At 60.0% G+C, this 56,595-nt stretch carries 51 protein-coding genes (1 of these 51 cut by a window edge); 28 read left to right on the top strand and 23 right to left on the bottom strand.

Annotated elements, in window-relative coordinates:
• The first annotated feature begins 91 nt into the window (after positions 1-91).
• The 10 genes from I6L37_RS08105 (at position 92) to I6L37_RS08060 (ending at position 10,075) form a co-directional block, all read left to right on the top strand.
• On the top strand, positions 92-952 hold the full coding sequence (locus tag I6L37_RS08105) for a TIGR03899 family protein (protein WP_216993728.1): 861 nt from the start codon (positions 92-94) through the stop codon (positions 950-952).
• Positions 953-1,194: 242 nt separating this feature from the next.
• Positions 1,195-2,832 carry a PAS domain-containing methyl-accepting chemotaxis protein gene (locus I6L37_RS08100; protein ID WP_216993727.1) on the top strand — a complete coding sequence of 546 codons (1,638 nt, stop codon included), beginning with the start codon at positions 1,195-1,197 and terminating at the stop codon, positions 2,830-2,832.
• Positions 2,833-3,973: 1,141 nt separating this feature from the next.
• The gene (locus tag I6L37_RS08095; RefSeq protein ID WP_216993726.1) at positions 3,974-4,369 is read left to right on the top strand and encodes a hypothetical protein; all 396 of its coding nucleotides are present in this window, start codon (positions 3,974-3,976) and stop codon (positions 4,367-4,369) included.
• 127 nt (positions 4,370-4,496) lie between these two features.
• Positions 4,497-5,063: a hypothetical protein gene (locus I6L37_RS08090; RefSeq protein ID WP_216993725.1), complete on the top strand. Its 567-nt coding sequence runs from the start codon at positions 4,497-4,499 to the stop codon at positions 5,061-5,063.
• 145 nt (positions 5,064-5,208) lie between these two features.
• Positions 5,209-5,865 carry an ATP-binding protein gene (locus tag I6L37_RS08085; RefSeq protein ID WP_216993724.1) on the top strand — a complete coding sequence of 219 codons (657 nt, stop codon included), beginning with the start codon at positions 5,209-5,211 and terminating at the stop codon, positions 5,863-5,865.
• An 83-nt stretch (positions 5,866-5,948) separates the two neighbouring features.
• Positions 5,949-6,338: a hypothetical protein gene (locus I6L37_RS08080; RefSeq protein WP_216993723.1), complete on the top strand. Its 390-nt coding sequence runs from the start codon at positions 5,949-5,951 to the stop codon at positions 6,336-6,338.
• Positions 6,339-6,348: 10 nt separating this feature from the next.
• Positions 6,349-6,552, top strand: a complete 204-nt coding sequence (locus I6L37_RS08075; RefSeq protein WP_216993722.1) for a hypothetical protein — start codon at positions 6,349-6,351, stop codon at positions 6,550-6,552.
• A 236-nt stretch (positions 6,553-6,788) separates the two neighbouring features.
• The gene (locus tag I6L37_RS08070; protein ID WP_216993721.1) at positions 6,789-8,147 is read left to right on the top strand and encodes an IS66-like element ISKpn15 family transposase; all 1,359 of its coding nucleotides are present in this window, start codon (positions 6,789-6,791) and stop codon (positions 8,145-8,147) included.
• Positions 8,148-8,247: 100 nt separating this feature from the next.
• Positions 8,248-9,669 carry an IS66-like element ISKpn15 family transposase gene (locus I6L37_RS08065; RefSeq protein ID WP_032495448.1) on the top strand — a complete coding sequence of 474 codons (1,422 nt, stop codon included), beginning with the start codon at positions 8,248-8,250 and terminating at the stop codon, positions 9,667-9,669.
• A 34-nt stretch (positions 9,670-9,703) separates the two neighbouring features.
• Positions 9,704-10,075 (top strand): hypothetical protein, encoded by a 372-nt coding sequence (locus I6L37_RS08060; RefSeq protein ID WP_216993720.1) that lies wholly within the window; start codon positions 9,704-9,706, stop codon positions 10,073-10,075.
• 104 nt (positions 10,076-10,179) lie between these two features.
• On the opposite strand, the gene I6L37_RS08055 is transcribed toward I6L37_RS08060, so the two are convergent.
• From I6L37_RS08055 to cysG, 6 genes are all read right to left on the bottom strand, one after another.
• A complete protein-coding gene (locus tag I6L37_RS08055; protein WP_216993165.1) occupies positions 10,180-11,220 on the bottom strand; it encodes an IS481-like element ISAs19 family transposase in 1,041 nt (346 codons plus the stop codon).
• 297 nt (positions 11,221-11,517) lie between these two features.
• Entirely contained in the window at positions 11,518-12,111 is a 594-nt protein-coding gene (gene cysC, locus I6L37_RS08050; protein WP_216993719.1) for an adenylyl-sulfate kinase, read from the bottom strand.
• Between the two features lie 148 nt (positions 12,112-12,259).
• Positions 12,260-13,984, bottom strand: a complete 1,725-nt coding sequence (locus tag I6L37_RS08045) for an SLC13 family permease (RefSeq protein WP_216993718.1) — start codon at positions 13,982-13,984, stop codon at positions 12,260-12,262.
• 4 nt (positions 13,985-13,988) lie between these two features.
• Positions 13,989-15,416, bottom strand: coding sequence for a sulfate adenylyltransferase subunit CysN (gene cysN, locus I6L37_RS08040; RefSeq protein ID WP_216993717.1), 1,428 nt, complete (start codon positions 15,414-15,416; stop codon positions 13,989-13,991).
• Between the two features lie 24 nt (positions 15,417-15,440).
• Complete coding sequence (cysD, locus tag I6L37_RS08035; protein ID WP_005304721.1) at positions 15,441-16,349, bottom strand: sulfate adenylyltransferase subunit CysD; 909 nt, start codon at positions 16,347-16,349, stop codon at positions 15,441-15,443.
• A gap of 104 nt (positions 16,350-16,453) precedes the next feature.
• On the bottom strand, positions 16,454-17,878 hold the full coding sequence (gene cysG, locus I6L37_RS08030) for a siroheme synthase CysG (RefSeq protein WP_216993716.1): 1,425 nt from the start codon (positions 17,876-17,878) through the stop codon (positions 16,454-16,456).
• A 256-nt stretch (positions 17,879-18,134) separates the two neighbouring features.
• Here cysG and I6L37_RS08025 point away from each other — a divergent pair, with 256 nt between their 5' ends.
• The 3 genes from I6L37_RS08025 (at position 18,135) to nadA (ending at position 20,798) form a co-directional block, all read left to right on the top strand.
• A complete protein-coding gene (locus I6L37_RS08025) occupies positions 18,135-19,058 on the top strand; it encodes an SPFH domain-containing protein (protein ID WP_042071176.1) in 924 nt (307 codons plus the stop codon).
• A complete protein-coding gene (locus I6L37_RS08020) occupies positions 19,055-19,510 on the top strand; it encodes an NfeD family protein (protein WP_216993715.1) in 456 nt (151 codons plus the stop codon). The genes I6L37_RS08025 and I6L37_RS08020 overlap by 4 nt, the downstream gene beginning before the upstream one ends.
• Positions 19,511-19,724: 214 nt before the next feature.
• The gene (gene nadA, locus I6L37_RS08015) at positions 19,725-20,798 is read left to right on the top strand and encodes a quinolinate synthase NadA (RefSeq protein ID WP_216993714.1); all 1,074 of its coding nucleotides are present in this window, start codon (positions 19,725-19,727) and stop codon (positions 20,796-20,798) included.
• Between the two features lie 69 nt (positions 20,799-20,867).
• Here nadA and I6L37_RS08010 read toward each other — a convergent pair whose 3' ends face one another.
• Complete coding sequence (locus tag I6L37_RS08010) at positions 20,868-21,734, bottom strand: D-hexose-6-phosphate mutarotase (RefSeq protein WP_216993713.1); 867 nt, start codon at positions 21,732-21,734, stop codon at positions 20,868-20,870.
• 85 nt (positions 21,735-21,819) lie between these two features.
• Complete coding sequence (gene gap, locus I6L37_RS08005; protein ID WP_026457038.1) at positions 21,820-22,815, bottom strand: type I glyceraldehyde-3-phosphate dehydrogenase; 996 nt, start codon at positions 22,813-22,815, stop codon at positions 21,820-21,822.
• A 345-nt stretch (positions 22,816-23,160) separates the two neighbouring features.
• On the opposite strand from gap, the gene malQ reads away from it, so the two are divergent.
• The 4 genes from malQ to msrB all read left to right on the top strand — a co-directional run bounded on the left by malQ (position 23,161) and on the right by msrB (position 30,221).
• The gene (gene malQ, locus I6L37_RS08000; RefSeq protein ID WP_216993712.1) at positions 23,161-25,350 is read left to right on the top strand and encodes a 4-alpha-glucanotransferase; all 2,190 of its coding nucleotides are present in this window, start codon (positions 23,161-23,163) and stop codon (positions 25,348-25,350) included.
• Positions 25,351-25,432: 82 nt separating this feature from the next.
• Positions 25,433-27,610 carry a 1,4-alpha-glucan branching protein GlgB gene (glgB, locus tag I6L37_RS07995; protein WP_216993711.1) on the top strand — a complete coding sequence of 726 codons (2,178 nt, stop codon included), beginning with the start codon at positions 25,433-25,435 and terminating at the stop codon, positions 27,608-27,610.
• Positions 27,610-29,766, top strand: coding sequence for a glycogen debranching protein GlgX (glgX, locus tag I6L37_RS07990; protein WP_216993710.1), 2,157 nt, complete (start codon positions 27,610-27,612; stop codon positions 29,764-29,766). The genes glgB and glgX overlap by 1 nt, the downstream gene beginning before the upstream one ends.
• Before the next feature lie 68 nt (positions 29,767-29,834).
• Positions 29,835-30,221, top strand: a complete 387-nt coding sequence (gene msrB, locus I6L37_RS07985) for a peptide-methionine (R)-S-oxide reductase MsrB (RefSeq protein ID WP_216993709.1) — start codon at positions 29,835-29,837, stop codon at positions 30,219-30,221.
• 80 nt (positions 30,222-30,301) lie between these two features.
• Here msrB and chrA read toward each other — a convergent pair whose 3' ends face one another.
• Together chrA and I6L37_RS07975 are read right to left on the bottom strand one after the other, a co-directional pair.
• Positions 30,302-31,444 carry a chromate efflux transporter gene (chrA, locus tag I6L37_RS07980; RefSeq protein WP_216993708.1) on the bottom strand — a complete coding sequence of 381 codons (1,143 nt, stop codon included), beginning with the start codon at positions 31,442-31,444 and terminating at the stop codon, positions 30,302-30,304.
• 125 nt (positions 31,445-31,569) lie between these two features.
• Positions 31,570-32,013 carry an NUDIX hydrolase gene (locus I6L37_RS07975; RefSeq protein WP_201979451.1) on the bottom strand — a complete coding sequence of 148 codons (444 nt, stop codon included), beginning with the start codon at positions 32,011-32,013 and terminating at the stop codon, positions 31,570-31,572.
• Between the two features lie 311 nt (positions 32,014-32,324).
• Between I6L37_RS07975 and I6L37_RS07970 the strand changes: the two genes are divergently transcribed.
• Positions 32,325-32,642 (top strand): hypothetical protein, encoded by a 318-nt coding sequence (locus tag I6L37_RS07970; RefSeq protein ID WP_042026978.1) that lies wholly within the window; start codon positions 32,325-32,327, stop codon positions 32,640-32,642.
• 118 nt (positions 32,643-32,760) lie between these two features.
• Here the strand turns inward: I6L37_RS07970 and purD are convergent, their stop codons facing one another.
• Together purD and purH are read right to left on the bottom strand one after the other, a co-directional pair.
• Positions 32,761-34,050 (bottom strand): phosphoribosylamine--glycine ligase, encoded by a 1,290-nt coding sequence (gene purD / locus I6L37_RS07965; protein ID WP_216993707.1) that lies wholly within the window; start codon positions 34,048-34,050, stop codon positions 32,761-32,763.
• A gap of 110 nt (positions 34,051-34,160) precedes the next feature.
• Positions 34,161-35,753: a bifunctional phosphoribosylaminoimidazolecarboxamide formyltransferase/IMP cyclohydrolase gene (gene purH / locus I6L37_RS07960; RefSeq protein ID WP_216993706.1), complete on the bottom strand. Its 1,593-nt coding sequence runs from the start codon at positions 35,751-35,753 to the stop codon at positions 34,161-34,163.
• Positions 35,754-36,174: 421 nt separating this feature from the next.
• Between purH and zntR the strand changes: the two genes are divergently transcribed.
• Both zntR and I6L37_RS07950 read left to right on the top strand, forming a co-directional pair.
• Complete coding sequence (gene zntR, locus I6L37_RS07955) at positions 36,175-36,606, top strand: Zn(2+)-responsive transcriptional regulator (protein ID WP_216993705.1); 432 nt, start codon at positions 36,175-36,177, stop codon at positions 36,604-36,606.
• Between the two features lie 148 nt (positions 36,607-36,754).
• Positions 36,755-37,015 carry an alternative ribosome-rescue factor A gene (locus I6L37_RS07950; RefSeq protein ID WP_216993704.1) on the top strand — a complete coding sequence of 87 codons (261 nt, stop codon included), beginning with the start codon at positions 36,755-36,757 and terminating at the stop codon, positions 37,013-37,015.
• Between the two features lie 114 nt (positions 37,016-37,129).
• Here the strand turns inward: I6L37_RS07950 and hemW are convergent, their stop codons facing one another.
• Positions 37,130-38,275 (bottom strand): radical SAM family heme chaperone HemW, encoded by a 1,146-nt coding sequence (hemW, locus tag I6L37_RS07945; protein ID WP_216993703.1) that lies wholly within the window; start codon positions 38,273-38,275, stop codon positions 37,130-37,132.
• A 92-nt stretch (positions 38,276-38,367) separates the two neighbouring features.
• The gene (rdgB, locus tag I6L37_RS07940; protein ID WP_216993702.1) at positions 38,368-38,964 is read right to left on the bottom strand and encodes an RdgB/HAM1 family non-canonical purine NTP pyrophosphatase; all 597 of its coding nucleotides are present in this window, start codon (positions 38,962-38,964) and stop codon (positions 38,368-38,370) included.
• 236 nt (positions 38,965-39,200) lie between these two features.
• On the opposite strand from rdgB, the gene I6L37_RS07935 reads away from it, so the two are divergent.
• From I6L37_RS07935 to I6L37_RS07925, 3 genes are all read left to right on the top strand, one after another.
• Positions 39,201-40,364, top strand: coding sequence for a multidrug effflux MFS transporter (locus tag I6L37_RS07935; protein WP_201941642.1), 1,164 nt, complete (start codon positions 39,201-39,203; stop codon positions 40,362-40,364).
• Between the two features lie 114 nt (positions 40,365-40,478).
• A complete protein-coding gene (locus I6L37_RS07930; protein WP_216993701.1) occupies positions 40,479-41,528 on the top strand; it encodes an oxidoreductase in 1,050 nt (349 codons plus the stop codon).
• A gap of 309 nt (positions 41,529-41,837) precedes the next feature.
• Entirely contained in the window at positions 41,838-42,086 is a 249-nt protein-coding gene (locus tag I6L37_RS07925; RefSeq protein ID WP_026457957.1) for a hypothetical protein, read from the top strand.
• Positions 42,087-42,148: 62 nt separating this feature from the next.
• On the opposite strand, the gene rimJ is transcribed toward I6L37_RS07925, so the two are convergent.
• The 3 genes from rimJ to I6L37_RS07910 form a co-directional block, all read right to left on the bottom strand.
• The gene (rimJ, locus tag I6L37_RS07920) at positions 42,149-42,700 is read right to left on the bottom strand and encodes a ribosomal protein S5-alanine N-acetyltransferase (protein WP_216993700.1); all 552 of its coding nucleotides are present in this window, start codon (positions 42,698-42,700) and stop codon (positions 42,149-42,151) included.
• A complete protein-coding gene (locus I6L37_RS07915) occupies positions 42,700-43,254 on the bottom strand; it encodes a GNAT family N-acetyltransferase (RefSeq protein WP_042026991.1) in 555 nt (184 codons plus the stop codon). Before I6L37_RS07915 ends, rimJ begins: the two co-directional genes overlap by 1 nt.
• 93 nt (positions 43,255-43,347) lie before the next feature.
• Positions 43,348-44,244 (bottom strand): LysR family transcriptional regulator, encoded by an 897-nt coding sequence (locus I6L37_RS07910; protein ID WP_042026993.1) that lies wholly within the window; start codon positions 44,242-44,244, stop codon positions 43,348-43,350.
• Between the two features lie 93 nt (positions 44,245-44,337).
• Here I6L37_RS07910 and mdtH point away from each other — a divergent pair, with 93 nt between their 5' ends.
• Both mdtH and I6L37_RS07900 read left to right on the top strand, forming a co-directional pair.
• Entirely contained in the window at positions 44,338-45,534 is a 1,197-nt protein-coding gene (mdtH, locus tag I6L37_RS07905) for a multidrug efflux MFS transporter MdtH (RefSeq protein ID WP_042026994.1), read from the top strand.
• A gap of 89 nt (positions 45,535-45,623) precedes the next feature.
• Positions 45,624-46,532, top strand: a complete 909-nt coding sequence (locus I6L37_RS07900; protein WP_216993699.1) for a bifunctional helix-turn-helix transcriptional regulator/GNAT family N-acetyltransferase — start codon at positions 45,624-45,626, stop codon at positions 46,530-46,532.
• Positions 46,533-46,593: 61 nt separating this feature from the next.
• On the opposite strand, the gene I6L37_RS07895 is transcribed toward I6L37_RS07900, so the two are convergent.
• From I6L37_RS07895 to I6L37_RS07880, 4 genes are all read right to left on the bottom strand, one after another.
• Positions 46,594-47,544: a bile acid:sodium symporter family protein gene (locus I6L37_RS07895; RefSeq protein WP_216993698.1), complete on the bottom strand. Its 951-nt coding sequence runs from the start codon at positions 47,542-47,544 to the stop codon at positions 46,594-46,596.
• 97 nt (positions 47,545-47,641) lie between these two features.
• Positions 47,642-47,980, bottom strand: a complete 339-nt coding sequence (locus I6L37_RS07890) for a nuclear transport factor 2 family protein (RefSeq protein WP_216993697.1) — start codon at positions 47,978-47,980, stop codon at positions 47,642-47,644.
• 169 nt (positions 47,981-48,149) lie between these two features.
• A complete protein-coding gene (gene prfC / locus I6L37_RS07885) occupies positions 48,150-49,739 on the bottom strand; it encodes a peptide chain release factor 3 (RefSeq protein WP_124240017.1) in 1,590 nt (529 codons plus the stop codon).
• Between the two features lie 259 nt (positions 49,740-49,998).
• Positions 49,999-51,861: a GGDEF domain-containing protein gene (locus I6L37_RS07880; RefSeq protein ID WP_216993696.1), complete on the bottom strand. Its 1,863-nt coding sequence runs from the start codon at positions 51,859-51,861 to the stop codon at positions 49,999-50,001.
• Positions 51,862-52,060: 199 nt separating this feature from the next.
• On the opposite strand from I6L37_RS07880, the gene I6L37_RS07875 reads away from it, so the two are divergent.
• The gene (locus I6L37_RS07875) at positions 52,061-53,065 is read left to right on the top strand and encodes a sensor domain-containing diguanylate cyclase (protein WP_216993695.1); all 1,005 of its coding nucleotides are present in this window, start codon (positions 52,061-52,063) and stop codon (positions 53,063-53,065) included.
• A 12-nt stretch (positions 53,066-53,077) separates the two neighbouring features.
• On the opposite strand, the gene viaA is transcribed toward I6L37_RS07875, so the two are convergent.
• Together viaA and I6L37_RS07865 are read right to left on the bottom strand one after the other, a co-directional pair.
• Positions 53,078-54,532: an ATPase RavA stimulator ViaA gene (viaA, locus tag I6L37_RS07870; protein ID WP_216993694.1), complete on the bottom strand. Its 1,455-nt coding sequence runs from the start codon at positions 54,530-54,532 to the stop codon at positions 53,078-53,080.
• A 9-nt stretch (positions 54,533-54,541) separates the two neighbouring features.
• The gene (locus tag I6L37_RS07865) at positions 54,542-56,155 is read right to left on the bottom strand and encodes an ATPase RavA domain-containing protein (RefSeq protein WP_216993693.1); all 1,614 of its coding nucleotides are present in this window, start codon (positions 56,153-56,155) and stop codon (positions 54,542-54,544) included.
• A 78-nt stretch (positions 56,156-56,233) separates the two neighbouring features.
• Here I6L37_RS07865 and I6L37_RS07860 point away from each other — a divergent pair, with 78 nt between their 5' ends.
• Positions 56,234-56,386: a hypothetical protein gene (locus I6L37_RS07860; RefSeq protein WP_156130393.1), complete on the top strand. Its 153-nt coding sequence runs from the start codon at positions 56,234-56,236 to the stop codon at positions 56,384-56,386.
• 8 nt (positions 56,387-56,394) lie between these two features.
• Positions 56,395-56,595, top strand: the 5' end (the start) of a protein-coding gene (locus tag I6L37_RS07855) for a DNA polymerase III subunit psi (protein WP_216993692.1). The gene runs 204 nt beyond the window's last position; the window shows 201 of its 405 coding nt (coding positions 1-201); the start codon lies at positions 56,395-56,397; the stop codon falls past the right edge of the window.

Below are 56,595 nucleotides of genomic sequence, written 5' to 3'. Positions count from 1 at the left end.
AAAAAAAGCGGCCTCTGTGGAGGCCGCTTTGTTATCTTGCTCCCCGGCTTGGAGTAACATTCCCCCCTGAACCTGTGCTAATGGAGTCAGCATGGCCGATCTGCCCCCACCCAAGAAAGAGAGTTCCATCCTGAGCAGCCAGGAGCAGACCCTGCGCCTGGCCCGCAGCCGTGGCATCGACGGTATGCTCACCCGCAACACCGACAGCACCTTCGAGCAGCGTGCCACCTTTCGCCAGCTGGCGGATCAGGCCGCCCGCCAGCGTAATCTGGAAGCCATCATGGTGATGGCCTCCCGCCACTGCGCAGAAACCGCCGCCGGCGGCGAGATGGACAGCGACTGGCTGACCCGCTTCCTGCAACTGGCGGAAGACATCAGCATGGTGCCCATGCAGCAGCTGTGGGGACGCATCTTCGCCATCGAGGTCGCCACGCCGGGCCGCTTCTCCATCCGCGCCCTGACCACCCTGAAAGAGATGACCCAGCGCGAGGCTCAGCTGTTCCAGCGACTCTGCTCCCTCTCCTGCCACTATCTGGGCAGCGACGAGCAGCGCCTGCTGCTGGGGCTGCACAAGGGGGGCAGCCTGCTCAGCCGCGCCAAGGTGACCCGCCTCGGCCTTGGCAAATACCGGCTACCCTACAACGCCCTGCTGCAGCTGTTCGAACTCGGCCTGCTGCACCGCGGCGAACTGGAATCCGGCCCCCTACCCGCTGACGGGGTGGAGCTGGAGTTTGGCAACCAGCGCTGGCACCTGCACCACAAACAGGCCAACCTCACCCTGCTCTACTACCGCCTGACTCCGGTAGGCAACGAGCTGGCCCAATTGCTGCAAGAGCCGCCGCTGGAAGAGTATCTGCAGGACCTCAAAACTGTGCTGGCGCAGGGGATGCAGATCGACGTTCAGCCACTCGTCAATGACTCCCCCTCTGCCGAACCCGATCCCCACCCCTGATCCTCTGGCGGGGCGGCAAACGCCCTGCCACTTGCGGCTCCCGACCGGGCCGACATGGCTCGCAAGCGCAATAGACCCCGGGCTACATTTTCCGGCCCCCTTGCGGATGATAAATACGAGAGTCTCGTATGGAATTAGCCCGTTAATAAGATACAAATCAATTGCATTTTTTGGTGGCACCTGCATGGCAATGAGTCTTGATGTAGATCAAAATTCAACCACTACTGCTCGGGAGCCAAGCCATGCGAGTCAATCAACCGATTACCCAACGCGAACGCCTCTACCCAGATCACCAGAACCTCATCTCCACCACGGATCTGGAAAGCCGCATCACCTACGCCAATGAGGAGTTCTGCGATATTGCGGGCTTCACGCCGGACGAGCTGATTGGGCAACATCACAATATGGTTCGCCACCCCGATATGCCCAAACAGGCCTTCGCCGATCTTTGGCGCCACATCAAAGAGGGTAAATGCTGGATGGGACCGGTAAAAAACCGCTGCAAGAATGGCGATCACTACTGGGTCAGCGCCTTCGTCACCCCCATCAAGGATGCCAGTGGCCGGGTGGTCGAATATCAGTCGGTACGCACCGCGCCAAGCGAAGCGCTCAAACAGCGAGCCGAACGTATCTATGCCGATCTGCGCAATGACAAGCTGCCGCTGGCCCTCAAGCTGCCGACCTTCTCCCACACTCTGACCATCAACCTCTGCCTGCTGGTGAGCCTGATTGCCATGCTGAGTCTGGAATACAACCGCGAGATGAGCTGGCATCTGGCACTGGCAGCTCTCCCGCTGGCACTGGCCGCCATCGTTATCAATTGTCTCTCCCGTCGCCTGGGCAAGCTCAACAAGATGGCCCGCAGCCGCTTCGACAATCCTCTGATGCAGCTGCTCTACACCAACAAGGTGGACAACGTCGCCGCCATCGAACTCTCCATGATAATGAATCAGGCCGAGTTCAATGCCGTACTGGCGCGTACCGAACAGACCTGCAGCATCATTCTGCAGGCTGCCGAGGGCGATCTGCGCAACGCCGAGTCCATCACCAACAACCTGCAGCAACAGCAAGGTGAGACCAATCTGGTGGCCACCGCCGTCAACGAGATGTCGGAGTCAATCCGCGAGGTCTCTCACAGCTCCAGCGAATCCTCCAGTCTGCTGGACGAGACTGCCGACCTGTTCAAGGACGGCAATCGCAGCGTGACCGAAACGGTGACTGCCGTGGCCGGCATGAACAGCGAACTGATGACCTCCAAAAGCGTGATCAATGCCTTGGTCGACCACTGCCGGGATATCGACGGCATTCTCGACGTGATCAACAACATCGCCAACCAGACCAACCTGCTGGCTCTCAATGCCGCCATCGAGGCGGCCCGGGCCGGCGAGGCAGGCCGGGGGTTCTCGGTGGTCGCAGACGAGATCCGCGCACTGGCCATCAAGACCCAATCCTCCACCAGTGAAATCCAGAAGATGATCACCGAGCTGCAAACCAGTGCCGCCAATGCCGAGCATGCGATGGAGAAAGGTTGCCAACTGTCGGAGAGCTGTCAGCAGAAAGCCTCGGCCACCGGCACCATACTGCAGCAGATCAACAGCATGCTGCAGCAGGTCTCCTCCGGCAGCGGCCAGATCGCCCAGGCGGTGCAGGAGCAATTTCACGTCACGGAAGAGATCAACCGCAATGTGCTCAGCATCAAGACCCTGGCCGATGACTCCAGCGTCGGCAGCCAGCACGCCGTGCATGGCATTACCCGGCTGGTGAGCCAATTAAACGATCTCGACCGACTGGTACGCCAGTTCCAGAAAGCCCCTCCGGCCACCCAGCGTCGCCACGAAATGCCGCTTGCAGACGCCGTGCCGGTACGCCAAGCCAGATAGCCCCCACCAGCAGGCAATCAGCGCAGAAAAACCATATGGGCCCGCTGGCCCATATAGTTTTTTAATGCCAGCAAGCAATCGGCAAACTGATTGGCGACGATCCCGAGTTCATCTACCGACTTCGCCCCCCCTCTCTGATGCGCGCTCGGTGTTGAAATGCCCCAGCCCCACCCGCTATTGATTAATTTATTGATCTTGCTCAGAAAGCGAGAGTTTCCCGCTTTCCCCCATAGTTCCGTTCGGTAACATAGCCGCCTGGCAACCTCTTGTCGGAGTTAGCCATGAGCCAGGCCAGTGCCAAAACGCAGGTAACAAGTAGCAGACTGGAGGCTGGAATTCAGGGGCGGTAGCGTGGTTTTTGCAGGTGGGCACAGAGCGTAGCCAAGCCCAACAGGTGAGCATGATGACCTCAACCAGAGCGGAATAAACATGTGTTGGGTCGATCGGTTAAAACAAATGTGTAGATACGTTGCACGGTAAACGTTGGGCTTCACTGCGTTCAGCACCAACCTACGATTTTTAGCCCAACATACGAGATACACCTCACTCAACTGCGTGATGGCCCCGCAGTTCATTCCCCCGCCCAAATACGCAGCGAGCGTTGAGAAAACAAGGGCGCTGAGATCCACACATCGCCCGACCACCACCCCATTGCAGCTCAATTTATTGATCTTGCCCGAGAAATCACCCACGCCCCCTTCCCTAAAAGGCTCCGTTCGGTAACATGGTCAGCAGGATCGCCTCTTGTCGAAGTCCGCCATGAATCAGACCAGAGCAACACCGCAGGGAAAGCGCGGCAGACTGGAGGCTGAAATTCAGGGGCGGTAGCCTTGCCGGCGCTTTCCATTACAGGCTCCACGACTACTTTTTATACAGTTGCTATGGTGACGCTATAAAGAGGACGTCAAGCGAACACATTCAACTGCAGAACTTGGCTGGTAACGCATTGATTTAAAATTGTCCTTTTGATGGCGGTTATCAGGTTGGAGTGGAGTTAGATGGAAGGCGGTAATAACGTGTTAGTAGCGCCCTCCATCTAATCATTGTTAGCTTTCAGTCGCTCTCTTGAGTCTCTAAATGGAGACATTTCAATCCAAATGTGATATTTTTCATAAAGTTATTTGAATTTGAGGTTTTCTTTGTGAGTCTCGAAGTTATCTTACTTCCTGCATTGCTAATGCTCATAAGTGTTACGATGAAAGGTTTCATATTCAACGAGCATGGTCCATGGATGGCGCTAGCATGCGTTTTAATTGGCATGCCTGTTGATTTGTCTTTCGTTCTCCTCCCATTAGCTTTTGATAGCTCATACTTTGCAGAAGAGTATGCGAAATATCAGGGAGTAACGATCGCTGGTATTATTTTTATTTCTATCATTCAATTAGGATTGTTCTTCAAGCCTTCTATGAACCATTTTAAAAATGAGGACTACCTAAAGTCTCTCGGCTATGGTGTTCCAAATGCTTTAATCACGTCTGGCTTATACTACTCTCTAATCACTATTGTAATCACTGGGGGGGCAAGCTCTAATGGATAATAATTCGATATATACAGTTTTACTTACGCTGCTTACCTCTGTGTTCTCGTTAGGCGTAGTTTTTTACATCTTCAATAAAAATAGAGAGACTAAATACAATATCGAAAAAAGCCGTGTTGAATTAAGCATGATGCGTAAGAGTTTTGAAAACCAGCTTTATTCAATAAATGAGAGAAATTCATCTACATATGAAAAGTGGAAAGAACTAAACCATCTATACACAGAGGTTGATCTCGATACACCTAAGAGTGGTGCAAAGCTGAATAATTTTTTAAGAGCCTCAGGGATTACACAAAGTGATTTGGTGGAGGGAGATTATGTCTTTGTACTAACACCTTTTCATCCAAAGTATGATGATGTTTATCGTTCCATTAAGAATGTTTGTGACAATATTGGGCTTCGTTGCATCAGAGGTGATGAACAAGAGTTCAAGAGTGACATATTTACGCATGTTATTAAAAATATCGTTGGAGCTAAGCTAGTAGTTGCCAACTTGACTGGTAGAAACCCAAATGTTTTATATGAACTTGGTATATCCCATGCTATAGACAAGAGCACAATACTAGTCTCGAAGATGTTAGAAGATCTTCCTACTGATGTGAAATCTAAAAGAATTATCACTTACAAAAACAATGCTGAACTAGAGAGTAGACTTTTATCGGAAGTAGCTAAAGTTTTAGCACAAAAAAGCTAACAAAGCATTTAAGAGTGATTCCCAACGCTTGGCATTTTTGGTGCCATCGTTGGGTTTTGTGTTTATGGCGCAATGGTTGAGCTCTCGTGGCAGCGTTGCTCACACCTTAATACGGCGTTAGGCCTTATCGGAGGTTATCCAAAAAATGAGTTTTTTGATTAGAGTTGATGAAAGCCTGATAAATAAAAATTCAAACTTAATTGGACACGAGGATATATACAACTCCTGTAAAAGAGTAATGGACATAATTCATGGCCCCGACAATGGTATGGTGGAACTGTGTGATGAACTAGATATTAGAAGTATAAATATATTTCATGGCGAGACTGGTACAGGGAAGACAACGTTGTCATATTCTCTAGCTAAATATGCCTTAGAGAAATTTGAAATTGAAACATATGAGTTAAAATTTCAAGACATTATTACAGCTGAGCTTGGTAAAACACTAGAGAACTTTCATTTGGCATTTGATGAAGTAAACGAACTTTGCAAAAATGGTGAGGGGGTTGTCCTTTTTCTAGATGAATTTGACCGAATATTAGTTGATAGGAAACAGAGTAATGAAGTTTCAGAGATGAAAAGAGCGTTTATATCGTTAATGGACTTTTTTCAATCAATATCACTTGACCGTAAAATAACAATACTTGCCACGACTAATTGTTTTTACTTGATAGACCCCGCACTTAAGCGTAGGTTTTCTTTTCATTATGAAGTTAAGTGCAATGAATTAGCATTAAATGAATGCTGTGCTCGTATATCAAAAAAAAATACCGCGTACATTAGATTACATCATACCAGATGACTATTTGGAAGATTCAAATACAATCTCTGAACTAAAACAAAAGATCAGAAGTGATATAGTGAAGTTTCTTTGAGGAAATAACTATGAGTATGTATATAAGTGTTTCAGGCTTTAATATGAAAGATAAAAAGTTAGATGCAAACTACACCGAACTTTGTCGCGAGATAGTAGTAACAGATTTTTTAAATGACCTGTTGACTGAAAAATACATTTCAATATTTTCTGCTTTTGAAGAGGATGATGTGTTGGAATATAAGGAGGTTTCAAAGGAATGTGTCGCCAGTTTATCCGAAGAAATAGATAAATTGTCAGATGATTTATTTATTAAATTAAATAACACCTCGGGAAAATCAAAGAAAGAAGAAATAGTTTCAAAGTTAAGAGATATCACTCTACTTAATCAGTTAATTAAAGTTTTTCTGTTTAATGGTGGCTTGGCGGCTTCTAGCCATGTCAAAATCATAATCTCGTAGGGGTACTGGCATGGGAATCGGTAGTATATTGGAAGGCCAGTCCCTAGAGATTGGTGGTCTAATGCAACAAGATACAGGTGGCGATATTGAACACTTGCGAAAAAAAACAACTAACCAACAGGATGACGGCATTGATTATGAGCGCATTGTTAAACCAAACCATGATTATTTTAAATACATGCGGGAATTAAAAAAAGGAAAACGAAATGACTAAGAAAGGTGTTGTCTACGGCCAGGATAAAAACTATACAGGTAAGTTGCCAGTATCTATTCACCAGGACGGGGTTGACGGCATCAGTTCTGCCGGGATGGGATAATCTGTCTTCTCGATGCACGCCCTGACCACGTAAGTATTCACCGGAACAGTATTGACACAGGAAAAATGAGACGATCGTCTCTTGATCCCACTTTCCTGCTTGCTTGATCCTGCTCCTTAGATACGCTCCCCCCATGAGCAAAAACACCATGCATTCCGCGGGAATGCCCACCACTCTGGAGCAGGCCAACGAGCTGATTTATAAGCTCCTCGACCGCATCGCCGAGCTGGAGGACCGCCTCAATCAGCACAGCGGCAACTCCTCCAAGCCGCCTTCCAGCGACGGCCCCGGTGCACCGCCGCCGGCCCGCAAGCGTCCGGCGTCCGGCAAGCAACGGGGGGCGCAGCCCGGTCACAAGGGACATCGCCGCGAGCGGCATCCGCTTGATGCCCGCCTGACCCTGGTCCCGCATTACCCTGCCGCCGATTGCGCTTGCTGTGGCGGGGACATGGTGGCCCATGCCAAACCCTATCAGGTTCATCAGGTGTTCGAGCTGCCCGAGGTGAGCTATCTCGTCACCGAACACCAACTGTATCGTGCGACCTGCTCACGGTGTATCGGCACGACCCAGGCCGCACTGCCAGACAACGTCAGCAGCAGCCAGATGGGGGCCAATCTGCTCAGCTACATCGCGCTGCAAAGCGGCCAGTTTCACCAGAGCGTCAGCCAGATACAGCAGCAGCTCAAACAGCATTTCGGCCTGAGTTTTAGCCGGGGCGCCATCAGTGAGGCGCAGGGGCGGGTGAGTGCCATGCTCACCCCGACCTACCAGGCCATCAAGCAGCAGGTGCAGACGGCCACCCACGTTCATGCCGATGAGACCCGGCATCAGCGGGGTGGAGAGCGCCGCTGGATGTGGCTGGCGCTGAGCAAGATAGCCGTCTGCTTCATGACGGCCTATGGCCGTGGTCAGGAGGCGGCCAAGCGGCTGCTGGGCGCCGAGTTTGACGGGGTGCTGGTGACCGACCAGTACGCCGGCTACCGGTTTATCGACGCCGACCAGCGGCAACTGTGCTGGGCCCACGTGGCCCGCAATCTCGTGGCCATCGCCGAGAGTAGCGAGCAGTGCAACCAGCCCATCGGTGCCCGGTTGGTCTTGCTGGCGGATGCGGTGTTTCGTACCCGGCACCGTTGGGAAAGCGGTGCGTTGAGCAAGCAGAAATACCTGCGCAGGCTCGCGCGTTACCGGCAAAGCTGGCGAAGCCAGTTGGAGCGCGGCGCCCTGTTGTGCAGCAAACGCTACCGTGGACGATGCCAGTTGCTGCTGCGGGATGACGAGATGCTGTGGCGGTTTATGACTGACGACGAAATAGCGCTGACCAACAACGAGGCGGAGCGGGCGCTGCGTGGCTATGTGCTCTGGCGCAAGGGTAGCTACGGCGTGTGGTCTCACCGGGGCGAGCTGTTTCGCCAGCGCATCCTGTCGTTGGTGGAGACCGGCAAGCGATTGGGCCGCTGCCCACAGGAGTGGTTGAGGGCCGTGGTCAGGTAAGTATTCACCGGAACAGTATTGACACAGGAAAAATGAGACGATCGTCTCTTGATCCCACTTTCCTGCTTGCTTGATCCTGCTCCTTAGATACGCTCCCCCCATGAGCAAAAACACCATGCATTCCGCGGGAATGCCCACCACTCTGGAGCAGGCCAACGAGCTGATTTATAAGCTCCTCGACCGCATCGCCGAGCTGGAGGACCGCCTCAATCAGCACAGCGGCAACTCCTCCAAGCCGCCTTCCAGCGACGGCCCCGGTGCACCGCCGCCGGCCCGCAAGCGTCCGGCGTCCGGCAAGCAACGGGGGGCGCAGCCCGGTCACAAGGGACATCGCCGCGAGCGGCATCCGCTTGATGCCCGCCTGACCCTGGTCCCGCATTACCCTGCCGCCGATTGCGCTTGCTGTGGCGGGGACATGGTGGCCCATGCCAAACCCTATCAGGTTCATCAGGTGTTCGAGCTGCCCGAGGTGAGCTATCTCGTCACCGAACACCAACTGTATCGTGCGACCTGCTCACGGTGTATCGGCACGACCCAGGCCGCACTGCCAGACAACGTCAGCAGCAGCCAGATGGGGGCCAATCTGCTCAGCTACATCGCGCTGCAAAGCGGCCAGTTTCACCAGAGCGTCAGCCAGATACAGCAGCAGCTCAAACAGCATTTCGGCCTGAGTTTTAGCCGGGGCGCCATCAGTGAGGCGCAGGGGCGGGTGAGTGCCATGCTCACCCCGACCTACCAGGCCATCAAGCAGCAGGTGCAGACGGCCACCCACGTTCATGCCGATGAGACCCGGCATCAGCGGGGTGGAGAGCGCCGCTGGATGTGGCTGGCGCTGAGCAAGATAGCCGTCTGCTTCATGACGGCCTATGGCCGTGGTCAGGAGGCGGCCAAGCGGCTGCTGGGCGCCGAGTTTGACGGGGTGCTGGTGACCGACCAGTACGCCGGCTACCGGTTTATCGACGCCGACCAGCGGCAACTGTGCTGGGCCCACGTGGCCCGCAATCTCGTGGCCATCGCCGAGAGTAGCGAGCAGTGCAACCAGCCCATCGGTGCCCGGTTGGTCTTGCTGGCGGATGCGGTGTTTCGTACCCGGCACCGTTGGGAAAGCGGTGCGTTGAGCAAGCAGAAATACCTGCGCAGGCTCGCGCGTTACCGGCAAAGCTGGCGAAGCCAGTTGGAGCGCGGCGCCCTGTTGTGCAGCAAACGCTACCGTGGACGATGCCAGTTGCTGCTGCGGGATGACGAGATGCTGTGGCGGTTTATGACTGACGACGAAATAGCGCTGACCAACAACGAGGCGGAGCGGGCGCTGCGTGGCTATGTGCTCTGGCGCAAGGGTAGCTACGGCGTGTGGTCTCACCGGGGCGAGCTGTTTCGCCAGCGCATCCTGTCGTTGGTGGAGACCGGCAAGCGATTGGGCCGCTGCCCACAGGAGTGGTTGAGGGCCGTGGTCAGGGCGTGCATCGAGAAGACAGATTATCCCATCCCGGCAGAACTGATGCCGTCAACCCCGTCCTGGTGAATAGATACATGAGTTCTTGGGAGTATTTTTTAACATGGATAATGAGTGCAAACATTGCAAGGGAGCAGGAACTTGCACAAGTGGTGTTGAAAATAACAGTTGTCTTGATTGCTCTAAAAAGAGTTTAAATTTCGCAGTTTTTCGCAAAAAAGAAACCTTAGAATCTAATAAAGGTCTAGTATGTAAACAATGTGAAGGCAGTGGCTTATTTGATCCTAAATCGCGAAGGCTTCATAGCAACGTCAAGCCATTTATAGCTTTATTTGTTGTAATTTATGCCTTGTATATTGTTCTTGATTTAGCGCTAAAAAACAACGGGCATTTCAATGAAGTTTTACCATTTGTTTCAGGTCTTGTGAGTACGATCATTGCTTTTTATTTCACTAAAGGTGATAAGAACTCATAACAAAGCCATCATGAAGGGACGTAAAAATCTTGGCTGCGCTCCTTCGTCGCTAATTTGTACAGATCTAGTTATCACCTGACACCGGCCTCAAACCGGTGTCTTGTTTACGCTACTTTAGTGCGCACTTCCTTCGGTATCAATTTCAGACCCTTCTTGAACATGCTGTAGGGCGTTTGTCCTTCCATCATCCTGCCCTGATGTGGTCGCTGGTTGTTGTAGTGCTCCAGGTAACTGTCCAGGTCTGTCTGCATCTGCTCCACCGACTCATACCAGGTTGTCCTCCCTTTGATACGGAAGTGTTCATCCAACAAGGTTCGATGCAACCGTTCGATAAAGCCGTTGCTCTGTGGCCTGCGTACCTTGGTGGTCCGGTGCTCAATCCCCTCCAGTTGCAGGAACAGCTCGTAGGGATGATGGTCAGGGCGCCCGCAGAACTCGCGCCCATTGTCCGACAAGATGGTATAGACCCGTGCCTCGTGAGCCTCGAAGAACGGCAGCACCGTTTCGTTGAGTACATGGACCGACGTCACCGGCAGCTTGCTGGTGTAGAGCCGTCCCCAGGCGTGGCGGCTGTAGCAATCGAGCACGGTTTGCAGATACACCTTGCCCACCCCCTTGAGTGCACCGACGAAGAAGGTGTCGACTGCCACCAGTTCCCCGGTGTAGTGGACCTCTATCTGGCGTTCGCGGAACTCGGGACTGAAGCGCTCGAGCAGGCGAATTTGCTCGTCATTGAGCTCAATGGCCTGCTCCCTATGGGTTTTCTCGAGGCGCAACAAGCGGTCATGCTTAGAGAGCAAATCGTGACGTTGCCACACGCCACGCACACCGCCCGCACTGACGTTGATGCCTTGCAGAGCCAGTTCTTGCGCGACCCGCAGCGGGCCATGGGTTGGTCTGGTGAGAGAGTAATCGAGGATGGCCTGCTCAATCTCGGGAACGACCCGGTTGGGATGCCCCCCTTTACAGCCGGGGAGTTTGTCGAGCAAGCCCTCGGCGCCATAGGTCTGGTAGTTACGGCGGATCTCGTAGAACTGCTGGCGGCTGTAGCCGATGAGCTTACAGGCTTTGCTGACGTTATTGAGCTCTTTGGCGAGCTCTAGCAGGCTGAGTTTACGACGTGCTACTTTCTCGTTGGTGGTCATACGGTGACTCCGGATAACACGGTAGGGGTACCGTTTTGTTATCCGGTTTGAAGCCGTATGACCACTCCCTTTTGTGGGCAACTGTCAGGTGAATACCATCTCCATACAGCTAATTACAGCCAAGCTTTTTCGCGCCCCATCTGGCTGCGTTAGTTAGAGGAAATTTTACCTTTTGAGCATCATATAACACGCCCCATTAAGCCGTTAGCCACTGCAACAAAGGGAATAGTTGGGAGGAAAATAAACCAGGGGGCATTTGCCCCCTCGAATATCCATGCTCGGTATGGGAAATCGACCTTAGTCGAGCCGCCTCCGCAGCCTTAGAGCAGTAATCAACTCCTCCACCAGCACTTCCACCGCTTTACCGGCATTCAGCAGATGGATTTCCGGCTGTTCGGGGGCCTCGTAGGCGGAGTCGATGCCGGTGAAATTCGTGATCTCCCCCGCTCGCGCCTTTTTATAGAGCCCCTTGGGATCGCGCTCTTCACAGACGGCCAGCGGCGCATCCACAAACACCTCGACAAACTCCCCTTCCCCCACGAGATTGCGCACCAGATCCCGCTCGGCACGAAACGGCGAGATAAAGGCGGTGAGCACGATAAGTCCCGCATCCACCATGAGTTTCGCCACCTCGCCGACCCGGCGGATGTTTTCTTGCCGCGCGGCGTCATCGAAGCCGAGATCGCCACAGAGGCCGTGGCGCACATTGTCCCCATCCAGCAGATAGGTGTGCTTGCCTTGCGCAGCCAGCGCCTGCTCCAAGGCTCCCGCCAGGGTGGACTTGCCCGCCCCGGAGAGCCCGGTGAACCAGATCACCAGCGGCTTCTGTCCCTTCTGCTCGGCCCGGCTCTGTTTGTCGACGGCATGGGCATGCCACACGATATTGCTCATCCAAAACTCCTTGCTTGGCGCTCGCGCCTCAATGCTGAAACGGTCTGGCTCCCTGGAGCTCAGCCTCTGGCCACTCGCCACTGACGGGGGCCATGGTCGTCGTGTATTCCTATTCCCTGCAAGGCACCAGGCCCCCAATTGCGCCGCCTTAAAACGGAAACAGCAGGGGCACCATGACGATCACCCCGAGGCTGTAAGCCAGGGAGACCGGCAGGGCCAGCTTGAGGTAGTCCGGCATCTTGTAGTTGCCCGCCGCATAGACCATCAAGTTGGTCTGGTAGCCGTAGGGCAGGATAAAGCTGGAGCTCGCCCCGAACAGTACCGCCAGAATGAACGGCATGGTGGAGACATCCATGCTGAGCGCCAGCTGGAATCCCATGGGGAAGGCCAGGGCCGCCGCCGCGTTGTTGCTCATCAGCTCCGTCAGCACCAGGGTAAACACATAGATGCCCACGAAGGCGACGAAGGGGCTGGCACCGTTGAACTCCCCCATCAGCCAGTCGGCGATGAGCTTGGCCAGACCGCTCTTTTCCAGCTGATCGGCGATGGCAAGCGCCCCGCCCACCACCAGCCAGATATCCAGCGGAAAGCGGCGGCGGATCTCGTCCAGGGTCAGGATGCGGGAGAAGAGCAGCACCACCAGCATCACCAGCAAGCCCTTGAACAGCGGCACCAGATCGAGCACCGACAGGGTCAGCACCCCGAGGAAGCCCAGCACCACGGCGGCGCTGCGCTTGCCATCGAGCCGGGTGGAGGCCTCCAGCCCGCTCACCACCACGAACTCCCGGGAGAGGGACTTGTTGCCGGCAAACTTGGGGCCGGGGGCCAGCAGCAGGGTATCCCCCGCGTGCAGTTCAATCTGGCCGAGGCCGCCGGTGAGCTGGGTCTCGCCCCGGCGCACCGCCAGCACCACCGCATCGAAGTGGGTGCGAAACTCGGCGTCCTTGATGGTCTGACCCACCAGGCGCGAGCTGTGGCTGACGATCACCTCCACCAGGTGCTGGCCGTTGAGCCGGTGCTGGCCGTAGAGATCCAGCCCCTTGAGCTCCTGCAGCACGCCGACGCTCTCCACGTCACCGCAAAACAGCAGCATGTCCCCCTCGTGCAGCTCGTGTTCCGGCTGCACCGGGCAGATCACCTGATTGCCGCGAATGATCTCGGCAAGATAGAGGCTTTTCAGGCTGCGCAGGCCGTTCTCCTTGACGCTGCGCCCGGCCATGGGCGAGCCGGCCCCCACCTTGGCTTCGAGAAAATAGCCGGATTCCCGGCTCATCTCGGTGTCCTGCTCCGGCAGGTGGCGGGCAAACAGCAGCACGGCGATAAGGCCGGTCAGCAGGGTGCCCGCCCCCACCATGAAGAAGTCGAACATGCCGAGCGGCTTGGCCCCCATCTTGATGAGGAAGCTGTTGACGATGAGGTTGGTGGAGGTGCCGATCAGGGTCAGCACGCCGCCAAAGGTCGCCGCGAAGCACATGGGCAGCAGCAGCCGGGAGGGTGCATGGTTGGGGTTGCGTTTGACCGCCCCCAGCATGGAGGCCACCACGGCGGTGTTGTTGACGAACGCCGACAGGAAGGCGGTGGAGAACCACACCTTCACCAGCACCTTGTTGAAGGAGCCTGTGCCCACCAGGTTGGCGAACCAGCTCATGACCCGGGTCTTCTCCACCGCGAGCGACACCAGCAGCAACAGCACCAGGGTCAGCAGGGCGCTGTTGGTGTAGCCCGCCACCACGGCGTTGATGTCCGCCAGGCCGCTCAGGTAGGTGATGAGCACGGCGGCCGAGAAGAGCAGCGCCGGCCGGAGTTTGCCCTGGATCAGCAGGGCGACGAGGGCAGCCAGCAGACCCAGCACCAGGGATTGTTGCCAGGTCATGGGCTTACTCCTTGCCGGAATCGTTGCTGATGGTCAGCGCCTGCCAGTGGGGGAAGTGCTTGCGCACCAGGGCGTTGAGCTCCACTTCGAACTCGCTGTAGTGCCCTGCCACAACTTTGGCCGCCAGCCCTTCCACTATCATGCCGGCGCCGACGGTGACGTTGGTCAGCCGGTCGATCAGGATAAAGCTGCCGGTATCGCGGATCTCCTGGTACGGGTCGAACGCCACCGGGTCGGTCAGGCTGAATTCGCACAGGCCGATCTCGTTGAGCTTGAGTTCGCTCGCATCCAGCTGGTCCAGCTTGTTGATCTCGATGCGGTGGCGGATGGCCTCCACCTGGCCGCGGCTCTTCTTGGTGGCCAGCTTGACGTCATAGACCCGGCCAGGTTGCAGGGACTCTTCCCCCATCCAGACGATGTGAGCCAGTACGTTCTGGGTCACCTGGGGCTTTTTCGCCGCATCCACCAGCAGGTCGCCCCGGCTGATGTCAATTTCGTCCGCGAAGGTGACCGTGATGGCCTGACCCGGCAGGGCGTACTCCAGATCCCCGTCGAAGGTGACGATGCGGGTCACAGTGCTCTCTTTGCCGGAGGGCAGCACCGCCAGCTTGTCGCCCACCCGCAGGATGCCGGAGGCCAGGGTCCCCGCGAAGCCGCGAAAATCGAGGTTGGGGCGGTTCACGTACTGCACCGGCAGGCGCACCGGGTGACGCTCCAGCTCGCGCTCCACCTCGGCAGACTCCAGCAAGGAGAGCAGGGTCTCGCCCTGATACCAGGCCAGCTTGTCGCTTGGGTTGACCACGTTGTCACCATCCAGCGCCGAGACCGGCACTATGTGGATGGTGTCGACGCTGAGCTTCTTGGCGAACTCGCGGTAATCGGCACTGATGCGCTCGAACACCTCCTGGCTGAACTCCACCAGATCCATCTTGTTCACTGCCACAACGAACTGCTTGATGCCGAGCAGGCTCGCAATAAAGCTGTGGCGACGGGTCTGATCCAGCACCCCCTTGCGGGCGTCGATCAGGATGATGGCCAGATCGCAGGTGGAGGCGCCGGTGGCCATGTTGCGGGTGTACTGCTCGTGGCCCGGAGTGTCCGAGATGATAAATTTGCGTTTCGCCGTCGAAAAGTAGCGGTAGGCTACGTCGATGGTGATGCCCTGCTCGCGCTCCGCCTGCAGGCCGTCGACCAGCAGCGCCAGGTCCAGCTTCTCGCCGGTGGTGCCGCGCTTCTGGCTGTCGGACTCCAGCGCTTTGAGCTGATCTTCATAGATCTGCTGGGAGTCGTGCAGCAGGCGGCCGATGAGGGTGCTCTTGCCGTCGTCCACGCTGCCGCAGGTGAGAAAGCGCAGCAGGCTCTTGTGTTGCTGGGCGTGCAGGTAGGCTTCAATGCCCTGTTCGCTGATGGCGGTCTGAATGTGGTTGTTCATGTTGCGATTCCTTAGAACATTTTTTTAGAAATAGCCCTGACGCTTCTTCTGCTCCATGGAGCCGGCCTGATCGTGGTCGATAAGCCGCCCTTGCCGCTCGCTCGAGGTGGTGATCAACATCTCTTCGATGATCTCCGGCAAGGTGGTGGCATTGGATTCGATGGCCCCGGTCAGCGGGTAGCAGCCGAGGGTACGAAAGCGCACCAGCTCCTGCTTCACTTCATCTTCCGGGCCGATGGGCATGCGCTCGTCATCCACCATGATCTTGATGCCATTGCGCTCCACCACAGGGCGATGAGCGGCGAAGTAGAGCGGGACTATGTCGATGTTCTCGAGGTAGATGTATTGCCAGATATCCAGCTCGGTCCAGTTGGAGAGCGGGAAGACCCGGATGCTCTCACCCTTGTTGACCTGGCTGTTGTAGACGCGCCACAGCTCCGGGCGCTGGTTCTTCGGATCCCAGCGGTGAGACTTGTCGCGGAAGGAGTAGACCCGCTCCTTGGCACGGGATTTCTCCTCGTCGCGGCGGGCACCGCCGAAGGCGGCATCGAAGCCGTATTTGTTGAGCGCCTGCTTGAGCCCCTCGGTCTTCATGATGTCGGTGTGCTTGCCGCTGCCGTGCACGAAGGGGTTGATGCCCATGGCGAGCCCGTCCGGGTTCTTGTGGACGATAAGATCCAGCCCGTACTTTTTGGCGGTCTCGTCGCGGAACTTGATCATCTCCTTGAACTTCCAGTCGGTGTCGACGTGCAGCAGGGGGAAGGGGATCTTGCCCGGATAGAAGGCCTTGCGGGCCAGGTGCAGCATGACGGAGGAGTCCTTGCCGATGGAGTACATCATCACCGGGTTTTCAAATTCGGCAGCCACCTCGCGGATGATGTGGATGCTCTCGGCTTCCAGCTGCTGCAAATGGGTCAATCTTTCACGGTCCATGTCTGGGTCCTCGGTTCATTGCTGACGCGCCTGGTCGGTGCGCGGTCTTGGTTCAGGTCGGTGCCACCATGGCAACACCGTCAAATCGATTCGGTTCTCGTCCTTCAGGCCAGGCTCACCAGCTTGAGCTCGTGGCCGCTGTCGGCCCCCTGCCCCTGCGCCGTCTCGCCAAACCAGGCCAGCTGTTTGCGCAGGGCGACCACCTCGCCGATGACGATAAGGGAGGGGCTCACCGCCTGTTGGGCCAGCTCAGCCAGCTCGTCGAGCGTACCGGTCAGCACCCGCTGACGCGCCGTGGTGCCGCGCTCTATGATGGCGATGGGGGTGGCGGCGCTTCGGCCATGGCTCACCAGCTGCTGCTGGATGTGCTCGGAGCGCATCAGCCCCATGTAGATCACCAGGGTCTGGCTGGTGGCGGCGAGCTGCTGCCAGTCGGGCTCCTTGCCCTCCTTCTGGCAGTGGCCCGTGATGAAAACGGCGCTCTGGGCATGGTCACGGTGGGTGAGCGGAATGCCGGCATAGGCGGTGGCACCGGCGGCGGCCGTGATGCCGGGCACCACGGAGAAGGGGATGCCTTCGTCTGCCAGCACTTCCAGCTCTTCGCCGCCACGGCCGAACATGAAGGGATCCCCCCCCTTGAGCCGCACCACTCGGTTACCCGCCCTGGCGTATTCCACCAGCAGGCGATTGGTCTCCTCCTGCGGCACGCTGTGAGCGCCGGCCTTCTTGCCGACCGATACCAGGGTGGCGTCGCGGCGCACCAGGTCCAGGATCTCGGCGGAAACCAGCTGGTCATAGAGCACCACTTCGGCCTGCTGAATCTGTTGCAGCGCCTTGAGGGTCAGGAGGCCCGGATCGCCGGGGCCCGCCCCCACCAGCACCACCTCGCCCACTTCGCTTTTCGCATGGTCGAGCCCCTGGTTCAGCCACTGCTCGGCCCCTTGCCAATCTTCTTTCTCAATCAGACCGGCCAAGGTGTTGGAGGCAAAGGCGCGCTCCCAGAAGCGGCGACGATCGGAAATCGATGAAAGCACCCGCTTGGCCTTGTCGCGCACCCGGCCTGAGAGCCCGGCCAGACCGCCGAGATGGCGCGGCAGCAGGCTCTCCAGCCGCTCGCGCAGCAGGCGCACCAGCACAGGCGCCTTGCCGCCGCTGGAGACCGCCACCATGATGGGGCTGCGATCGATGATGGAGGGGAAGATAAAGCTGGAGCGCTTGGGATCATCCACCACATTGACGAACAGACCGAGCTGGTTGGCGCTCTGATAGACCAGGGCGTTCACTTCGAGGTCGTCGGTAGCGGCCACGGCCAGCAGTTGGCCGGCCAGGTGGGCCGGGCGGAAACGCTCGGCCAGATGGGTGAAGCGACCGGCAAATTCGTCGAATGCAGGTTCAAGCTTGGGAGAGACCAGGGTCAGCCTGGCACCGGCCGCCAGCAGCAGGCGCGCCTTGCGCAGGGCAACCTCGCCCCCGCCCACCAGCAATACCGGGCGACCGTCCAATTTGGCAAACATCGGCAAATAATCCATTTTGCATCTCTCCATACCTGATGAGCGCACTCTATCGGGATGGCTAAGCGCGATAAAATAATAAAGAACGTTCATTTATATCTTTTGGGAATATGCTTTGCCGCAGAATGGCAAATCAGGGGGAGTGCGATGCCCTTGAATAGAGGGTGCAGAAAAGAAGATTGCGGGTAGCGAAATGCCCGGCATGCAGCGGGTGACTGGTGCTTTCACCGTGCGGGGTATAGTCTATCGAGACACATTGAAACGGAGTCAAATGATGAATGAATCATTGATTGTGCTGGGAATTTTCATATTCCTGGTGATCGCCACCCTGAGCGCCGGGATCAAGATAGTGCCGCAGGGTTACAACTGGACCGTGGAGCGCTTCGGCCGCTATACCCGTACCCTCACCCCCGGTCTCAACCTGCTGATCCCCTACATAGATCGCATCGGCCACAAGATCATCATGATGGAGCAGGTACTGGACATCCCGGCACAGGAGGTGATCTCCCGCGACAACGCCAACGTCACCATAGACGCCATCAGCTTCGTGCAGGTGGTGGATGCCCGCAAGGCAGGCTATGAAGTGAACGATCTGACCAGCGCCATCCGCAACCTCACCATGACCAACATGCGTACCGTGCTGGGCGCCATGGAGCTGGACGAGATGCTCTCCCAGCGCGACACCATCAACGAGAAGTTGCTGCGCACCATGGATGCCGCCACCGCCCCCTGGGGCATCAAGGTGACCCGCATCGAGATCAAGGATGTGCGTCCGCCGCTGGCGCTGGTAGAAGCGATGAACGCCCAGATGAAGGCCGAGCGCCAGAAACGGGCCGAAGTACTGGAAGCCGAAGGGGTTCGTCAGTCCAAAATTCTGAAAGCCGAGGGGGAGAAGCAATCCCAGATCCTCAAAGCCGAGGGTGAGCGTCAGGCCGCCTTCCTCGCCGCCGAGGCGCGGGAACGAGCAGCAGAAGCAGAAGCCAAGGCAACCCATATGGTGTCAAAAGCCATCGCCGAAGGGGATCTGCAGGCCATCAACTACTTCGTGGCCCAGAAGTACACCGAGGCACTGGCCCGCATCGGTGAAGGCCCCAACAGCAAGGTGGTAATGATGCCGCTGGAGGCGGGCAGCCTGATAGGCTCGGTGGCCGGCATGGCAGAGCTGTTCAACAAAGATGGCAAGGGCGGCAAACCATGACAGCCCTGTTCGAGGGACTGACCTACTGGCACTGGCTGGGGCTCGGCTTCGTGCTGCTGGCCATCGAGGTGCTGGGCTCGGTGGGCTTTCTGCTCTGGACCGGCATCGCCGCACTGGAGGTGGGCCTGTTGCTGCTGGTGTGGCCCTTCGGCTGGCAGGCTCAGCTGCTGCTGTTTGCGGTGCAATCCCTGCTCACCACCTGGGCCTGGTGGCGCTGGCAGCACCAGCGGGATCGCTCGGGCCAGGATGCCGCCGCCCCCATCAACGAGCGGATGCAGGGGTATCTAGGGCGCGAGCTGGTGCTGCTGGATGACGTGACTCAGGGGATGAGCCGGGTACACCTGGACGACACCGTCTGGACGGTGCGCTGCAACCAGCCACTCCCGGCGGGCAGCAGGGTTCGAGTGACGGGGTACGACTCCCATATCCTGCTGGTCGAGCCCCTCCCCTGAGGGCTTTCGACGACTGACGCCAAGCCCGCCATCGCGCGGGCTTTTTGTTGGTCAATATCCATGGCGGCCCTTCATCAGTAACGGACGACTCCCCCACCCGATGAAATAACAGAGGGATATGTCGAACGCCGCACAAGGACCGATTTGTTGATGGGTTTGTGCCCAGCTTCTGGTTATAATTTTTGCCTTTCCAAGCGTTGATGGAACAGTCGCAATGAGCAATGCACTGAGCAGTATCCCGCCGGTAGTCGAGATGGACTACCCGTTTCCGGCCAAACCGGTTCCCCTGAGCGCCGAGCAGAAGACGACCCTGATCGCAGACATCAAGGCACTGCTCAATGAGCGTCAGGCCGTGCTGGTCGCCCACTACTACACGGATCCCGAGATTCAGGCGCTGGCCGAAGCCACCGGTGGTTTCGTCGGGGATTCCCTCGAAATGGCCCGTTTTGGCCGGGATCATGCCGCCCAGACCCTGATCGTCGCTGGCGTGCGCTTCATGGGGGAGACCTCCAAGATCCTGAGCCCCCACAAGCGGGTGCTGATGCCGACTCTGGAGGCCGAGTGCTCCCTCGATCTGGGTTGCCCCATCGAGCAATTCTCCGCCTTCTGCGATGCCCATCCCGACCATACCGTGGTGGTCTACGCCAACACCTCGGCGGCGGTCAAGGCGCGGGCTGACTGGGTCGTTACCTCCAGCATAGCGCTGGAGATCGTCGAGCATCTCGACAGCCAGGGCAAGAAGATCATCTGGGGCCCGGATCGCCACCTGGGCGCCTACATCGAGAAGAAGACCGGCGCCGAGATGCTGCGCTGGCAGGGCCACTGCATCGTCCACGACGAGTTCAAGGCCCGCGCCCTGCGCGATCTGAAAGCGCAGAATCCGGATGCCGCCGTGCTGGTGCACCCCGAATCCCCCGCCTCCGTCATCGAACTGGCCGATGCGGTGGGCTCCACCAGCCAGCTGATCAAGGCAGCCAGGGAGCTGCCCCAGCAGAAGCTCATCGTGGCGACCGATCGCGGCATCTTTTACAAGATGCAGCAGGCCTGTCCGGAGAAAGAGATGGTGGAAGCACCGACCGGTGGTGATGGCGCCACCTGCCGCAGCTGTGCTCACTGCCCCTGGATGGCGATGAACGGCCTGGTGGCCATCAAGTCCGCCCTCACCGATGGTGCCGAGCGCCACGAGATCCATGTGGACGAAGCCTTGCGGATCAAGGCCCTGATCCCCCTCGATCGCATGCTGGACTTTGCCGCTGAACTCAAGCTCAAGACCCAGGGCAATGCCTGATTGCTCCTGATGACGAGATACAAAGAGGGCTCCCGCGGAAGCCCTCTTGTTATATGACTTGCCAGGCGATCAGATGATCACGGTGGAGAGGCTGTGCTCCTCGTCGGGGGCGACTGTGACGCCCGCCTCGCCGGCGATGGCCGCTTCGACGCACAGCATGGTGCGATAGCCGTCGTCGCTCATGTCGGCCATGGCGGTGGCCCCTTCCTGCCAGGGAGTCCAGACCACCACGCTGTCATGATTGCCACTCACCACACGGATCTCGCGCTCACCATCCTTGACGCTGACCAGCGCCTCGGGCTGCCAATAGACGCGATCCAGCGGGCCGCTCAGGGTCAAGGCTCCCTGCTGCTTGCCATCCTGACCGGTCAGCTTGTCGGCATAGGGTTCACCCAGCCCGTTGACGCTGACAGCTTCCGGCTGGCTGATCGTCAGATAGGTGTGTAAGGCTCCACTGTAGACGAGAGGCTGGCTGCCAGTGTTGCGGGTGGTCAGCACCAGGGAGAGCTCCTTGCCTACCAGCACGTCCAGCTCCAGCTCGAAGGCGTGATCCCACTGGGTGCGGGTCGCCTTGCTGTCGCGCAGGGAGAGATGCACCAGGGTACCGTCGGCGTGATCGGAGACGCCGTCCAGGGTCCAGAGGCTGGTGCGGGCAAAGCCGTGGGAGGGTTTGCCGCTACCGACGCGAGCCGGCGCTGGGCCGAACCAGGGCCAGCAGAGGGGAATGCCGCCACGGATTGGCTTGCTGCCATCCAGCATGGCCTTGTCACTCAACCAGATGGAGGCGGGTTCGCCATGGCGCTGATAACTCAGCACATGGGCGCCGAACAGGCTGATCTCGGCCCTGGCGCTGTCATTGCTGATGGTGAGAACCGGCAGACCGGCCGCATTGTTGGCGAGCTGGCAATTGGCGGTCAGGGGGCGAATGGATTGCATGTGGACTCCTGTCATCATGGGAACCGAAAAACAAAAAGGCGGCCAGTGGCCGCCTTTTTCAAGCTACGCGATTGCGCATCCCAAATTACTTGGAGATGTGAGCGATCAGGTCCAGAACCTTGCTGGAGTAGCCCATTTCGTTGTCGTACCAGGATACAACTTTAACGAATTTGTCGGTCAGCTGGATACCAGCCTTGGCGTCGAATACGGAGGTCTGACGCTCACCCAGGAAGTCGGTAGAAACCACTTCGTCTTCGGTGTAGCCCAGAACGCCCTTCATCGCGCCTTCGGAAGCAGCTTTCATCGCTTCGCAGATTTCTGCGTAGGTGGCAGCTTTCTTCAGGTTAACGGTCAGGTCAACAACGGATACGTCCGGAGTCGGAACACGGAAAGCCATACCGGTCAGCAGGCCTTTCAGTTCCGGGATAACTACGCCAACAGCCTTGGCAGCACCGGTAGAGGACGGAATGATGTTCTGAGCCGCGCCGCGGCCACCGCGCCAGTCTTTGGCAGACGGGCCATCAACGGTCTTCTGGGTAGCAGTGGTAGCGTGAACAGTGGTCATCAGGCCAGACTCGATACCGAAGGTGTCGTTCAGTACTTTGGCGATCGGAGCCAGGCAGTTGGTGGTGCAGGAAGCGTTGGAAACGATGTCCTGGCCAGCGTAGGTAGCGTGGTTAACGCCCATAACGAACATCGGGGTAGCGTCTTTGGACGGACCAGTCAGAACAACTTTCTTGGCACCGGCAGCGATGTGCTTGCGAGCGGTCTCGTCGGTCAGGAACAGACCGGTAGCTTCGGCAACAACGTCAACACCGATTTCGTTCCAACGCAGGTTGGCCGGGTCACGCTCAGCGGTAACACGTACGGTTTTGCCGTTAACAACCAGGTTGCCGTCTTTAACTTCAACGGTACCGTTGAAACGACCGTGGGTGGAGTCGTACTTCAGCATGTAAGCCATGTAGTCAACGTCGATCAGGTCGTTGATACCAACAACTTCGATGTCGTTGCGCTCGCAAGCCAGACGGAATACGAAACGACCGATACGGCCAAAACCGTTAATACCTACTTTGATAGTCATATTTAGTTACCTAACTGTTCAGTAGTCAAAGAAAATTCCGCTTGTAAATTTACTAGAACTCTACGGTGAGTCAACCAACATTCGGTCCGAAATTGCGCTATATCATGAAAAACTGTGAAATTTATTTTCTGTTTATGTAACTGATTACCGTACTTTGACAAAAAAACATCCTGTTTGCCCCCTTCGCAATTATCAACAATAGTGCCTACTCGGTCACACAACCATAACGACAGATATGTAAAAATGAACGCGGTTTAGCATGGCCAAAGAGCCACTGTTCAAGTACCACCCATAAAAATTAATCAAAATAGTATAGATAGAATCCACAGCGGGAATTCTCAAACTATGACCACCCTGATCGAACAGCTGGCTGCCGCAAAAGGCATCGCCAGCGAGTATGTCGATGCCTGGGGCCAACCGGCCCAGGTGTCTGAAGAGAGCAAGGCCGCCATGCTGGGCGCCATGGGCTATCGCGTCGATGACGAAGCCGCCCTGACCGAGCAGCTGGAGCAGGAGCACCGCCAGCACTGGCTGCGCGCGCTGGATCCCGTGATGGTGGTTCGCACCGGCGAGCCGGTTACCCTCGACGTCCGCCTCCCCATCGAATTCGTCAATGACGCCCTCACCTGGCAGCTCCAACAGGAGCAGGGTGCCGTGCTGTCCGGTCAGTTCACCCCCATCGAGGGCGAGCTGGTCGGCGTCGCTGAATTCAAGGAGATGGAGTGCCAGGCCTATCGCGTCACCCTGGCGATGACCCCGGAGCTGGGTTACCACCAGCTGGTGCTGCTGGAAGAGGGCAATGACGAACCGCTGGCCACCATGCGTCTCATCGTCGCGCCCAAGGCTTGCTACAAGCAGCCCCCCATCGCCAATGGCCGCAAGGTGTGGGGCCCGAGCGTGCAGCTCTACTGCCTGCGCAGCCGCCACAACTGGGGTATCGGCGATTTCAGCGATCTGGGCCAGCTGGTCGAAAAAGCGGCCGCCTGGGGGGCCCACTTCGTCGGCCTCAACCCCATCCATGCCCTCTATCCGGCCAATCCGGAGAGCGCCAGCCCCTATAGCCCTTCATCCCGTCGCTGGCTCAACGTCGCCTATATCGATGTGGAAACCGTCCCCGAATTCCAGGGCAACGAGCGCCTCAAAGCGGAAGTGGCAAGCCCCGCCTTTCAGCAGCGCCTGACCGAGCTGCGCGCCAAAGAGAACGTCGACTACACAGGCGTCATCGAAACCAAGATCGCCATGCTGCGCCAGGTGTTTGACCAGGCCAAGCTCGGCGCCGAACGTCAGGCTGCATTCGACAGCTTTGTCGCCGCCGGTGGCGACAGTCTGCAACAACAGGCCACCTTCGATGCCCTGCAGGCCCACTTCTATGCCAAGGGCGAAAACGCCTGGGGCTGGCCGGTGTGGCCCGAGGCCTTCCGTGACTACCACAACCCGGCGGTCGCCGCCTGGGCCTCGGAACACCAGCAGGATGTGGCCTTCTACCTGTATCTGCAATTCCTCGCCGACGAGCAGCTGGCCCAGGCCGATGCCCGCGCCAAGGCCGCCGGCATGGTGATGGGGATCTACCGGGATCTGGCGGTGGGCGTCTCCGAAGGCTCTACCGAGATCTGGGCCAACCAGGATCTCTACTGCCCGAAAGCTTCGGTCGGTGCGCCGCCCGATATTCTGGGCCCCCTCGGCCAAAACTGGGGCTTACCCCCCATGAACCCAAACCAGCTGTTCGAGGCCGCCTATCAGCCGATGGTGGATCTGTTTCGCGCCAACATGCGCTCCTGCGGCGCCCTGCGCATCGACCATGTGATGGCGCTACTGCGCCTGTGGTGGGTACCGCCCGGAGAGTCCGCCGCCAAGGGCGCCTACATCTACTACCCGGTCAACGACCTGCTCGGCATCCTGGCCCTCGAATCCCACCGCAATCAGTGCCTGCTGATCGGCGAGGATCTCGGCACTGTGCCGGAGGGGATCGACGTGACCCTGAAGGAGAACGGCGTCCACTCCTACAAGGTGTTCTTCTTCGAGCGCTCCAAGGAGGACGGTGGCTTCATCTCCCCGGCCCACTACGCCGAGCAGGCGATGTCGGCCCTGACCACCCATGACATGCCGACCCTCAAGGGCTTCTGGCATTGCGACGATCTGGCGCTGGGACGCGAGCTCGGATTGTATCCGGATGAAGACGTTCTCAAGACCCTGTATGCTGATCGCCACCAGGCCAAACAGCGGATCCTCGACAGCCTGCACGCTCACAAGGTCATCTCTGACAACATCAGCCGTGACGTCAACTGGGTTGGCATGAATACCGAGCTCAACCATGGCCTGCAGATCCACATGTCCCGTGGCAGCTGCGCCCTGTTCAGCACCCAGCTGGAAGACTGGCTGGAGATGGACAAGCCGGTCAACGTGCCGGGCACCAGTTACGAATATCCCAACTGGCGCCGCAAGCTCTCCGCCGACCTGGAGGATATTTTTGCCAATGAGGCGCTCAAGGCGCTGGCCGGCCAGATGAGCCGTGCCCGTGATGAGGCCAGTCGTTGAGCCGCTGTCGCGCACAGCTGACTCACCTCAATCCGCTCCGGCGCTGGCCGGAGCGGATGATCTGTCATGAAAGGAAATCTCGATGCTCGTTGAACGTTTGGTTGCTGCCCGCTGTTCCGATCCCTTCTCTCATTTAGGCCTGCAGGCCAATCCGGATGGGCCCGGCCTCAAACTGACCGCCTGGTTGCCTGATGCCACCGAAGTTCGCGTCAGGGACCTCAAATCGGGCAAAGTTGTTGCCACCCTGGCGTCCTCCGATGACACAGGTCTTTTTGAAACTGTTTTCACCCGCCGCAAGAACCCCTTCCCCTACCAGCTGATCGTCAGCTACCCGAATGCCACCACCGACGTCATAGACCCCTACCAATTACAGGACGCCGCCTGGGAAGGGCTCGCCGAACTGACCTATCAGCCGGAAAACCTCTACCACACTCTGGGCGCCCAGTTGCGCACCGTGGAACATCTCGGCCAGCGGGTGGAAGGGGTACGTTTTGCGGTCTATGCACCGAGCGCCACCTCGGTGAGCCTCATCGGCGACTTCAACTTCTGGGATGGCCGCCGCCATCCGATGCAGCGTAGTCTGTGCGGCCACTGGGTGCTGTTCGTGCCGGGTCTCAAGGCCGGGGAGCGCTACAAGTTCGAACTCAAAGACCCCATGGGCAACCGCTTGCCCCACAAGAGCGATCCGGTAGGCTTCTATTGCGAGCAGTACCCGTCGTTCGCCTCCGTGGTCTATGACCACGATCAGTACCAGTGGCAGGATGCGGACTGGGTGGCGAGCCAGCGCAACGACAAGCGCGAGCAGCCCATCTCCATCTACGAACTGCACATCGGCTCCTGGAAGCGCCACTCCAACGGCGACAGCCTGAGCTGGCGCGAGCTGGCGGTGGAGCTGGTCGACTATGTGCGGGAGATGGAATACACCCACATCGAGCTGCTGCCGGTCTCCGAACACCCGTTCAGTGGCTCCTGGGGCTATCAGCCGGTAGGTATGTTTTCCCCCACCAGCCGTTATGGCAGCGCAGACGACTTCAAGTTCTTCGTCGACAGTTGCCACCAGGCAGGGATCGGCGTCATCCTCGACTGGGTGCCGGCCCACTTCCCCTCCGATGCCCATGGCCTGGCCCGCTTCGACGGCACGCCGCTGTACGAGTACGAGGATCCGCGCCGTGGCTGGCATCCGGACTGGAACTCCTACATCTACGACTTCGGCCGCGATACGGTGCGCCAGTTCCTGGTGGCCAGCGCTCTTTACTGGCTCGACAAGTTCCACGTCGACGGCCTGCGGGTGGACGCGGTCGCCTCCATGCTCTATCTGGACTACTCCCGCAACGCCGGCGAGTGGGTGCCGAACGTCGATGGCGGCAACCACAACTACGAGGCGATCAGCCTCTTGAAGTGGACCAACGAGGAGGTGTACGGCAAGTATCCTCACGCCATGACCATCGCCGAGGAGTCCACCGCCTTTGCCGGGGTTTCGCGCCCCACCTTCCTGGGTGGCCTGGGCTTTGGCTTCAAGTGGAATATGGGCTGGATGCACGACACCCTCACCTACATGCAAAAAGAGCCTATTCACCGCCGTTATCACCACAACGACATGACCTTCTCCATGGTGTACCACTATGACGAGAACTTCATTCTGTCGCTCTCTCACGACGAGGTGGTGCACGGCAAGCACTCATTGCTCTACAAGATGCCGGGGGATGAGTGGCAGCAGGCGGCAAACCTGCGCGCCTACATGGGCTTCATGTATGCCCACCCGGGCAAGAAGCTCAACTTCATGGGCACCGAGATCGCCCAGAGCAACGAGTGGAACCACGATGCCCAGTTGCCCTGGCATCTGCTGCAATACCCCAAGCATGCCGGCCAACAGCGGCTGATCCACGACCTCAACCACCTCTATCGCCACGAACCGGCCCTCTATCAGGCCGATTACGAGCAGACCGGCTTTCGCTGGCTCGATCACAACGATGCCGACAACAGCATCTTTGCCTGGCTGCGGGCGGACAAGGAGGGCGAGCAGGCCATCATGGTCGCGGCCAACTTCACCCCGGTTCCCCGCACCGACTATCGCCTCGGCGTACCGGCGGCGGGCCACTACCGGGTGGTGCTCAACACCGACAGCGAGTATTACTGGGGCAGCAACTATGATGTGGGTCTGGTGTTCGCCGCCGAGCCAACCCCCTGGCAGGGAATGGCGCACAGCATAGTGCTGGATCTGCCGCCTTTGGCGACCTTGTTTATCAAACAGGAGTCCTGATGCTTGTGATGGAAAAAGGGTCGGGCCACCCCCTGGGGGCCCGTCTTGATGAAGCAGGTTGCCACTTCTGCGTCTGGGCCCCCCAGTCGGACAGGGTGGAACTCTGCCTGTTCGACGACAACGAGCAGGAACAGGCACGGCTCGAACTGCCTGGCCGACGCGGCCAGTACCGATTCGGCTATGTGCGCGGCGTAAAAGCCGGCCAGCGTTATGGTTATCGGGTGCATGGCACGCCTCAGGAGGGGATGCTGTTCGATCCGGACAAGCTGCTGATCGACCCCTATGCCCGGGCCCTCAGCCGCCCCCTCTACTGGGATGACGCCCTCTATCAGGGAGACAGTGCGGCCATGATGGCCAAGTCGGTGGTGGTGGATGACGCTTTCGACTGGCAGGGGATCGGCAAGCCTGCCATCGAACCGGCCCGCACCATCCTCTACGAGGCCCACGTCAAGGGCTTTACCCGCCAGCATCCGGGGATCCCCAAAACACTGCAGGGTACCTATCTTGGCATCAGCCACCCGCTGATGATCGAACACATGAAGTCCCTCGGCATCACCTCGGTGCAGCTGATGCCGGTGGCGGCCTTCATGTCCGAACCCAGGCTCGAGCAACTGGGACTCAGCAACTACTGGGGTTACAACCCCGTCGCCTTCTTCGCCCCCGAACCGCGCTACAGCGCGCATACGGGCGAGGCGGTGACCGAGTTCAAGACCATGGTGCGCGAGCTGCACAAGGCCGGGCTCGAGGTGATCCTGGACGTGGTCTACAACCACACCGCCGAATCGGGCTTCGACGGTCCCATGCTGTCGCTCAAGGGATTCGACAATGCGGGCTACTACGCCTTCGAGGCGGGTCCGCACGGCCCTGACTACAGCCGTCACGCCAACGTGACCGGCTGTGGCAACAGCGTCAATCTGGATCATCCCAACACCCTGCGTCTGGTGCTCGACGCCCTGCGCTACTGGGTTACCGAGATGCAGGTAGATGGCTTTCGTTTCGATCTGGCGGTGGCGCTGGCGCGAGAGGCAGGCGAGTTCGATCCCATGGGGGCCTTCTTCAAGGCATTGATGGCAGACCCTGTGCTGTCACAGGTGAAGCTTGTCGCCGAGCCCTGGGACATAGGCCCGTTCGGTTATCGCCTCGGCCAATTCCCGAGCCAGTGGCTGGAGATCAACGATCGCTATCGCGACACGGTGCGCGCCTTCTGGCGCGGCGATGCAGGCAAGATGGGGGACTTTGCCACCCGGCTGGTGGGCTCGCGGGATCTCTTCCCGAAGAACTGGCGCGCCCCCCATTCCAGCGTCAACTACCTCTGCTACCACGACGGCTTCACCCTGGAGGATCTGGTCTCCTACAACCAGCGCCACAACCAGGCCAACGGCGAGGACAACCGGGACGGCCACGGCAACAACCTCTCCAACAACTACGGCGTGGAGGGGCCGACCCTGGATCCGCGGGTCAACAACCTGCGCCAGCAGCAGAAGCGCAACATGATCGCCACCCTGCTGCTCTCCCAGGGCACGCCGCACTTCCTGGCCGGTGACGAGATGGGGCGCAGCCAGCTTGGCAACAACAACGCCTATTGCCAGGACAACCAGATAAGCTGGGTCAACTGGCAGTGGCGACCGGAGGACGAGCGGCTGTTTGCCTTCACCCAGCAGATGATGGCATTGCGGGCAGAGTCCGAGGTCTTCTCCAATTTGCAGCTGAGCGACGACAGCTGGAATGGTGCCCCCGCCAGCTGCCATCAGGTCAACTGGTATCACCCGGATGGTCACCAACTCACCGATCAGGACTGGCACGCCCCCATGGGCCAGGCCTTTGCCATGGATATCGGCATGATCACCTGCCCCGGGGAGCGCTGGTACGTGCTGTTCAACGCCAGCGACTACGATATCCAGTTCCGCCTGCCCCCGCCCGGCGAGGGGATGGAGTGGATCCAGACCATAGACACGGCCACCAACGACGGCCTGCCGTTCCTGCCTGACGACATCAAGCGCCAGGTGGCGGTCAGCCGGGCCCACTCCCTCAAGCTGCTGGAGCGGATCGTGCGGGATGAGCAGGCAGAAGAAGCCTTGCCCCATGAGGAGGCGCATCTTCCCGCCACCGTGGTGGCGCCGCCTGCCAACCCGATCACAGATGCGGGCAAACCATAACAGGCATGCTGGAGTCAGCTTTACGGAGCCGCTATGCTGGGCACCGTTATCAGTGGCGAGGAGTCGGAATGAGCAGTAACAACCCCGAACAGTGGCGCGACAAGCTGAGCGCCGAGCAGTTTCACGTCTGCTGGGAGAAAGGCACTGAGCGCCCCTACAGCGGCGCCCTGCTGCACAACCGCAAGAGTGGTGACTACCTGTGCGTTTGCTGCAAGAGCGTGCTGTTTCACTCGGATGCCAAGTTCGACTCCGGCTGCGGCTGGCCTTCGTTCGACCGGGCCATCGAAGGGACTGTGACCTACACCGAAGACAACAGCCACGGCATGAAGCGGGTGGAGATCACCTGCAGCCAGTGCGGCTCCCATCTGGGCCACGTCTTCCCGGACGGCCCGACCGAGACCGGCCAGCGCTACTGCGTCAACAGCCTGAGTCTGGACTTCGATCCCGAAGGCTGAGCAAGCCATCCCGAGCAATAGAAAACGGCGCCCCTGACATCAGGGGCGCCGTTTTTACAGGGATCCAGTCATGCCTGCCATCAGGCCAGCAGCAGGGCTGTCCCCACCAGCAGACCGGCAATGGCCAGAATGGGCAGCTTCACGACCCTCAACAGATAGAAAGCGATGGCGGTCAGCGCCAGATCCGTTGGTACCAAGACGGCACTCTGCCACACCGGCTGATAGAGGGCGGCCAGCAGCAACCCCACCACGGCGGCATTGATCCCCGTCACCGCCCCCGCCAGCCTGGGGTTGGCCAGCCAGCTCTGCCAGCAGGGCCCCATGGCCCACAGCAGCAGAAATCCCGGCAGGAAGATGGTCAGGGTCGCCAGCAAGGCCCCCGCAAACGGCGCTGCAGGCAACAGCTGGGCACCCAGGTAGGTAGCGAGGGTAAACATGGGGCCCGGCACCAGCTGGGCCAGGCTGTAGCCGGTCAGAAACTGCTGCTGGTTGAGGGTATGCCCCACGCTCTCCTGCAGCAGGGGCAACACCACGTGACCGCCACCAAACACCAGGCTGCCTGCCTGATAGAAATCGGCGGCCAGACGGCTGGCGGGATCCGTTGCCAGCAGTGGCAGACCGAGGAACAGCAGGGCAAACAGCAACAAGGTCGGCCAGTGCGGCTGGCGCCGCTCGCCAGCCTGCGGTGCCGCCGCCATTGCGCCCTCCCCCTGACGTGCGCAGATCAAGGCCGCGCCCGTCAGCATGACCAGCTGGGTCAAGAGGCCGGGTTGCCACCAGAGGGCGGCGGCGGTCACCACCATGATCCCCTGTTGCAGTACCGTCTTGCAGAACTGGCGACTCATGGTGAGCACGGCATCGGCCACCACCACCAACGCCAGCAGCTTGAGTCCGTGCAGGGCGGCCTCCAGCCAGAGGTTGTCAGTGAGCAGGCCCACGCCGATGGCGGCGGCCAGCAGCAACGCAAAGGAGGGGAGCGTAAAGCCGATGAAGGCGGCCAGGGCGCCCGCCAGACCTGCACGGTGGCGACCGATGGCAAAGCCAAGCTGGCTGGAGGCGGGCCCCGGCAGCAGCTGGCACAGGGCCAGTAACTGGGCGAACTCGGCCTGGGTCAGCCAGCGCAGCCGCTCGACGAAGGTGCGCTGAAAATAGCCGATATGGGCGGCCGGCCCACCGAAACTGACGCAACCCAGCCACAGAAACTGAATAAACACCTGCCCCACGCCACCACTCCTGTCTTGTTATAAAAGGCACTGGCGGGATGATATGACAAAGGGATGAATGTTTTATGACTATTCGGGTGATCCCGCTGGCAAATCGCAGTGAACGGTCAGCCGGCAGGCGATGGTTATGATGCCTCCTGGCCTGGCTGTGGCAGATAGCAGCGCCCCGCCAGCCAGCAGGCGATAGATTGGCGACTGGCATCGAAATGGGGCTCGGGCAGCGCGCGGGGATCGCACCAGACCCAACCCTCGCACTTTTCCGGCTCCAGCAGTTGCGGCTCGCCTGCCACCTCGGCCAGCAGAGTGACCGAGATGTAATGCAACCCGCTCTCGCGCCAGGTCTCCAGGTTGTTGGTGACTGCGATGACCCTGGGGTCGCTGATGACAAACCCCGTCTCTTCGGCCACCTCGCGGATGGCCGCCGACTCGAAGCTCTCTCCCAGCTCCAGATGGCCGCCCGCAATGGACCAGTAAGGGGCGTGACTCCCCTTGCGTTTGCCGAGCAGCACCTGGCCCTGGCTGTTGGTCAGGATGACGCCGACACCGACGCGGGGATAGGGAGTGGCCATACGAGAAGCTCCTTGCGATACGACAACTAGAACGGGGGCCCACCTTAGGCCCTATGATACCGGGGTGCAAGTGCCAAGCGACCCTGTCGATACGGCCTGGCGCGCCATTGCCACGGGGTTGAATAACCCGACAATGGTGCGAATGGTAGCGAAAGCCGCCAGCGAGTGTGATCCATTCATCATAAAATGACAAAATCTGCCCACTGAATGGTTTTTTTCGCGATCTCGCCTGCACTTTGCCAACCTGTTCATGGTGCGCTCAGTTTTCTCTTCCCATACTGGCCCTGCAGTTCCAAAAGAGGAGAGACAAGATGCAGTCATCATTGGTCGGACTCTCCATTCTGTGGGGGCTAGCCAGCTTTGGTGTTCAGGGGGATTTCATCGAGAGCCGTGATTCCGTTGCGCCATCCTGGCAAACCGAGTCCAGAGTGGAGATGGAAGGTTATCTGATCGAATCGCTGGGGGATGATCGCTGGCTGTTCGACAACGGCAGCGAGAGCCTGCTGGTCTCCCTGCCCGAGGGGCAGTGGGTGCAAAGTGGTGAGCGGCTGCGCCTGAGTGGCGAACCGCAACAGGAGCCGTCAGGCTGGCTGCTGCAGGTAGAGGACATCAGCCAGGTCAGCGTCTGACCGCCGGCGAGCGCACCACTATTGCTTGCTCGCACTCACCATCACCAGAGTCTCAATAAAATCAAGGCGCCAATGGCGCCTTGATCTCTTTATGCCGTGACTCTGGCCACGAGCGGGATTACTCATCCTGCTCCCGTGCGATGGCACGCCAGCCGATATCCTTGCGGTAGAAAACCCCATCCCACTTGATGCGGGCCGCCAGCTGGTAGGCACGTTTCTGCGCCTCGGCGACCGTGTGACCGAGGGCGGTTGCACACAGCACGCGGCCACCCTGGGTCAGGCTGGTATCCCCTTCCAGCCGGGTACCGGCGTGGAACACCTTCTCGCCCGCGACCTCATCCACCGGCAAACCGCTGATGGGGTGGTTGCTGCTGTAGTTGCCGGGATAACCGCCCGCCGCCAGTACCACGCCGATGGCGGCGCGGGGATCGTAGAACGCCTCTTTCTGATCCAGCTTGCCCTCGCAGGCCGCCAGGCAGAGCTCCACCAAATCGGACTGCATCCGCAGCATGATGGGCTGGGTCTCGGGATCGCCGAAGCGGCAGTTGAACTCGATCACCTTGGGATTGCCCTGGCCATCGATCATCAGGCCGGCATAGAGGAAACCGGTGTAGACGTTGCCTTCGGCCGCCATGCCGCGCACGGTCGGCATGATCACCTGTTCCATCACGCGCCGGTGCACCTCGGGGGTGACCACGGGGGCCGGAGAGTAAGCCCCCATGCCGCCGGTGTTGGGGCCGGTATCGCCATCACCAACCCGCTTATGATCCTGGCTGGTGGCCATAGGCAGCACGTGCTCACCATCCACCATAACGATAAAACTCGCCTCCTCTCCATCCAGGAACTCCTCGATCACCACCCGGGCGCCGGCATCGCCAAACGCGTTGCCGGAGAGCATGTCCCGCACCGCCTCTTCGGCTTCGCTCAGTGTCATGGCGACGATCACCCCCTTGCCGGCCGCCAGGCCGTCGGCCTTGATGACGATGGGTGCGCCCTTCTCGCGCAGGTAGGCCAGCGCCGGCTCCACCTCGGTGAAGTTCTGGTAATCGGCGGTCGGGATGGCGTGACGGGCCAGGAAATCCTTGGTGAAGGCCTTGGATCCTTCCAGTTGGGCGGCGGCGGCAGTCGGGCCGAAGATGGGCTGACCGGCGGCGCGGAAGGCATCGACCACCCCTTTCACCAGCGGAGCCTCGGGGCCGACTATGGTCAGGCCGATCTGCTTCGCCTTGGCAAACGCCAGCAGTCCTTCGATGTCGGTCGCCTCGATGGCCACGTTCTCGATCCCCGGCTCCAGCTGGGTGCCCGCATTGCCCGGGGCCACGAAGACGTGGCTCACCAGGGGAGAGTGTTTTGCCTTCCAGGCCAATGCATGTTCACGGCCACCGTTACCAATGATCAGTACTTTCATCGTTTCGCTCGCTTCTATTTGTGGTCACCGCCCCGGCTTGCGCCGCGACCGGTGAAAATAGTCAGTTGAAAAGAGACAACAAAAGGGCCGCCTGAGGCGGCCCTGACCCATCAATGACGGAAATGACGCATGTTGGTGAACACCATGCACATGCCGTGTTCATCGGCGGCGTCGATCACCTCTTGGTCACGCATCGAGCCACCCGGCTGGATGACGCAGGAGATACCGGCCTGGGCCGCCGCATCGATACCGTCGCGGAACGGGAAGAAGGCATCGGAGGCCATGACGGAGCCCGCCACGGTCAACCCTTCATCCGCCGCCTTGATGCCGGCTATCTTGGCAGAGTAGACGCGGCTCATCTGGCCGGCGCCGACGCCGATGGTCTGGCCATCTTTGGCGTAGACGATGGCGTTGGATTTGACGAACTTGGCCACCTTCCAGCAGAACAGCAGATCCTTGAGTTCCGCCTCGGTCGGCTGGCGCTTGCTGACCACGGTCAGATCACCCAGGGTCACCATGCCGAGATCGCGCTCCTGCACCAGCAGGCCGCCGTTGACCCGCTTCATGTCGAAACCGGCCGCCGGTGCAGTCCACTGGCCACACTCGAGCAGACGCACGTTCTGCTTGGCGGCGACGGCATCGCGTGCCTCCTGGCTCACGGTCGGGGCGATGATCACCTCGACAAACTGGCGATCGACAATGGCTTTGGCGGTGGCGCCATCCAGTTCACGGTTGAAGGCAATGATGCCGCCAAACGCCGAAGTGGGATCGGTCTGCCAGGCGCGTTCATAGGCGGCCAGCAGATCGTCGCCGATGGCCACGCCGCACGGGTTGGCGTGCTTGACGATGACGCAGGCCGGCTCGCTGAACTCCTTCACGCACTCAAGCGCTGCGTCGGTGTCGGCGATGTTGTTGTAGGAGAGAGCCTTGCCCTGCAGCTGGACTGCGCTGGAGACAGAGCCCGGCGCCGCGTGCTCTTCGGCATAGAAGGCGGCGGCCTGATGGCCGTTCTCGCCGTAGCGCATGTCCTGCTTCTTGATGAACTGGCTGTTGAAGGTGCGCGGGAAGCGGGACTCCTCGTCACCCTCCTTGTTGTCGCCGTAAGAGGGCACCATGCTGCCGAAGTAGTTGGCGATCATGCCGTCGTAGGCGGCGGTGTGCTCGAAGGCGGCGATGGCCAGATCGAAGCGGGTGGCAAGGGTCAGGCTGTTGCCGTTGTCGTCCATCTCGCGGATGACGCGGTCGTAGTCGGCAGCCTTGACCACGATGGCGACATCCTTGTGATTCTTGGCGGCGGAGCGAACCATGGTCGGGCCACCGATGTCGATATTCTCGACGGCATCTTCCAGGGTGCAGCCAGGCTTGGCGACGGTCGCCGCGAAGGGGTAGAGGTTGACGACAACCATGTCGATGGGGGAGATAGCATGCTGGGCCATGATGGCGTCATCCTGATCCCGACGGCCGAGAATGCCGCCATGAACCTTGGGATGCAGGGTCTTGACCCGGCCATCCATCATCTCGGGGAAACCCGTATAGTCAGAGACCTCGGTCACCGGCAGACCCGCGTCGCTCAGCAGTTTGGCGGTACCGCCAGTGGAGAGCAGGGCAACACCACGCTCGTTGAGTGCCTTGGCAAATTCCACGATGCCAGTCTTGTCAGACACACTCAGCAATGCACGGCGAATGGGTCGAGCTTGTTCCATCACACTATCGTCCTCAACATAACGGGGACCGTTCCATGGGAGGCGAGGCTCAACACAGAGAGTCCCCTAATAAATGGAAGTGGGGGATTTCGCAAACCACTCTTATCCAGGAACCCGTCCCTGGCCAAAGTGTTTTAAGAAATGCCCGCTTGGCGCGACGCTCTCTTATGGGCGCGTATTCTACACAAAAAATGTGACGCGTGGGGGATTTTTTAAAACAACAAAGCCTTGTGTGGCGCGGCATTAAACGTTTTCCTGTTGATTTTTGCAAAACGTTTTCACTTTCAGGGTTTTACCGGAAAAATGCCCTTCATCTGACTTTTATCTGTCCCTTTCACGCCCTTGGCTGGCAATCGACGGGCAAAGGGGCGATAGTGGAGGCGATTTTTTACTGAGCGGCATATCCAACGGGGAACAAGCCATGTATCGGATTGGGGAACTGGCCAAGGCGTGCGGGGTAAAGGCAGATACCCTGCGCTTTTACGAGAAGAACGGACTCATCTCGCCGGGCATTCGCAACGAGTCCGGCTATCGCCTCTACGGCGAGCAGGACAAGCGGCGACTGGAGTTCATCATCCGCGCCAAATCGGTGGGCTTCTCCCTGGCCGACATCGGCGAACTGCTGGCCCTCGACACCAACAAGGCCAAAGTCACCTGCCAGGAGGTAAAGGCGGTGGCCGATGCCAAGCTGGCCCAGGTGGAGCAGAAGATAGTGGAGCTGACCCGCTTTCGCGACAACCTGCGGGAGCTCTCAGACATCTGTTGCGGCGGTCCGCGCTCGGCGGAACACTGCGCCATCCTGGAGACCCTGGAGTCGGGCGCTCCAACCCATCATGAGCACCACCACGAGTAAGCCTGCCTGCCGACTGATTGCGACGGCGGCGATTTGGTGACAGAATCGCCGCGTTTTTGAGCGGTGTGCCCCAAGGGGTTGCCAAGTGGCTCGCCGCCACAACGATACACCGCCCAGCACATCCCCCATCCAGAGACGAGGAGCCACTATGGCCAAGAGAAGGGTTGCACAACCTACCTTCTCCTCCCGGGAGACCCCCCTCCCCGAGGAAACAACAGTTCAGGGAACCGGCTACGCCCATCGGCGTGGCGAGATAAAGGAGAACCACCTGCAGGCCCTGCTCACGGATCCGCTGTTTCGCAGCCGGGTCGAGCAAAACAGGAAGGGCAAGGGCAGCTATCAGCGCAAGGCCAAGCACGCCAGGCGGTGGGAGCCCGGCCAACAGCAGATGATGCACGTCTGCTGCTGAGCGGGTTTCTATCGACCATAAACAATCAGGGCGCCAATGGCGCCCTGATTGTTTTGCTGAAAAAAGCCGAGCCGCAGGCGCTTATTGCCTCATGGCCAGCTCGCCATCCTGGGCTTACTCATCCATAAAGAGTTCCAGCAGCACGTTCAGATAGCGATGACCGAGGGCGGTGAGCTGCCAGCTGTCGCCGAGATCCTCGATAAGCTCCTTGCTCTGGGCGATGGTCAGCATGGTCTCTACCCGCTCCAGCCCAAGGCCGGTGTAGGCCTCGAACTCCGTCTTGGGGGCCGGTTCAAACAATCTGAACCGGTTCATAAAGTACTCGAGCGGCAGATCGTCCTCGGTGACCTGCCACTGCTCGTCCAGATAGGGACGGGCGAGATCCAGATAGCCTTTCGGGTGCTTCACCTTGGCGGTGCGCAGGATCTGGCCACTGGCGAGATCCGTTACCTTGCCGTGGGCGCCGCAGCCAATCCCCAGATAGTCGCCAAAGCGCCAGTAGTTGAGGTTGTGGCGACACTGATAACCCTCCTTGGCGTAGGCCGAGATCTCGTACTGGCGATAACCCCTGGCGGTGAGCATGGCGTGGCCCTGCTCGTAGATGTCCCACAAGGTGTCATCTTCCGGCAGCCGGGGTGGCTTGGAGGCGAACGCCGTGTTCGGCTCTATGGTGAGCTGGTACCAGGAGAGATGAGGCGGCGCACAATCGATGGCCTGCTGCAGATCGTAGAGAGCATCGTCCAAGCTCTGATCCGGCAGGCCGTGCATCAGATCCAGATTGAAAGTGGGGAGCTTGATGGCATGAGCCAATGCGGCGGCCTTGCGCGCCTCTTCCGGGCCGTGAATGCGCCCGAGCCGGGTCAGTTTCTCCTGCTGGAAGCTCTGCACCCCGATGGAGATACGGTTGATGCCCGCCAGCTGGAAGCCGGCGAACTTGTCCGCCTCTACCGTGCCTGGGTTGGCCTCCATGGTGATCTCGCAGTCCGCCGTCAACGGGATGCGGGCACGCACCCCGTCCAGCAGCGCCTGCATCGCCGCCACCGTCAGCAGGCTGGGAGTCCCGCCACCGATAAAAATGGAGGAGAGGGGGCGCCCCTGGGCCCACTTCAGATCCTGCTCCAGATCCTCCAGCAGGGCGGCCACGTACTCGAGGTGGGGCAGATCCCCCTTCTGGGCGTGGGAGTTGAAGTCACAATAAGGGCACTTCTGGACACACCAGGGCACATGGATATAGAGGGAGAGAGGCGGCAGTTGCAGCATGGGGATTCCACTAATCAAAAATAAAAACGGGGGCTGACGGCCCCCATTGTAGATGAAATGCTTGCCGGAGTATCCCGGCACCGTGCCCGGGCTCAGTGCGCCGCGGCCAGGGCCTCTTTCAGCTTGGCCAGCGCCTGGCCACGATGGCTGAGCTGGTTCTTCAGATCGCCTGGCATCTGGGCGGCGGTGCAGTCGTGATCCGGTACGAAGAAGACGGGGTCGTAACCAAAGCCGTGCTGACCGCGCGGCTCGTCGATGATCATCCCCTCCCAGCTCGCCTGGCAGATGATGGGGGTGGGGTCGTCGGCGTGGCGCATATAGACCAGCACACACCAGAAACGGGCACTCTTGAGGTAGTCAGGGGCCCCCTGGAGCTCGCCCAGCAGCTTGTCGATATTCTCCTTGTCGCTGGCGTTGTCGCCGGCGAAACGGGCGGAGTAGACACCGGGGCGGCCGTGCAGCAGATCCACTTCGAGGCCAGAGTCGTCGGCCACGGCGGGCAGTCCGGTGATGCGGGCGGCATGGCGGGCCTTGATGATGGCGTTTTCGACGAAGGTGGTGCCGGTCTCATCGGCATCGGACACTGCAAACTCGCTCTGCGGGATCACCTGGATCTTCATATCGGCCAGCATGGCGGCCAATTCCTTCACCTTTTTCTGATTCCCTGTTGCCAGGACAAGCTTGTTCATCGCACACCTCCGCAAAAATAATCTGCGCATTCTATGCGTCGCAGCCGTTTAGTAAAAGCGCCAATTGTCACTAATCCCGCCCCATCCAAGGCCCGTCACATGGCTCTGTTTGCCACCTGAAAAATACATGTTTCCGTACAGGAATAACCGAAGTGATTAAATACCATTTCTATTCATTATTGTGACTCAGTAGACTCGCGCACCAACTGATTTTTCCTGTCTTCATGAGGTGGCTGATGCCCTTGATCCTTCTGCTCGTACTTCTGGTACTGTTCGGCCCGCTGGCCATCGACATCTACCTGCCCGCCATTCCGCAGATGGCGGAAAAGCTGGGCGCAGAAGTGACCCTGATGCAGGGCACCATCACCTGGTTCCTATTCAGCATGGGTCTGGGCCAGCTGCTGGTGGGCCCGCTGGCCGACCGTTACGGCCGCAAGCCCATCGCCCTGGGCGGTGTACTGCTCTACGGCCTGAGCGCACTGGGCGCAGGCTTCGCCGCCAGCCTCGGGGAGCTGATGCTGGCACGGGTGCTGCAGGGCTTTGGCGCCTGTGCCACCTCGGTCGCGGCCTTCTCGGTAGTGCGTGACAGCTATGGCCCGAAAAAGAGCGGCCAGATGATCTCCTACCTCAATGGCGCCATCTGCTTCATTCCGGCGCTGGCCCCCCTGTTTGGTGGCTGGCTCACCGCCAAGGCGGGCTGGTCTGCCAACTTCTGGTTCATGGCCGGATATGCATTGATGGTCGGCGGCTGGTTGCTGTGGCGCATGCCGGAGACCCGCCCGGAGGATACCCGCAGCGAGGGAGCCCTCATCAGCTGGGATCGCTACAGCCCTGTGCTGCGCTCCCCCACCTTCCTGTTCAACGCGGCGCAATGCATGCTGGCGATGGCGGTGATCCTCGCCTATGTCACCGCCGCACCGGTGCAGCTGATGGTGAAGCTGGGGCTCGACATGAACGGCTTCAGCTACTGGTTTACCGCCAACGCGGCGGTGAACATCCTTGCCTGTTTCCTGGCCCCCCGCTGCGTTGCCAAAATGGGACCGAGACGCACCCTGCGCATCGGCCTGCTGGCCCTGCTGGTGGCAGCCATCACCCTGACCCTGACCATGCATCTTGATCATCCGCTGGGCATGATGGGCCCCGTGTTCCTCTCCAGCATCGCCTTTGCCATGATCCTGGGCTCGGCCGCCGGCATGGCGCTGGCCCCCTTCGGTCAGTGCGCCGGTACCGCCGCCGCCCTGCTCGGCCTGTTCCAGATGAGCGGGGCTGGCGCCCTGGTCGGCCTCACCGGCGCCCTGATGCAGGATCCCCTGGATCAGCTGGCCCTGCACATGTGGCTGCTGTTGCCACCACTGGTGGTGTTGATGACCCGCCAGGGACGGCGCTTGTGTTTGCAATAAATCCTGTGCTCTGATGAGCACATCCGGGGGCCGCTGGCCCCCTCCTCTTTTTTGTGACCCGTCGCCCGCCGGCACAGGCGCCCGACCCCGACTCATGTCAGCGGAGAAACACCCATGAGCCAGACTCTCAACGCCGCCCTGGTGGGCTATGGCTTTGCAGGCAAGACCTTTCACGCCCCCTTTCTCGGCACCACTCCGGGCCTTCGCCTCAGTTGGGTGGTAAGCCGCGATGCTGCCAAGGTACGGGCCGATCTGCCCGATTGCCGGGTCGGTTCGCTGGAGGAGGTGCTGAGCGACAACACGGTTGATCTGGTGGTGATCGCCACCCCCAACGATACCCATGCTCCCCTCGCCCGCCAGGCATTGCTGGCCGGCAAGCACGTGGTGATCGACAAACCGTTCGCCCTGGATCTGGCCGAGGCCAAGGCGCTGGCAGAACTGGCGGAAAAACAGCAGCGGCTACTCAGCATCTTCCACAACCGGCGCTGGGACGGGGATTTCCTCACGGTGCGCCGCCTGCTGGCAGAGGGGACCCTGGGGCAGATCGCCCAGTTTGAATCGCACTTCGATCGCTATCGCCCCGAGGTGCGCCAGCGCTGGCGCGAGGCGGGCGGTCCGGGTTCCGGGCTCTGGTTCGATCTCGGCCCCCATGTGCTGGATCAGGCGCTGCAGCTGTTCGGTCTGCCCGACTGGCTGCAGGCCGATCTGGCCGGGCAACGCCCGGGGTCCCTGAGCGATGACTACTTCCACGTGGTGCTGGGCTACGGCGAGATGCGGGTGGTGCTGCACGGCAGCTGCCTGGTGTCGGCCACCATGCCTCGCTTCGTCATTCACGGCAGTGCGGGCTCGTTTATCAAGTTCGGCATGGATGTGCAGGAAGAGCAACTCAAGCTCGGCAAGCGCCCTCCGGCGGCCGACTGGGGCGTGGACAGCAAGCCAGGCCAGCTCAGCCGGATCCGGGATGGCCAACTGCAACAGGAGCTGGTCGCAAGTGAGGCCGGCGACTACGGTGCCTACTACCGCGGAGTCTGCGCCGCCATCCTGGGCGAAGGGGCAAATCCGGTGCCCGCCGGAGAGGCCCTGACGGTCATGGCGCTGCTGGATCTGGCACGCGAGAGCCATAGCTCGGGAAAACGCCTTGCTTGTCAGAAGCTGTCTGACTGACCACGCCGACAACAAAGATTCAAACAAAACCTTAAAACCGTTTAGATACCAAGCAGGCAAGATATAATGGTGATTAGTTGTGCAACATCACCATTTTTTGGACATTTTTAGTTGAATTTAGCTAAATGAGCAGTTCTTTTTATCTATGGTACGAAAAAATGTCATTGTGATATCCGTTTTCATCTGCAACCGTTGGGGCTATATTGCGTCCGCCTCTTGGCTCCCGGCCAATGATTGGAAAACCGGGTGAAAGGACGCACTTTGATGGTTGTCACAACCATCTCTCCATCTTTTGTTGAGGGTATACACATGAATAAAGTACTGGTAGCCGGTATCCTGGGTCTGATGTTGACCGCTTGCGGTCAGAAAGAAGAGAAGGCTGCCGCACCTGCTGCCACCCCGGCCGCCGAAGTCGCAGCAACCGTAGAACAAGCGGCCAGCGAAGCCACTTCTACCGTTGAAAAAGCCGCTTCCGAAGCGACTGCAACCGTTGAGAAAGCTGCTGACGACGTAGCCACCAAGGTTGAAGCTGCCGTGAGCGATGCCAAGGCCAACTAAGCCAGCACCTCATTCGAAGACGGGCCCGAAGGAAACTTCGGGCCCGTTTTTTTATGGGCCGTTTACGGCGCCGGATTGATCAATGAGGTGAGGATATGATCCTCCCAGCGACCATTGATCATCAGATACTCCCTGGCATACCCCTCCCGCTCGAAGCCGAGCCGCTCCAGCAGGGCGCCGCTGCGATGATTGGCCGGCATGTAGCAGGCCATGATGCGGTGCAGGCCATGTTCGCGAAACAGGTAATCGATGGCGACGGGCAGCACCTCCTGCATCAGCCCCTGCCCCTGGTGCTGCTGATCGACGGCATAACCCAGGTGGCACGCCTTGAAGATCCCCATCAATATGTTGCTGAAGTTGCAGGTGGCGATCACCCGCTCCCCCGCCGGATCCAGGGCCGCCAGATTGACTCCGGTGCCATGGAAGAACTGGCCATAACTCTCCTGCAACCTGGCGTGCCAGTAAGGGAGGGTATAAAAGCGCTCATCCCGCAGTGGCTCCCAGGGGGTTAGGTGGGCGCGATTGCGCCGGTAGAAGTCGAGCATCATAGGGGCCTGATCCGGCGACAGCACCGTCAGGTGGGCTCGGGCCGTCTTGAGATGTGGCAGCACCATCAGGATTCCCTCAACCTCAACCACTCATCACGTAGCAAACTGTAGTGGACGTGATCCACCACCCGGCCGGCCAGCCGTTCGGCGCGCCGGGTGATCCCCTCCTGCTGCATTCCGAGTCGCTCGCAGACGGCCCGGCTTGGCTCGTTGTCAGTAGCGGCGCTGATCTCCACCTTCTCCATGCCCATCTCCTCGAAGGCGTGATGGATAAGGGCCTGACAGGCCCGGGTGATGATGCCGTTGCCCTGCCAGCGTTCCGCCAGCCAGTAGCCGATGGCCACCTTGCCAAGATCCGCGTCTATCTGGTTGTAGCCGATCACCCCGACCACCTCCCCCTGATACTCGATGGCAGTAGTCAGCCCCTCGCCGCGAGCAAACTTCTCGATGGCGTGGCGAATGAAGGTGGCACTGTCGGCGGGGCGCAGGATCAGGGGCGGCCAGGGCAACCACTGGGAGAGGTATTCCCGGTTGTCACGGCAGAGGGCAAACAGCTCGCTCGCCATGTCGGGCTGCAAAAAGAGCAGCGCAAGCTCATCATCCAACTGCCATGAGAACATGGGATTCTCCTTTGAAATCAGTCATCAAATGACAAAACAGCACCAATGTAGCCAATTGCTTCCAGAGGTGCCAACCCTTTTGCAGGGGGTCGCTCACCTCTCACCGCGCCACCGTTTGGCTAGGGCACGAGCTGTCGCCAGCACCGCCTCCTTGGCCGGATTGGGCCGTTTGCCGCCGCGCCAGGCCATCATCACATCCCAGTGCTCCTGGGGCAGATTGCAGACATCCAGTTTGACCAGTCGCCCGACCTCCAGATCCCGCGCGATGGCCAACTCTGGCATCAGAGTGATGAAACCGTGCTCCAGCGCCAGATCCCGGGCCGCACTCGCGGGCTGTACCCCGTGCAAGGGGCTGGCGGCACGGCGCAGCCGCCGCAATTGCTGAATAAAGACGTCACAACCTGGCCCCCACACCTGGGGGGCAAGCCGCTGATCGGCGATGTCCTGCAGAGTCAAACCGTGGCACCCCGCCAGCGGGTGCATAGGCGAGGCGATGGCGATGATGGGGGAGCAGCAGAGCAGCTCCATCTGCAGTCCAGCCACCGGCGGGCACTTGAGCACGAAGCCGATGTCGGTCACCCCGGTCAGCAGCTCCTGCATGATGACGCCGGAATGATCCGTGGTGCAGCGGATCTCGAACGCCTCGTCCACCAGCTCCATCAGGAGCGAGCCAAACACCACCGAGGTCAGGGAAGGCAGGCTGGAGAGACGGATGCAGGGCAGCGCCGGTGCCCCCTGCAGCGCCAGCCGCCCTTCGCTCAGGGTTGTCAGGGCCGAACGGGCCGCTGGCAGGAACTCCTCGCAAGCGCGAGTCGGGGTCACGCCGCGGCGATGACGCTGGAACAGCGGCGCCCCCAGAGTCAGTTCCAGATGGGCAATGCGCTGGCTCACCAGAGGTTGCGACCAACCGCGGATAGCCGCCGCCTGACTGAAACTGCCAAGCTCCGCCACATCCAGCAGCAGCTGCAAATCGTCCAGATCCATAGACATAAAAAATCCTGATATGAAATATAGGTAGTTGTCGTCTACCACTATATCTGATGCCCCTCCAGAATGGAGTCATCAATCAATAGAGAGGGCATTATGGTAGAGCGGGCAAGGCATTGGGGGCGCTGGTTTCTGGCGCTGGATACGACGCTGGTTATCCTGGGTTTCTTTGTGGTGATGCCGATGATCAGCCTGCGCTTCGTGGATCAGCTCGGCTGGGCGGCGGGGTTGGTAGGGCTGGCCCTGGGGCTGCGCCAGCTGACCCAGCAGGGGCTGGGCATCTTCGGTGGCTCCCTGGCCGATCGCTTCGGGGCTCGTCCGCTCATCGTCACCGGCATGTTGCTGCGCGCCGTCGGCTTCGCCACCCTGGCCTGGGCCGAGAGCGGCGCCATGCTGATCTTCTCCTGCTTCCTCTCCGGTCTCGGTGGCTGCCTGTTCGATCCACCGCGGGCCGCCCTGGTGATCAAGTTCACCCGCCCCGGCGAACGGGGCCGCTTCATCTCCCTGTTGATGATGCTGGAGAGCGCCGGCGCCGTGACCGGGGCCCTGCTCGGCAGCTGGTTGCTGCGCTTTGACTTCACCTATGTCTGCCTGCTGGGCGCAGGCCTGTTCACCCTGGCGGCTCTGTGCAACTGGCTGCTGTTGCCCCCTTACCGCCTCTCCCTCAAGCCGACCCCGATGCGGCAAGGACTGGGGCAGGTGCTGGCGGATCGCGCCTTCTGCCGGCTGGTGCTGATCCTGAGCGGCTACTACATGCTGTGGGTGCAGGTGATGCTGATCTTCCCCATCCTGGTCAAGCAGCTCTCCGGCAGCACCACGGCGGTCGGCTGGATGTACAGCCTGGAGACCGCCCTGTCGCTGGCGCTGCTCTACCCCATCGCCCGTTTCAGCGAGCGGCGCTACAAGCTGGAAAACCGCCTGATGGCCGGCATCCTGCTGATGACAATAGGGATAGGGCTGGTCGCCTTCGTCAACACCCTGTCGGGGCTCTTCGTGCTGCTGGCCTGCTTCTATCTGGGGATCATCATCTGCGAGCCGGCGCGGGAGACCCTGATGACCCGGCTGGCCAACCCCAACGCACGCGGTAGCTACATGGGTTTCAGCAGACTCGGACTCGCCCTGGGGGGCATGACAGGCTACGTGGGGGGAGGCTCCCTCTATGACTATGCCCTGCAGCAGGGGCAACCCGCCCTCCCCTGGCTGGTACTGGGCACGATCGGCGTGGTCACCATGCTGCTGCTGGCTCACTGCTTCGCCCGCCGCCCGGAGCTGAGAAGCCGGGCGGCAGCCTGAACCATTTTCAGGGAAATGAAAAATAAAGTTGCGCACAACAACCAAGTCGCTAAATTGGTTGTTGTACACAACAAAAAGGAAACCCTGATATGGATCCCCGCCCCCTGCGCGCCCTCTCTCGTGAGCTGGTCCGCGAACTCGGCATGCTCTCCCAGCAATGCGGCGAGCTGGCCCTCACCCCCATCGAAGCCCACCTGCTGATCGAACTGGAGAGCGGCCCTGCCACCAACCAGCAGTTGGCAGAGAAACTGCGCATCGACAAGTCCAACGCCAGCCGTCCGCTGGCGCGCCTCGCCGAACGGGAGTTCATCAGCTGGCATCCCCATCCCTCCGATGGTCGCAGCAAGGAGGCCCGCCTCACCATCGCCGGCCAAAGCCAGCTGCTGGCGCTGCATCGGGAAATGGACTGCGCCATGGAAGAGACCCTGGCCCAGTTGACTCAGGAAGAACGCGAGCGGCTGTGGGAAGGCCTGCGCCTCTATCGCAGCGCCCTCTCCCGTGCCCGCCGCCAGCAGGGCTACCACATTCGTCCCATCCGGGCGTTCGACAATCCCCATATCGCTGCGGTGATCCGCGCCGTCTCCGCCGAATACGGCCTCACCGCCGACAAGGGCTATGGAGTCGCCGACCCGAACCTGGATCAGCTCCATGAGACTTATCAGGGCAGGGGTAGCCGCTACTGGGTGATTGAAGGGCCTGATGGCACCATTCTGGGTGGCGGCGGTATAGCCAGGCTGGCGGGAGAAGAAGAGACCTGCGAGCTGCAGAAGATGTACTTCATGCCCGCCTTGCGCGGGCTGGGGCTGGGGCGACGGCTGGTGCTGCAGGCGCTGGAGGAGGCACGAACCCTCGGCTACCAGCGCTGTTACCTTGAGACCACAGAGGTACTGCGGGAAGCCACCAGCCTCTACGAGTCACTGGGTTTTGAACACCTGCCCGGCCCGCTCGGTTGCACCGGCCACGATGCTTGCGAGATCTGCATGGTGCTCACCCTGTAACCACGCCGTAAAACCGGCAGGCCCCCGCGAGCAGGGGCCTGCCATCGAAAACCTGTTTCGATTAACCCTCTCTTGCCGCCTCTCCCGTTATCGTGCTGGTCTGGTTCAGTGGCCGTCTGGCCCAGAAACCGGCGAGCAGAGAACCGGAGAGGTTGTGCCAGACCGAAAACAGGGTTCCCGCCATGGCTGAAGCCGGCGTGAAGAACTTCATGGCGAGCGCAGTGGCCAGCCCCGAGTTCTGCAGCCCCACCTCGAAGGCGACGGTACGGCAGATACGCTCATCAAAGCCGAGCAGCCGGCTGACCCAGTAGCCCGCCGTGATGCCGATACCGTTATGCAGGATCACCGCCAGCGCCACCATGGGGCCGATGCTGGCGAACTGGCCCGCATTGAGCGCCACGACGGTGGCGATGATCAACACGATGGCCGCCATGGAGACCAGGGGGAGTACTGGCTCAATGCGCGCGGTCAGGGAGTGCAGGAAGACATTGGCGACCACCCCGAGTACCACGGGGATCAGCACTATCTTGACCAAGCTCAGCAGCATGTCCAGCACCGGCACGTCGACGCTCTTGCCAGCCAGCAGCTGCACCAGCAGAGGCGTGATGATGACACCCAGCAGCGTGGAGAGCGCCGTCATTGTGATCGAGAGGGCCACATCCCCCTTGGCGAGGTAACACATCACATTGGAAGAGGTGCCGCCAGCCACGCTGCCCACCAGCACCATACCCACCGTCAGCTCGGCATCGAAACCCAGCAGCAGACTGATAAGCAGGGCAGCCAGTGGCATTACGCTGAATTGCAGCACCAGCCCGAGTCCGATGGCCTTCTTGTTGCGCACCACGTCGAGGAAGTTCCGGGGTTTGAGGGTCAGCCCCATGGCCAGCATGATGATGGTCAGCAGCGGCACTATCTGCGCCTTGAGATCGGTGAACAGACCCGGCTGCCAGTAGGCCAGCAAGGAGAAGAGCAAGGCCCAGAGCGGGAAGAGGTTGGTGATGCGTCCCAGCATGTCGATATCCTTATTCTGAAGCTAACGCAGGCAAACAAGCCCGCAGGGTTTTCTTTTATATCAGCTTTGTCATCGGGTGGAGCCTCGATTGTGCTCGTCAGCCGGGGAAATAGAACCAGGCGGTGCTGATAAGACCGTCCTCTACCTCGAAGACCGCCACACTCTCCAGCGGTTCGGGAGAGAGACCGTGGATCCGCTCATGATCAAACACCTTGTTGCCGAGCACCGTCCTCGACAGCAGTTCGGCCTTCAGCAGCGGGTTATTGAAGCGGTGCTCCATATAGAAGGTTCTGAGCGCCTCCTTGCCAACGGTGGAGGGCGATTCTGCCGGCATGCGATAGGCTTTGAACTGCTCGGAAAAGCAAGCCAGGAAGGCCTCGATATCATGGGCATTGTAGGCTTCCAGCTGTGCCTGGACGGACAAAACGACGGACATGGCACTCTCCAATAAATTTAATTTATTCATTTATATTGGTTTTTTACTCAATCGTCGATAGCAGATGAATTCCCTTCCCCTCGCGGCTCCCCCGTAAAAACCGATAAAAAAAGACCCCGCCGAAGCGGGGTCTCTTGTCTCGTCAGCCATGCAGGCTTGCGAAGCGGTATCAGTGCTCGCGAGTCTGGCGGAACTGGACGTCCGGGTGACGTTCCTGAGCCAGGCGCAGGTTGACCATGGTCGGCGCGATATAGGTGAGGTTATCACCGCCATCGAGGGCCAGGTTGATCTCGTTTTTGCGCTTGAACTCCTCGAACTTCTTGGCATCTGTCCCTTCCACCCAGCGGGCGGTGGAGACGTTGACCGCCTCGTACAGGGCCTCGACGTTGTACTCGCTCTTGAGGCGCGAGACCACCACGTCGAACTGCAGCACACCGACCGCACCGACGATGAGATCGTTGCTCTGCAGCGGACGGAACACCTGTACCGCCCCCTCTTCGGAGAGCTGTACCAGCCCCTTGAGCAGCTGCTTCTGCTTGAGGGGGTCACGCAGGCGGATGCGGCGGAACAGTTCCGGCGCGAAGTTGGGGATGCCGGTGAACTTGAGATCCTCACCCTGGGTGAAGGTGTCGCCGATCTGGATGGTGCCGTGGTTGTGCAGACCGATGATGTCACCCGCGAAGGCGTCTTCCGCCTGCTCGCGATCGCCGGCCATGAAGGTCACGGCGTCGGAGATGTTCACATCCTTGCCCAGACGCACGTGGCGCATCTTCATGCCCTTGGAGTAGGTGCCGGAGACGATGCGCATAAAGGCGATACGGTCGCGGTGTTTCGGGTCCATGTTCGCCTGGATTTTGAACACGAAACCGGAGAACTTCTCCTCGGTGGCAGCCACTTCGCGGCTCTCGGCCTTGCGCGGCATGGGGGCCGGCGCCCAGTCGGTCAGGCCGTCCAGCATATGGTCAACACCAAAGTTGCCGAGTGCGGTACCGAAGAAGACCGGGGTCATCTCGCCGGCGATGAAGGCGTCGTGATCGAACTCGGGAGAGGCACCCTGCACCAGCTCTAGCTCATCACGCAGCTGCTGAGCCAGATCTTCACCGATGGCGGCGTCCAGATCCGGGTTGTTCAGCCCCTTGATCACCCGCTTCTCCTGGATGGTGTGGCCCTGACCGCTTTGATAGAGGTAGGTCTCATCCTTGTAGAGGTGATAGACACCCTTGAAGGATTTGCCGCAGCTAATGGGCCAAGTGATGGGGGCGCACATGATGTTGAGCTCGCGCTCCACCTCGTCCATCACTTCCATGGGATCGCGCACTTCGCGGTCCAGCTTGTTCATGAAGGTGAGGATGGGGGTATCGCGCAGTCGGGTCACTTCCATCAACTTGCGGGTCCGGTCTTCAACACCCTTGGCGGCATCGATGACCATCAGGCAGCAGTCGACCGCCGTCAGGGTACGGTAGGTATCTTCGGAGAAGTCCTCGTGACCCGGGGTATCGAGCAGGTTGACCAGGCAGTCGGCATAGGGGAACTGCATCACTGAGGTGGTGATGGAGATACCGCGCTGCTTCTCCATCTCCATCCAGTCGGATTTGGCGTGCTGGCCCGAGCCACGGCCCTTGACGGTACCGGCGCGCTGAATGGCCTGTCCGAACAGCAGGACTTTTTCGGTGATGGTGGTTTTACCCGCATCCGGGTGCGAGATGATCGCAAAAGTGCGTCTCTTGGAGACTTCACTCAGAAATTCAGCTGACATAATTCAACGTTCTTCTATTGGGCGGCGGCCTTGGCCACCGTGGGAATAAATCCGGGATGCCGCATTCGACTCACGGCACATCTGTATGCAGCGCATGCCACGCCGGCAGGCATCAGGCCAGCCAGGTGGAAAAAGGGGGAAAGCGTTGCATTACATGGGTCGTCTCGCCTGAGTCAAAGCAAAATTGCGCGGCATTATACCCGCGCGAGCGAAAAATACCCAGCCTGGCATGGTGGATAAATCCGCAAGGTACACGTCAAGCCTATTGAGCCAGCACCACCCGGTTGCGCCCGGTCTGCTTGGCCTGGTACATGGCCTCGTCGGCCCGCCGGATCAGGGCACTCAGGGTGTCATCGAAGGGGCCATACTGGGCGCAACCTATGCTGACATGGACAAAACGCCCCTCCGGCATCCCGTCTATACACAGCCGGGAGACCCGCTGGCGGATCCGCTCTGCCACCTCGGCTGCCTCCTCGAGTCTGGTGTCGGGCAGCAGCACCAGAAACTCCTCGCCGCCGTTGCGTCCCACCTCGTCCTGCGCCCGCAGCTGCTCATCGAGGCAACGAGCCACCGCCTTGAGTACCATGTCCCCCATGTGGTGGCCCAGCTGATCATTGACCTGCTTGAAGTGATCGATATCCAGCAACAAGACGCTCAGGGAAGGACCACCACTTTTTGCCTGATCGAAACAGGCCTGACCCCGCGCCATGATCTGGCGACGATTGTGGAGACCGGTCAGCTCGTCCGTCATGGCCAGCCGCCTCATCTTGCGGCTGCGGTTGAAGAGGTAGAGCACCAGCATGCCCATCACCACCAGCAGCAGAGCCACCACGGCGAATTGCCACTGGCGGCGCTCCTGCAGTTGTTTGAGCTTGGCTTCCTGTAACAGCTGTTTGGTCTTGAGGGTCTGGTTTTCCAGCTCCTTGCGGGCCAGATCGAACTCGAAGCGCATCTGCAAGGAGCGCTGCTCCCTGAGCACCAGCTCGGTGGCATGCCGGGTCTGCACATACTGCTTGAGGCTGGCCAGCGCATCGCCGACCCGGCCCTGACGCTCGAAGATGCGAGAGCGCAGACCATAGACACGGATCAGAAAACGCTGGTTATTCTCCCTGGCGAAAACGGTCTCCGCCCGCGCCAGATAGTCGAGGGCTCTGGTTTGCTCTCCCGAGGCATCCAGCACCATGGCCATCACCAGTTGCCAGTGCGCCAGGGTCACGCTGTCGCTCCCCTCGCGATCGTGCAGCAGCACTTCGGCCTGTTTCAGCTTTGCTTTGGCCTCGCTCACCTTGTTCTGGTTGAGCAGCATGGTGGCCACCTCGATCTGGCTCCAGGCCAGCAGTCCCTCCTGACGCTGGAACTGATAGTAGCGCTCGGCCTCCTGCATCAGGGGCAGGGCCCGGTCGAACTCGTCCATTTCGGCGTAGAGCAGCGCCTGCTGGGCATGGATATCCACCAGCTGTTCCCGGGCCTCCAGCTGGCGATAGTCCTGCTCCAGTTCCTTGAAATAGTCGTCGGCTCGCTCATAGAGCCCCATGCGCCGATAGGAGTTGGCAATCAGGGTCAATACTTCCCGCCCCTTGTCCTCCATGCCCAGATCTTCATAGCGCTGGTACGCTTCGATAAGCTCCTTCAGCCCCTCGGCCAGCTTGCCCTGATAGGAGTAGAGTTCGCCACGATAACTGAGGACATCGGCCTCTTGCATCCGATCCCCAAGCTCCCGCGCCAACCCCTGTGCCTGCCCAAAATCGGCCAGCGCCAGCTTCATGTTGCCGAGCATCTGCTGGTGAAAGCCGCGACAGACAAGCAATCCGGTTTCGGTGAGCCGATCCTTGCGCGCCCTGGCGATGGCCAGCTCCTTGTCGGCAAAAGCCACCACGGCGCGATACTCGCTGTCCCGCTCGGCCGGCATGGCCCGACACTGCAGCCGGGCAATCCGGCCCTGCACGTCGGGGGAATAGGCGTCGCGATTGGCCGCCAGAGCGGCGACTCGCAATCGGTAGATGCGATCGGGCAGGCCCCCCTCTTCCAGCGCTTGCAACTCTTTGGATAATTGCGGCTCGCCAAGGGGGCCTCGTGCCGCCCATGCAGGAGAGCAAGCCAGACACGCCCACAGGATCAAGGTCATGCAACGCTTCATGCCGGATCAGGTTCCCCATTCGATAGCACTGATACTCTGATAACTCATCATATCGTTCCTTGTCCGACCTGGCAGCAAACCTTATGCCAAATCCGGTTTTTAGCCCTCCTCACAATGACGAAATCCGGCGCTTTACAGGAGCAGACCCAGCATCGACTATATGTTCTTTTTGCAGGGATGTGGCGGGATGACATACGAGGAGTTGCAGGCTGCCTATGCCAGGCTGCAGCTGGAAAACGAGCGGCTAAAGCGCATCGCCGACGATGCCCGCGAAAAACTGGACGCCGCCATGGATGGTACCGGCCTGTGCATCTGGCAAAACCACATCCCCACCGGCAAGCTCATCATCTTCAACCGCCGCTGGGGCGCCATGCTGGGATTTCAGCCCAAGGAGCTGTCTGCCCATTTCGACGTCTGGCGCGAGCACCTGCACCCGGAAGACAGGGAGCGGGTGCTGCAGGCCTTCTTCGACCATCTGAGCGGCAAGAGCCCCTTTTATCAGGTGATGCACCGGATGATCGCCAAGGATGGCAAGACCACCTGGGTGCTGGATCGGGGCCGCGTGGTGGAACGGGATGAACAGGGCAACCCCATCCGGGTGATGGGCACCCACATCGACATCACCCACGAGAAAGAGTACGAGCAGCAGCTGGCCCGGCTCGCCCATCGGGATCCCCTCACCGGCCTTGCCAACCGCACCGCCTTGCAGCGCAAGTTCAACCAGGGTTTCAAATCCATCTGCTTCATCGATCTCGATGACTTCAAACAGGTCAATGACAACCTGGGCCACCGGGCCGGCGACGAGCTGCTGGTCGCCCTGACCCAGCGTCTCAGGCAGTGCTGTCCGGAAGAGAGCGAACTGGGGCGCATCGGCGGCGACGAGTTTGTGCTGCTGCTCCCCTGGGAGAGCGAGGATCCCCGTACCCACGAGCTGGCCCAACTCTGCATCGAGCTCATCTCGACCCCCTTCCCCCTCGCCAACGGCGACGGGAATGTGGGTCTGAGCATGGGAATTGCGGCCATCCGGCCCCAGGATGACTTCGGCGCCGCCCTGGCCCGGGCCGATCAGGCCATGTACCAGGTCAAGCGCAGCGGCAAACAGGGCTTTCACATCTCCCGTCCGAGCGGTCAACCACTGCTGGATCAAGAACAGGTTAACGAACGCGCCTTGAGCCATACCCCGGCTCACTGACGGCGACCACCCTCAGTGCTGCTGCCAGCGGCGCAGCAGACGGCCACGCAGGCCGCAATCCAGCAACCAGCTGTTGTCGAATACCCGCAATAGCGCCGGCTTGGCGTGGCGAGACATGGCGACGGCGTGAAAGCGGGTCTCGCGATGGCGATAGCGATTCATCTGATCGAGCAGGGGGTGGGGCAGACTCTGGGCGATGAAGTCGGAGATCACCAGCACATCCGCTTTGGCAAAGGCGGGGTCGTCGAGCTTGATCAGCGCCTTCTCGAGACAGGGCACCAGATCGGTACCGCCGTGAAAACTCATGGAGAGGAAGCGCTCCGCCTTGTCCAGCCCGGTGTCAGCGGTGATCTCCAGGGTCGCCACCTCGGTGGAGAAGAGCATCAGATAGCAACCGCGCTTCTCGTCCATCGCCACCTTGAGCAGCGCCAGAAACAGCGCCTTGGCACACTCCTCCGGATAACCGCCCATGGAGCCCGACGTATCGACGCAGACGATGAAGGGCCCCCGCTGCTGCAACTGGTGTCCCCCCTGTTCCGGGGTGCGCAACATGATGCGCTGGCGTGGCAGGATACCCCGTGACTGGTAGCTGAGCAGGCGCCGCTCCAGATAGCGGCGATAAAACTCCAGCTCCAGCTCCGGCAGCCCCAGCATCACCGCCTCGCTCGGCAGCAGCCGCATCAGGTCGCTGGCCTGATGGATCCCCACCAGATCGTCGGGCACATCGTCGCTGGGGGCAGGTTCGAGCTCCAGCATCTGCACCGGCGGCACCGGCTGCTCCTGTGCCTGCCGATCCCGTTCGCTGCGGCCAAGCTGGGCGGCTATCTCAGCCAGCAGGGGTTCCCGCTGCAACATGCGGGCATACTGCTTGACCAGCACCAGACTGCGCTTGTGCCAGCTGCCCTGGGCCAGATCCCACAAGCCACCGGCCGAGATCTGGTGGGGATCGAGGGCATCGGCCAGGGTGCGGCTCGCCAGCAGCTGATCCTCGATCTCCTGGCGCTGCTTCTCCCGCTCCGCCTCGGCGATCTGCTGCTGCAGTTGCAGCAAACTGCCCACCAGGCTGGCACGCCACTTCTCGACAAACAGCTGGCGCAGGCTCTCGGTCGGATGAGCCACCAACTGGCGCACCAGACTGCGGGCTTCGCCGGCGAACGGACTGTATTGCTCGAGCGCCTCCAGCAGCGCCGGCAAGCGGCCGATAAGCTCAGTCATCGGTAGCTGGCGATGCGCCTGATAGAGCAGGTACTCCTGCTCCAGAGCCACCGGCACCGGCTTGTGGCGGATCTCCTCGCCAAGCTGTTCGCCCCAGCCCTGCAGGCGCTTTTTCAACAGCTTGCCCTGTAGCGGTGAGCGCTTGATGAACTCGGAGATCTTGGGTGAGGCCGCCAGCAGCAGCGCCACCTCCCCCGCCAGCTCCCCTTCCCCCATCAGAAGCCCCAGATCCAGCATGCCAATTTCCAGCATGGGAACTCCTTAGTCGTCCAGCCTGGGCAACCGCTCGCGCCAGTGCGCCAGCTCGCCGGAGAGTTGCTCGAGATCCCGGTTCAGCACGAAGAAACTGTCCTCCACCTGCTGCAGCCAGCGCTGGCCGATGAAGAGGTGCTGCTGATGGCGCTCGAACAGGCTGCGCTGCTGCTTGAGCGACTGCACCACCTTGGCCACCTCGGCCTGCAACTCGTCCAGCTCCTGCAGCCAGGGTTCCAGCACCACCTCGGGGATGGCGTTGCGCTCCATCAGTACCAGCGGGATCTGCTGACGCTGGATATCCAGCACGTGAAGCCGCAGCTCGTCATCCAGCACCAGCTCAAAATGGCCCTCTTTCGGGTTGCCATACTGATAGCCCGCCAGGGCTTCACCGGTCGGGTGCCAGTGGGAAAGTAGAGTACGATCGAATACCAGAGTCTCGGTCAGGCGCTCGGGATCGCCGCCATCCAGCGGCGCCGGGGTGAGCAGGTGAAAGTGCACCGTCTTGCCGAAGGCCCTGGCGTTGGCCAAGGGGATCTCGATCCCCCGCGCACGACGGCCAAACCACTGCTTGCGCTGGCGCGCCTTGCAGCAGAGACGCTGGGCGACCCGCTGCTTCAGCTGCTTGAACCTGTCCCGCAGGGCCAGCAGTTGACGGGTCATGGCCAGCTGCTGATAGCCGTAGAGACGAGAAAACTCGGTCATCGTCTCCAGCAGGGTGGTGCGGGACTCCTCGTCGTGCCACAGGCAATCCTTGAACAGCAACAGATCGAGGGGGGCCACCTCGTCGCGGCCGTTGAAAAAAGCGCTCGCCTTGATGAGCCTTACGGCCTTCTTCCAGCGCCGATCCGACACGTAGCAGCGATGGGCCAACTGGCTGTCGAGCTGCTGGCGCAGCTGATAGATGAGCTCGAAACAGGCTTCCGGCAGGCGCACCTGCTCAATCTGGCTCTGCCACTGCAGGTACTCCTCCCCTTGGATCTGCAAGGCGGCCGGCAGGTTCTGATGGGCGTGGCCGTCGCTGGCCAGCATCGCCTGAAAGTTGGCCTTCTCCTGCACCCTGTCCATCCAGATCCGCACCAGCATACGGTCGTAGAGGGCCTCCAGCCCGCTGTCGGGGGCCGGCAGCTCGTTGGAGGCGGTCACCAGCAGCCGCATCGGGATGGGGTACTGACCATCGCCGTTGCGAAACTGCCGCTCGTTGATGGCGGTGAGCAGGGTGTTGAGGATGGCGGGGCCCGCCTTCCAGATCTCGTCGAGGAACACCACCTCGGCCTCCGGCAGGTAGCCATTGGTCAGGCGCAGGTACTTGCCATCCTCCTTCAGGGCCTGGATGGAGAGGGGGCCAAACACCTCCTCCGGCGTGCTGAAGCGGGTCATCAGGTATTCAAAGTGGCGGGCCTCGTGAAAGGCCAGCTTGAGCCGGCGGGCGATCAGGCTCTTGGCGATGCCGGGGGGCCCCAGCAGAAACACGCTCTCGCCGCTGAGAGCAGCCAGCAGACCGAGCCGCAGGGCATCCTGGCGTTCATAGAGCCCCTCGCCGAGCGCGGTCAGCAGACGGGGCAGGCGTTCATGGATGGGCATGGACCGCACGGCGGCGTGGGCTTGAGCTGAAAGCGACATAGAGACAATTCCGAAGCTGAGATAATGATGGCGCCAAGGGGTGATATCCGTTTGTTCGCCCTTGGATTTTGTCTTGTTATGATGTTTATTCTGGCCCTGGTTGCTGCAAAATACCCCGTTCTGGCAGGAAAAAACCGCGCGGGCCAAGGCTGTACGCTGCAAAGGGTGCAGCAAAACCCGTTCGAGTGTACCCTGCCCGGCACGATTTTCCCCAACGCAGATCAAGAGTGAGTCGCCCCATGCAAGATCCCGTACGTCAGAGCATGTTGGCCCGCATGGGCATTCAAGGCTGGCAGTTGCGCCGCCCGGCCTTGCTGGGTGGCGCCCCTGAACCAACCGAGCCGCAGCCTGCCAGCGGCAAACAGACCCAAGAGGCTGTCATGCCAGACGGCAAGCTCTGGCTGCTGGCCCCGCAGCTGCCCGCTCAGCCTCTGCTGGCC

It is taken from the genome of Aeromonas sp. FDAARGOS 1407 (assembly GCF_019048725.1).
GTDB lineage: Bacteria > Pseudomonadota > Gammaproteobacteria > Enterobacterales > Aeromonadaceae > Aeromonas > Aeromonas enteropelogenes.
Note: the sequence above shows the minus strand (reverse complement) of the source record. Positions and strands in the feature narration are given on the sequence as shown.

Bases quoted from the DNA above. Each gene is read 5' to 3' on its own strand.
- I6L37_RS08075 (WP_216993722.1), top strand. From the start codon at position 6,349: ATGGGAATCGGTAGTATATTGGAAGGCCAGTCCCTAGAGATTGGTGGT.
- I6L37_RS07880 (WP_216993696.1), bottom strand. From the start codon at position 51,861: ATGACCTTGATCCTGTGGGCGTGTCTGGCTTGCTCTCCTGCATGGGCG.
- I6L37_RS07935 (WP_201941642.1), top strand. From the start codon at position 39,201: ATGCCCTTGATCCTTCTGCTCGTACTTCTGGTACTGTTCGGCCCGCTG.
- malQ (WP_216993712.1), top strand. From the start codon at position 23,161: ATGACCACCCTGATCGAACAGCTGGCTGCCGCAAAAGGCATCGCCAGC.
- purH (WP_216993706.1), bottom strand. From the start codon at position 35,753: ATGGAACAAGCTCGACCCATTCGCCGTGCATTGCTGAGTGTGTCTGAC.
- cysD (WP_005304721.1), bottom strand. From the start codon at position 16,349: ATGGACCGTGAAAGATTGACCCATTTGCAGCAGCTGGAAGCCGAGAGC.
- I6L37_RS08080 (WP_216993723.1), top strand. From the start codon at position 5,949: ATGAGTATGTATATAAGTGTTTCAGGCTTTAATATGAAAGATAAAAAG.
- I6L37_RS07895 (WP_216993698.1), bottom strand. From the start codon at position 47,544: ATGCTGGGACGCATCACCAACCTCTTCCCGCTCTGGGCCTTGCTCTTC.
- viaA (WP_216993694.1), bottom strand. From the start codon at position 54,532: ATGCTGGAAATTGGCATGCTGGATCTGGGGCTTCTGATGGGGGAAGGG.
- I6L37_RS07970 (WP_042026978.1), top strand. From the start codon at position 32,325: ATGCAGTCATCATTGGTCGGACTCTCCATTCTGTGGGGGCTAGCCAGC.
- I6L37_RS08085 (WP_216993724.1), top strand. From the start codon at position 5,209: ATGAGTTTTTTGATTAGAGTTGATGAAAGCCTGATAAATAAAAATTCA.
- cysC (WP_216993719.1), bottom strand. From the start codon at position 12,111: ATGAGCAATATCGTGTGGCATGCCCATGCCGTCGACAAACAGAGCCGG.
- msrB (WP_216993709.1), top strand. From the start codon at position 29,835: ATGAGCAGTAACAACCCCGAACAGTGGCGCGACAAGCTGAGCGCCGAG.
- I6L37_RS08070 (WP_216993721.1), top strand. From the start codon at position 6,789: ATGAGCAAAAACACCATGCATTCCGCGGGAATGCCCACCACTCTGGAG.
- cysN (WP_216993717.1), bottom strand. From the start codon at position 15,416: ATGAACAACCACATTCAGACCGCCATCAGCGAACAGGGCATTGAAGCC.
- hemW (WP_216993703.1), bottom strand. From the start codon at position 38,275: ATGCTGCAACTGCCGCCTCTCTCCCTCTATATCCATGTGCCCTGGTGT.
- gap (WP_026457038.1), bottom strand. From the start codon at position 22,815: ATGACTATCAAAGTAGGTATTAACGGTTTTGGCCGTATCGGTCGTTTC.
- cysG (WP_216993716.1), bottom strand. From the start codon at position 17,878: ATGGATTATTTGCCGATGTTTGCCAAATTGGACGGTCGCCCGGTATTG.
- I6L37_RS07900 (WP_216993699.1), top strand. From the start codon at position 45,624: ATGGATCCCCGCCCCCTGCGCGCCCTCTCTCGTGAGCTGGTCCGCGAA.
- I6L37_RS07875 (WP_216993695.1), top strand. From the start codon at position 52,061: ATGACATACGAGGAGTTGCAGGCTGCCTATGCCAGGCTGCAGCTGGAA.
- I6L37_RS07890 (WP_216993697.1), bottom strand. From the start codon at position 47,980: ATGTCCGTCGTTTTGTCCGTCCAGGCACAGCTGGAAGCCTACAATGCC.
- I6L37_RS08065 (WP_032495448.1), top strand. From the start codon at position 8,248: ATGAGCAAAAACACCATGCATTCCGCGGGAATGCCCACCACTCTGGAG.
- I6L37_RS07925 (WP_026457957.1), top strand. From the start codon at position 41,838: ATGAATAAAGTACTGGTAGCCGGTATCCTGGGTCTGATGTTGACCGCT.
- I6L37_RS08010 (WP_216993713.1), bottom strand. From the start codon at position 21,734: ATGCAATCCATTCGCCCCCTGACCGCCAATTGCCAGCTCGCCAACAAT.
- zntR (WP_216993705.1), top strand. From the start codon at position 36,175: ATGTATCGGATTGGGGAACTGGCCAAGGCGTGCGGGGTAAAGGCAGAT.
- I6L37_RS07865 (WP_216993693.1), bottom strand. From the start codon at position 56,155: ATGTCGCTTTCAGCTCAAGCCCACGCCGCCGTGCGGTCCATGCCCATC.
- I6L37_RS08060 (WP_216993720.1), top strand. From the start codon at position 9,704: ATGGATAATGAGTGCAAACATTGCAAGGGAGCAGGAACTTGCACAAGT.
- I6L37_RS07930 (WP_216993701.1), top strand. From the start codon at position 40,479: ATGAGCCAGACTCTCAACGCCGCCCTGGTGGGCTATGGCTTTGCAGGC.
- rimJ (WP_216993700.1), bottom strand. From the start codon at position 42,700: ATGGTGCTGCCACATCTCAAGACGGCCCGAGCCCACCTGACGGTGCTG.
- I6L37_RS08105 (WP_216993728.1), top strand. From the start codon at position 92: ATGGCCGATCTGCCCCCACCCAAGAAAGAGAGTTCCATCCTGAGCAGC.
- purD (WP_216993707.1), bottom strand. From the start codon at position 34,050: ATGAAAGTACTGATCATTGGTAACGGTGGCCGTGAACATGCATTGGCC.
- I6L37_RS07975 (WP_201979451.1), bottom strand. From the start codon at position 32,013: ATGGCCACTCCCTATCCCCGCGTCGGTGTCGGCGTCATCCTGACCAAC.
- I6L37_RS07915 (WP_042026991.1), bottom strand. From the start codon at position 43,254: ATGTTCTCATGGCAGTTGGATGATGAGCTTGCGCTGCTCTTTTTGCAG.
- I6L37_RS08055 (WP_216993165.1), bottom strand. From the start codon at position 11,220: ATGACCACCAACGAGAAAGTAGCACGTCGTAAACTCAGCCTGCTAGAG.
- I6L37_RS07950 (WP_216993704.1), top strand. From the start codon at position 36,755: ATGGCCAAGAGAAGGGTTGCACAACCTACCTTCTCCTCCCGGGAGACC.
- mdtH (WP_042026994.1), top strand. From the start codon at position 44,338: ATGGTAGAGCGGGCAAGGCATTGGGGGCGCTGGTTTCTGGCGCTGGAT.
- I6L37_RS07910 (WP_042026993.1), bottom strand. From the start codon at position 44,244: ATGTCTATGGATCTGGACGATTTGCAGCTGCTGCTGGATGTGGCGGAG.
- glgX (WP_216993710.1), top strand. From the start codon at position 27,610: ATGCTTGTGATGGAAAAAGGGTCGGGCCACCCCCTGGGGGCCCGTCTT.
- I6L37_RS08100 (WP_216993727.1), top strand. From the start codon at position 1,195: ATGCGAGTCAATCAACCGATTACCCAACGCGAACGCCTCTACCCAGAT.
- nadA (WP_216993714.1), top strand. From the start codon at position 19,725: ATGAGCAATGCACTGAGCAGTATCCCGCCGGTAGTCGAGATGGACTAC.
- I6L37_RS08045 (WP_216993718.1), bottom strand. From the start codon at position 13,984: ATGACCTGGCAACAATCCCTGGTGCTGGGTCTGCTGGCTGCCCTCGTC.
- I6L37_RS08025 (WP_042071176.1), top strand. From the start codon at position 18,135: ATGAATGAATCATTGATTGTGCTGGGAATTTTCATATTCCTGGTGATC.
- I6L37_RS08020 (WP_216993715.1), top strand. From the start codon at position 19,055: ATGACAGCCCTGTTCGAGGGACTGACCTACTGGCACTGGCTGGGGCTC.
- glgB (WP_216993711.1), top strand. From the start codon at position 25,433: ATGCTCGTTGAACGTTTGGTTGCTGCCCGCTGTTCCGATCCCTTCTCT.
- rdgB (WP_216993702.1), bottom strand. From the start codon at position 38,964: ATGAACAAGCTTGTCCTGGCAACAGGGAATCAGAAAAAGGTGAAGGAA.
- I6L37_RS07860 (WP_156130393.1), top strand. From the start codon at position 56,234: ATGATGTTTATTCTGGCCCTGGTTGCTGCAAAATACCCCGTTCTGGCA.
- I6L37_RS08090 (WP_216993725.1), top strand. From the start codon at position 4,497: ATGATGCGTAAGAGTTTTGAAAACCAGCTTTATTCAATAAATGAGAGA.